The sequence below is a fragment of the Izhakiella capsodis genome, assembly GCF_900115045.1.
GTDB lineage: Bacteria > Pseudomonadota > Gammaproteobacteria > Enterobacterales > Enterobacteriaceae > Izhakiella > Izhakiella capsodis.
Genome location: NZ_FOVC01000002.1, coordinates 57,672 through 115,342, shown reverse-complemented (window position 1 = coordinate 115,342; position 57,671 = coordinate 57,672). Strand labels below are relative to the sequence as shown.

At 50.3% G+C, this 57,671-nt stretch carries 54 protein-coding genes, 1 other RNA gene and 2 pseudogenes (2 of these 57 cut by a window edge); 25 read left to right on the top strand and 32 right to left on the bottom strand.

Features of this window, described 5'->3' with window-relative positions; genetic code table 11:
• The 5 genes and pseudogenes from BM191_RS03955 to BM191_RS03935 all read left to right on the top strand — a co-directional run.
• A protein-coding gene (locus tag BM191_RS03955) for a HoxN/HupN/NixA family nickel/cobalt transporter (RefSeq protein WP_092875382.1) crosses the window boundary here: on the top strand, positions 1-284 show its final stretch. The gene continues 766 nt to the left of window position 1, outside the view; the window shows 284 of its 1,050 coding nt (coding positions 767-1,050); its start codon lies beyond the left edge, outside the window; the stop codon is at positions 282-284.
• A gap of 343 nt (positions 285-627) precedes the next feature.
• Complete coding sequence (opgB, locus tag BM191_RS03950) at positions 628-2,964, top strand: phosphatidylglycerol--membrane-oligosaccharide glycerophosphotransferase (protein WP_092875380.1); 2,337 nt, start codon at positions 628-630, stop codon at positions 2,962-2,964.
• Positions 2,965-3,103: 139 nt separating this feature from the next.
• Entirely contained in the window at positions 3,104-4,294 is a 1,191-nt protein-coding gene (ampH, locus tag BM191_RS03945; RefSeq protein ID WP_269017617.1) for a D-alanyl-D-alanine-carboxypeptidase/endopeptidase AmpH, read from the top strand.
• Positions 4,295-4,307: 13 nt separating this feature from the next.
• A pseudogene (locus BM191_RS03940) lies at positions 4,308-4,997 on the top strand (ABC transporter ATP-binding protein).
• A 204-nt stretch (positions 4,998-5,201) separates the two neighbouring features.
• The gene (locus BM191_RS03935) at positions 5,202-5,423 is read left to right on the top strand and encodes a YdgH/BhsA/McbA-like domain containing protein (protein ID WP_092875376.1); all 222 of its coding nucleotides are present in this window, start codon (positions 5,202-5,204) and stop codon (positions 5,421-5,423) included.
• Between the two features lie 369 nt (positions 5,424-5,792).
• Here BM191_RS03935 and ahpF read toward each other — a convergent pair whose 3' ends face one another.
• Together ahpF and ahpC are read right to left on the bottom strand one after the other, a co-directional pair.
• A complete protein-coding gene (gene ahpF / locus BM191_RS03930) occupies positions 5,793-7,358 on the bottom strand; it encodes an alkyl hydroperoxide reductase subunit F (protein ID WP_092875374.1) in 1,566 nt (521 codons plus the stop codon).
• A 108-nt stretch (positions 7,359-7,466) separates the two neighbouring features.
• Entirely contained in the window at positions 7,467-8,030 is a 564-nt protein-coding gene (ahpC, locus tag BM191_RS03925; RefSeq protein WP_092875372.1) for an alkyl hydroperoxide reductase subunit C, read from the bottom strand.
• Positions 8,031-8,565: 535 nt separating this feature from the next.
• Between ahpC and BM191_RS03920 the strand changes: the two genes are divergently transcribed.
• Positions 8,566-9,612 carry a mechanosensitive ion channel family protein gene (locus BM191_RS03920; protein WP_092875370.1) on the top strand — a complete coding sequence of 349 codons (1,047 nt, stop codon included), beginning with the start codon at positions 8,566-8,568 and terminating at the stop codon, positions 9,610-9,612.
• Positions 9,613-9,622: 10 nt separating this feature from the next.
• Here BM191_RS03920 and BM191_RS16730 read toward each other — a convergent pair whose 3' ends face one another.
• From BM191_RS16730 to BM191_RS03895, 4 genes are all read right to left on the bottom strand, one after another.
• Positions 9,623-9,760 (bottom strand): hypothetical protein, encoded by a 138-nt coding sequence (locus tag BM191_RS16730; RefSeq protein ID WP_177203287.1) that lies wholly within the window; start codon positions 9,758-9,760, stop codon positions 9,623-9,625.
• Between the two features lie 239 nt (positions 9,761-9,999).
• Entirely contained in the window at positions 10,000-10,782 is a 783-nt protein-coding gene (locus BM191_RS03910; RefSeq protein WP_092875365.1) for an ABC transporter ATP-binding protein, read from the bottom strand.
• Between the two features lie 36 nt (positions 10,783-10,818).
• Positions 10,819-12,537, bottom strand: coding sequence for an ABC transporter permease (locus BM191_RS03905; protein WP_092875363.1), 1,719 nt, complete (start codon positions 12,535-12,537; stop codon positions 10,819-10,821).
• Between the two features lie 725 nt (positions 12,538-13,262).
• A complete protein-coding gene (locus BM191_RS03895; protein WP_092875358.1) occupies positions 13,263-13,823 on the bottom strand; it encodes an Ail/Lom family outer membrane beta-barrel protein in 561 nt (186 codons plus the stop codon).
• A gap of 544 nt (positions 13,824-14,367) precedes the next feature.
• Between BM191_RS03895 and BM191_RS03890 the strand changes: the two genes are divergently transcribed.
• The 4 genes from BM191_RS03890 to BM191_RS03875 all read left to right on the top strand — a co-directional run bounded on the left by BM191_RS03890 (position 14,368) and on the right by BM191_RS03875 (position 17,878).
• Positions 14,368-15,633, top strand: a complete 1,266-nt coding sequence (locus BM191_RS03890) for an MASE1 domain-containing protein (RefSeq protein WP_092875356.1) — start codon at positions 14,368-14,370, stop codon at positions 15,631-15,633.
• 30 nt (positions 15,634-15,663) lie between these two features.
• Positions 15,664-16,971: an MFS transporter gene (locus tag BM191_RS03885; protein WP_092875354.1), complete on the top strand. Its 1,308-nt coding sequence runs from the start codon at positions 15,664-15,666 to the stop codon at positions 16,969-16,971.
• A 329-nt stretch (positions 16,972-17,300) separates the two neighbouring features.
• A complete protein-coding gene (locus tag BM191_RS03880; protein ID WP_092875352.1) occupies positions 17,301-17,633 on the top strand; it encodes a YfdX family protein in 333 nt (110 codons plus the stop codon).
• The gene (locus BM191_RS03875; RefSeq protein ID WP_092875350.1) at positions 17,627-17,878 is read left to right on the top strand and encodes a YfdX family protein; all 252 of its coding nucleotides are present in this window, start codon (positions 17,627-17,629) and stop codon (positions 17,876-17,878) included. The genes BM191_RS03880 and BM191_RS03875 overlap by 7 nt, the downstream gene beginning before the upstream one ends.
• 94 nt (positions 17,879-17,972) lie before the next feature.
• On the opposite strand, the gene BM191_RS16725 is transcribed toward BM191_RS03875, so the two are convergent.
• Both BM191_RS16725 and BM191_RS17365 read right to left on the bottom strand, forming a co-directional pair.
• On the bottom strand, positions 17,973-18,119 hold the full coding sequence (locus tag BM191_RS16725; protein ID WP_177203286.1) for a hypothetical protein: 147 nt from the start codon (positions 18,117-18,119) through the stop codon (positions 17,973-17,975).
• Positions 18,120-18,301: 182 nt separating this feature from the next.
• Complete coding sequence (locus tag BM191_RS17365; protein WP_143088787.1) at positions 18,302-18,430, bottom strand: MFS transporter; 129 nt, start codon at positions 18,428-18,430, stop codon at positions 18,302-18,304.
• Between the two features lie 203 nt (positions 18,431-18,633).
• Here BM191_RS17365 and BM191_RS03870 point away from each other — a divergent pair, with 203 nt between their 5' ends.
• Positions 18,634-19,314, top strand: a complete 681-nt coding sequence (locus tag BM191_RS03870; RefSeq protein WP_230479510.1) for a MipA/OmpV family protein — start codon at positions 18,634-18,636, stop codon at positions 19,312-19,314.
• A 293-nt stretch (positions 19,315-19,607) separates the two neighbouring features.
• Here the strand turns inward: BM191_RS03870 and rnpB are convergent.
• Together rnpB and rsmI are read right to left on the bottom strand one after the other, a co-directional pair.
• An RNA gene (rnpB, locus tag BM191_RS03865) (RNase P RNA component class A) lies at positions 19,608-19,970 on the bottom strand.
• A 33-nt stretch (positions 19,971-20,003) separates the two neighbouring features.
• Complete coding sequence (gene rsmI, locus BM191_RS03860; RefSeq protein WP_092875346.1) at positions 20,004-20,867, bottom strand: 16S rRNA (cytidine(1402)-2'-O)-methyltransferase; 864 nt, start codon at positions 20,865-20,867, stop codon at positions 20,004-20,006.
• 62 nt (positions 20,868-20,929) lie between these two features.
• Here rsmI and BM191_RS03855 point away from each other — a divergent pair, with 62 nt between their 5' ends.
• From BM191_RS03855 to dolP, 4 genes are read left to right on the top strand one after another with little or no spacing between them, the layout of a single operon-like run.
• Positions 20,930-23,080: a penicillin-binding protein activator gene (locus BM191_RS03855; protein WP_092876148.1), complete on the top strand. Its 2,151-nt coding sequence runs from the start codon at positions 20,930-20,932 to the stop codon at positions 23,078-23,080.
• A complete protein-coding gene (locus BM191_RS03850; protein ID WP_092875344.1) occupies positions 23,038-23,433 on the top strand; it encodes a YraN family protein in 396 nt (131 codons plus the stop codon). The genes BM191_RS03855 and BM191_RS03850 overlap by 43 nt, the downstream gene beginning before the upstream one ends.
• Positions 23,433-24,053, top strand: a complete 621-nt coding sequence (diaA, locus tag BM191_RS03845; RefSeq protein ID WP_407927854.1) for a DnaA initiator-associating protein DiaA — start codon at positions 23,433-23,435, stop codon at positions 24,051-24,053. The genes BM191_RS03850 and diaA overlap by 1 nt, the downstream gene beginning before the upstream one ends.
• Before the next feature lie 10 nt (positions 24,054-24,063).
• Positions 24,064-24,636, top strand: coding sequence for a division/outer membrane stress-associated lipid-binding lipoprotein (dolP, locus tag BM191_RS03840; protein WP_092875342.1), 573 nt, complete (start codon positions 24,064-24,066; stop codon positions 24,634-24,636).
• A 357-nt stretch (positions 24,637-24,993) separates the two neighbouring features.
• Here the strand turns inward: dolP and cybC are convergent, their stop codons facing one another.
• Entirely contained in the window at positions 24,994-25,377 is a 384-nt protein-coding gene (gene cybC / locus BM191_RS03835; protein WP_092875340.1) for a cytochrome b562, read from the bottom strand.
• 90 nt (positions 25,378-25,467) lie between these two features.
• Positions 25,468-26,808 carry a metalloprotease PmbA gene (pmbA, locus tag BM191_RS03830; protein ID WP_092875338.1) on the bottom strand — a complete coding sequence of 447 codons (1,341 nt, stop codon included), beginning with the start codon at positions 26,806-26,808 and terminating at the stop codon, positions 25,468-25,470.
• A 113-nt stretch (positions 26,809-26,921) separates the two neighbouring features.
• Here pmbA and yjgA point away from each other — a divergent pair, with 113 nt between their 5' ends.
• Complete coding sequence (yjgA, locus tag BM191_RS03825; protein ID WP_092875336.1) at positions 26,922-27,467, top strand: ribosome biogenesis factor YjgA; 546 nt, start codon at positions 26,922-26,924, stop codon at positions 27,465-27,467.
• A gap of 29 nt (positions 27,468-27,496) precedes the next feature.
• Here the strand turns inward: yjgA and mpl are convergent, their stop codons facing one another.
• Positions 27,497-28,855, bottom strand: a complete 1,359-nt coding sequence (gene mpl, locus BM191_RS03820; RefSeq protein ID WP_092875334.1) for a UDP-N-acetylmuramate:L-alanyl-gamma-D-glutamyl-meso-diaminopimelate ligase — start codon at positions 28,853-28,855, stop codon at positions 27,497-27,499.
• A 166-nt stretch (positions 28,856-29,021) separates the two neighbouring features.
• Between mpl and fbp the strand changes: the two genes are divergently transcribed.
• The 4 genes from fbp to BM191_RS03805 all read left to right on the top strand — a co-directional run bounded on the left by fbp (position 29,022) and on the right by BM191_RS03805 (position 31,527).
• Positions 29,022-30,020 (top strand): class 1 fructose-bisphosphatase, encoded by a 999-nt coding sequence (gene fbp / locus BM191_RS03815; RefSeq protein WP_092875332.1) that lies wholly within the window; start codon positions 29,022-29,024, stop codon positions 30,018-30,020.
• Between the two features lie 266 nt (positions 30,021-30,286).
• Positions 30,287-30,430 carry a hypothetical protein gene (locus BM191_RS16720; protein WP_177203285.1) on the top strand — a complete coding sequence of 48 codons (144 nt, stop codon included), beginning with the start codon at positions 30,287-30,289 and terminating at the stop codon, positions 30,428-30,430.
• Between the two features lie 21 nt (positions 30,431-30,451).
• A complete protein-coding gene (gene ppa / locus BM191_RS03810) occupies positions 30,452-30,982 on the top strand; it encodes an inorganic diphosphatase (protein ID WP_092875330.1) in 531 nt (176 codons plus the stop codon).
• Between the two features lie 161 nt (positions 30,983-31,143).
• Positions 31,144-31,527 carry a lysozyme inhibitor LprI family protein gene (locus BM191_RS03805; protein ID WP_092875328.1) on the top strand — a complete coding sequence of 128 codons (384 nt, stop codon included), beginning with the start codon at positions 31,144-31,146 and terminating at the stop codon, positions 31,525-31,527.
• 42 nt (positions 31,528-31,569) lie between these two features.
• Here BM191_RS03805 and BM191_RS03800 read toward each other — a convergent pair whose 3' ends face one another.
• From BM191_RS03800 to tamA, 3 genes are read right to left on the bottom strand one after another with little or no spacing between them, the layout of a single operon-like run.
• Positions 31,570-31,917 (bottom strand): gamma-glutamylcyclotransferase family protein, encoded by a 348-nt coding sequence (locus BM191_RS03800; RefSeq protein ID WP_092875326.1) that lies wholly within the window; start codon positions 31,915-31,917, stop codon positions 31,570-31,572.
• Between the two features lie 2 nt (positions 31,918-31,919).
• The gene (gene tamB, locus BM191_RS03795; RefSeq protein WP_092875324.1) at positions 31,920-35,666 is read right to left on the bottom strand and encodes an autotransporter assembly complex protein TamB; all 3,747 of its coding nucleotides are present in this window, start codon (positions 35,664-35,666) and stop codon (positions 31,920-31,922) included.
• The gene (gene tamA / locus BM191_RS03790) at positions 35,663-37,369 is read right to left on the bottom strand and encodes an autotransporter assembly complex protein TamA (protein WP_177203299.1); all 1,707 of its coding nucleotides are present in this window, start codon (positions 37,367-37,369) and stop codon (positions 35,663-35,665) included. Before tamA ends, tamB begins: the two co-directional genes overlap by 4 nt.
• A gap of 786 nt (positions 37,370-38,155) precedes the next feature.
• Here tamA and BM191_RS03785 point away from each other — a divergent pair.
• Positions 38,156-39,481: a hemolysin family protein gene (locus BM191_RS03785; RefSeq protein WP_092876146.1), complete on the top strand. Its 1,326-nt coding sequence runs from the start codon at positions 38,156-38,158 to the stop codon at positions 39,479-39,481.
• Between the two features lie 184 nt (positions 39,482-39,665).
• Here the strand turns inward: BM191_RS03785 and BM191_RS03780 are convergent, their stop codons facing one another.
• Complete coding sequence (locus BM191_RS03780) at positions 39,666-39,869, bottom strand: DUF1107 domain-containing protein (protein WP_092875320.1); 204 nt, start codon at positions 39,867-39,869, stop codon at positions 39,666-39,668.
• 312 nt (positions 39,870-40,181) lie between these two features.
• On the opposite strand from BM191_RS03780, the gene BM191_RS03775 reads away from it, so the two are divergent.
• Positions 40,182-40,742, top strand: coding sequence for a YtfJ family protein (locus BM191_RS03775; RefSeq protein WP_092875318.1), 561 nt, complete (start codon positions 40,182-40,184; stop codon positions 40,740-40,742).
• 63 nt (positions 40,743-40,805) lie between these two features.
• On the opposite strand, the gene cysQ is transcribed toward BM191_RS03775, so the two are convergent.
• Entirely contained in the window at positions 40,806-41,549 is a 744-nt protein-coding gene (gene cysQ, locus BM191_RS03770) for a 3'(2'),5'-bisphosphate nucleotidase CysQ (RefSeq protein ID WP_092875316.1), read from the bottom strand.
• 317 nt (positions 41,550-41,866) lie between these two features.
• Between cysQ and BM191_RS03765 the strand changes: the two genes are divergently transcribed.
• Positions 41,867-43,807, top strand: coding sequence for a bifunctional 2',3'-cyclic-nucleotide 2'-phosphodiesterase/3'-nucleotidase (locus BM191_RS03765; RefSeq protein ID WP_092875314.1), 1,941 nt, complete (start codon positions 41,867-41,869; stop codon positions 43,805-43,807).
• Positions 43,808-43,850: 43 nt separating this feature from the next.
• On the opposite strand, the gene fklB is transcribed toward BM191_RS03765, so the two are convergent.
• Positions 43,851-44,471: an FKBP-type peptidyl-prolyl cis-trans isomerase gene (fklB, locus tag BM191_RS03760; RefSeq protein WP_092876145.1), complete on the bottom strand. Its 621-nt coding sequence runs from the start codon at positions 44,469-44,471 to the stop codon at positions 43,851-43,853.
• 270 nt (positions 44,472-44,741) lie between these two features.
• On the opposite strand from fklB, the gene BM191_RS03755 reads away from it, so the two are divergent.
• A complete protein-coding gene (locus BM191_RS03755; protein ID WP_092875312.1) occupies positions 44,742-45,311 on the top strand; it encodes a LysM-like peptidoglycan-binding domain-containing protein in 570 nt (189 codons plus the stop codon).
• A 486-nt stretch (positions 45,312-45,797) separates the two neighbouring features.
• On the opposite strand, the gene rplI is transcribed toward BM191_RS03755, so the two are convergent.
• The 5 genes and pseudogenes from rplI to yjfP form a co-directional block, all read right to left on the bottom strand.
• On the bottom strand, positions 45,798-46,247 hold the full coding sequence (rplI, locus tag BM191_RS03750; RefSeq protein WP_092875310.1) for a 50S ribosomal protein L9: 450 nt from the start codon (positions 46,245-46,247) through the stop codon (positions 45,798-45,800).
• A gap of 39 nt (positions 46,248-46,286) precedes the next feature.
• Positions 46,287-46,514 carry a 30S ribosomal protein S18 gene (gene rpsR / locus BM191_RS03745; RefSeq protein ID WP_000135199.1) on the bottom strand — a complete coding sequence of 76 codons (228 nt, stop codon included), beginning with the start codon at positions 46,512-46,514 and terminating at the stop codon, positions 46,287-46,289.
• 4 nt (positions 46,515-46,518) lie between these two features.
• Positions 46,519-46,836 carry a primosomal replication protein N gene (priB, locus tag BM191_RS03740; RefSeq protein ID WP_092875308.1) on the bottom strand — a complete coding sequence of 106 codons (318 nt, stop codon included), beginning with the start codon at positions 46,834-46,836 and terminating at the stop codon, positions 46,519-46,521.
• A gap of 5 nt (positions 46,837-46,841) precedes the next feature.
• The gene (gene rpsF, locus BM191_RS03735; RefSeq protein ID WP_078000828.1) at positions 46,842-47,237 is read right to left on the bottom strand and encodes a 30S ribosomal protein S6; all 396 of its coding nucleotides are present in this window, start codon (positions 47,235-47,237) and stop codon (positions 46,842-46,844) included.
• Between the two features lie 294 nt (positions 47,238-47,531).
• Positions 47,532-48,282, bottom strand: a pseudogene (gene yjfP, locus BM191_RS03730) (esterase).
• A gap of 194 nt (positions 48,283-48,476) precedes the next feature.
• Here yjfP and bsmA point away from each other — a divergent pair.
• Complete coding sequence (gene bsmA / locus BM191_RS03725) at positions 48,477-48,836, top strand: biofilm peroxide resistance protein BsmA (protein WP_092875306.1); 360 nt, start codon at positions 48,477-48,479, stop codon at positions 48,834-48,836.
• 276 nt (positions 48,837-49,112) lie between these two features.
• On the opposite strand, the gene rlmB is transcribed toward bsmA, so the two are convergent.
• From rlmB to hflX, 8 genes are all read right to left on the bottom strand, one after another.
• On the bottom strand, positions 49,113-49,850 hold the full coding sequence (rlmB, locus tag BM191_RS03720) for a 23S rRNA (guanosine(2251)-2'-O)-methyltransferase RlmB (RefSeq protein ID WP_092875304.1): 738 nt from the start codon (positions 49,848-49,850) through the stop codon (positions 49,113-49,115).
• A 46-nt stretch (positions 49,851-49,896) separates the two neighbouring features.
• On the bottom strand, positions 49,897-52,353 hold the full coding sequence (rnr, locus tag BM191_RS03715; RefSeq protein ID WP_092875302.1) for a ribonuclease R: 2,457 nt from the start codon (positions 52,351-52,353) through the stop codon (positions 49,897-49,899).
• A gap of 15 nt (positions 52,354-52,368) precedes the next feature.
• The gene (nsrR, locus tag BM191_RS03710) at positions 52,369-52,809 is read right to left on the bottom strand and encodes a nitric oxide-sensing transcriptional repressor NsrR (RefSeq protein WP_092875300.1); all 441 of its coding nucleotides are present in this window, start codon (positions 52,807-52,809) and stop codon (positions 52,369-52,371) included.
• 179 nt (positions 52,810-52,988) lie between these two features.
• Entirely contained in the window at positions 52,989-54,287 is a 1,299-nt protein-coding gene (locus BM191_RS03705) for an adenylosuccinate synthase (RefSeq protein WP_092875298.1), read from the bottom strand.
• A gap of 151 nt (positions 54,288-54,438) precedes the next feature.
• Positions 54,439-54,645, bottom strand: coding sequence for a DUF2065 family protein (locus BM191_RS03700; protein WP_092875296.1), 207 nt, complete (start codon positions 54,643-54,645; stop codon positions 54,439-54,441).
• A 74-nt stretch (positions 54,646-54,719) separates the two neighbouring features.
• A complete protein-coding gene (gene hflC, locus BM191_RS03695; protein WP_092875294.1) occupies positions 54,720-55,724 on the bottom strand; it encodes a protease modulator HflC in 1,005 nt (334 codons plus the stop codon).
• Between the two features lie 2 nt (positions 55,725-55,726).
• Positions 55,727-56,965, bottom strand: a complete 1,239-nt coding sequence (hflK, locus tag BM191_RS03690; RefSeq protein ID WP_092875292.1) for an FtsH protease activity modulator HflK — start codon at positions 56,963-56,965, stop codon at positions 55,727-55,729.
• 65 nt (positions 56,966-57,030) lie between these two features.
• Positions 57,031-57,671: the end of a ribosome rescue GTPase HflX gene (gene hflX / locus BM191_RS03685; protein WP_092875289.1), read on the bottom strand. The gene runs 643 nt beyond the window's last position; only the last 641 of its 1,284 coding nucleotides appear in the window; the start codon falls outside the window, past its right edge; it ends in the stop codon at positions 57,031-57,033.

Sequence of the window (57,671 nt, the reverse complement as noted above, 5' to 3'; positions counted from 1 at the left end):
GGGCATTTGCCCGCCCGGCACGCAAGCTTTACTACAATATGACCATTACCTTTGCCTCGGTTATTGTCGCGTTGTTTATCGGCGGTATTGAAGCCCTGGGGTTGATAGGCGAGAAGCTCGGCGCACAAGGTGCTTTCTGGCAACTGATAGCCGACCTCAATGACCAACTGAGTAACCTCGGCTTCTGGGTTGTCGGTATTTTTGTTCTCTGCTGGTTGGTATCGGTTATCAACTATCGCCTGCGCGGTTACGATCGGCTCGATTTAACGCAGCGCCAGGGATAGTCGGCAACGCCGGGCCACCATCAGCATCTCGCTTCAGCGTTGCAGAGGGTGGCCCGGCTGGCACAACGTAATGCGCTTTCCCCAGCATTAACTGTCCCGTTCGCTTTTCTATACTCCAGGATCATCTTCACTTTTCCGCTAAAAATCGCCGTGAAAGACGCGTTTTCACTGTCACTCGCTACACGTCCGCTGCGGCAGGGTCAGCGCATACAGCATTACCCGAAGGCAGTCGAATGATTGTCATCATTTTATGCATCGGGTAAATTACCTCGCTCTTAACCTCTCTTTATATGGCTCACAAGGTCGTGCGCCAGTTGATCTTCACCGGGAGTAACACAACGCGATGCATTCTGAATGGCTGTCTTTGGGGCTGTTTATCGCTTCAGTTTATATTTATGCCCGTAAAGCTGGCAGTCATAAAGGCTGGTTCAGCGTCATACTCGCGCTAACCGCTATCTTTGTTCTGCTAAATGCCATTCTGCTTGCCTGCAACTATTTCACCGGCGAAGGCATTACAGATGCCGTGCTTTATACCGTCACCAGCAGCCTGAGCGGTGCTGGTATCAGCAAATATTGGCTGCCGGCTGGTAGTCTGCTACTGGGACTGGTGGCTATTTTTCTGCTTATGGCCTGGCTGCTGCGCCGGAGCAAGCAGCAGCATTACAGTCGGCTCTGGAGCCTGATCGCCTTGGTGCTGGGCGTCGCCTCGATCGGTACTTCCACGGCCTACCTACAGGTCAGCGGACTCGTCAAATCAGAGCTGGCAAGCGGCAACAGCGACTTCTATACCTATTATAAAGAACCGTCCAAAACGCTGCGGCCAGGTAAGCGACCCAATCTGATTTATATTTACGCTGAAAGCTTTGAGCGCACCTACCTCGATCGTAAGGCCTTTCCCGACCTGGCACCGGAGCTGAGCGCAATCATGGGAAACAGCCTGGATTTCAGTAATACCGAACAGCTGCCAGGCACCGGTTACACCATCGCCGGAATGGTCGCATCACAGTGTGGTATCCCCCTGTTTGCACCGTTTGACGGTAATGCTTCCAGTGAGCTATCTACTTTTTATCCGCATAACATCTGTCTTGGCGATATCCTGAAAGCCGCGGGCTATCAGAACTATTTCTTTCAGGGTGCCAGCCTGCGTTTTGCGGGCAAAGACACCTTCCTCTCTTCGCATGGTTTTCAGCATCTGTATGGTTTTGACGAGCTAAAATCGCGGGTACAAGATCCGTCCTACCGCAACGATTGGGGCTGGTATGACGATACGGTTCTTAGCAGGGTGTATGACAAATACATAGAGCTTACGGCCAAAGGCGAGCCTTTCTCGCTGTTTGCCCTGACCGTCGATACTCACCATCCCGATGGATTTATTTCCCGCAGCTGCAGCCGTCGCTCATACGACGTTGACGGTAACCAGAATAAGTCATTTGCCGCCGTCAGTTGCAGCCAGCAGCACATTGCCGCGTTGATTGACAAAATCAAGCGCACGCCGGGCTTTAAAAACACCCTTATCGTGGTGTCATCCGACCATCTGGCGATGAATAACTCCGCCTACAAATTTCTCAATCAGCACGATCGCCGCAACCTGTTTTTTATGGTGCGCGGCGATGAACCTGAAAGCAAAATTATTACCGCAAGGCGCAGCACGCTCGATAATGGCGCCACGGTGCTGGATGCGATGGGGGGAGATAACGTTATCGGTCTCGGACGTAGCAGCTTGTCTGCAACCTCGTTGAGCGAAATTCACCCTGATTTGCAGAAAAAAATTATCCAGTGGAAACCGAATATCATTAGCCTGTGGGGCCTGCCTAAAACCCTCAGCGATTATCAGATTGATACCGCGCAAAATACGTTCAGCTTTGCCGGTGTTAACTTCCGGCTGCCGCTGCTGCTGGCTGTTAAGAAAGATAAAATTGAGCCGCATTTTGATGTTTATTTGTCGGACTCGCTGAAAAAACAACTGTCTGATTTCCAGCCGGAAGAAAAATTTGTCTGGATAGATCGCTGTTACAAAATGGGCAGCGTCTGGGATCGTCAGCTGGCAATGGATACCCGCTATTGCATCGCTAACGGCCAGCTGAATGACAGCGTACATATTTCACCGGTCGCGAAAGGCCTCAGCAAGGGGCGCCTTGTCATGCCAGTCACAAACGAGGCGCAAGAGGGCCGTTACCAGAAAATACAGCAGCGATTGCGCATTGCGGACCCTGACCTGAAATACCCTGGCGACAAGATCCGGTTCTGGCTACCCGGCCTGCCGGATACAGTTGCCAGCATCAGCGGGCTATCGCCGACTGAGAGCTGGGGCCGCTGGTCAGATGCTAACCTGCAGCCAGATGTGCACATCCGTTTTAACCAGCCTCTGCCAGCACGCTTCACGCTGATGATGGAGGCTCGCGCCTTTGGCGAGAATATACGTAAGCCGATCACGATAAGCGTTGGCAGCGTCAGTAAAACCGTCATGCTGTCCGAGAACGTAGAAAGCCGGATCCTGACGCTGGACAATCCGGATGCTGCCAGCGAAATCGTTATTACGCCGCCGTCACCAACCAACACTAACGAAGGTTTCAGCCACGGCTTCCCCGCCCGCAAACTTGGTATTGGGCTGGTGAGTTTGCAGGTGAGTCCCGAGGAGAGAAGCCCCATCCCTAAGGCCAATAAAAGCGTGAGGCAATAAGACGTGCGCGAAAAAAGTGGTTGTCATCACATTTTATCAAATAGCAGCATAAAAATAATCCTGTCTTCCCCTATGCCAGACTGACAAACCCATTAAACTGAATGCAAATTTTCAGGTTAACAACAAGGATTCTGCCCCCTTGAAATCACGCTTTTGCTTATTGCTCTCCCTGGCCGTCGCTGCCCTGCCTGTTATGGTGCAGGCCCAACCGAACGCTATCGCCACTAATCCTCTGCTGGCCTCGCAAATCGTCGAACGCTACGCGGAACACATTTTTTACGCCAGCGGAGCCACAGGTATGGCACTGGTGGCGATTGATGGCAATCAAAAAGTGTTTGCCAGCCACGGCGAAACCCGTCCGGGCAACGATATGCAGCCACGGAAAGATTCACTGATTCGTATTGCCTCTCTGAGCAAGCTGATGACCAGTGAAGTGATGGTCAAACTGGCGGAACAAGGCGTCCTGCGTCTTGATGATCCACTCAGTAAATATGCGCCACCGGGTCACAGCGTGCCGTCTTACGGCAGTCAGACGATTCGTCTGATTAATCTGGCAACGCATACCAGTGGGCTGCCACGCGAACAGCCTGGAGGTCACTGGCCACGCCCGGTGTTCATATGGCCTACTCACGATCAGCGCTGGAACTGGCTGAATAACGCCAGCCTAAAAACGCCACCCGGGGCGCGTGCCGAATACTCCAATCTGGGATTTGACCTACTTGCAGATGCGTTGACCCGCGCTGCCGGTCACCCCTACCCCACCCTGCTAAAAAGTATGGTCACTCGTCCACTGGGTATGAAAGACACCACCTTTACTCCGTCGCCAGAGCAGTGCGCCCGTTTGATGATCCCCGCGAAAGGCGCCAGCCCCTGTAATAACACCCTGGCGGCAATAGGCAGCGGCGGCGTTTACTCCACCCCGGATGATATGGGACGCTGGATGCAGCAGTTTCTTTCATCAGACGTACATGTGCGCTCACCGCAAGTGGATCGCCTGCAAACGCTGATTTATACGCGCGGACAGCTGACTAAAGTTGAGGGGATGGATGTGCCCGGCAAGGCGGATGCTCTGGGTATGGCCTGGGTATATATGGCACCCCGCGACGACCGGCCAGGCATCATCGAGAAAACTGGCGGCGGCGGCGGGTTTATCACCTATATCGCGATGGCGCCCAAATATAATATCGGCGTGTTTGTGGTAGTAACCCGATCAGACTTAACACGCTTCACCGCGATGAGTGACGGCGTAAACGATCTGCTGACCGAGCTGGTCAATAACCGGGGCTTAACCGCCTGTACAGCCGAAAGCCGCTGTCCGGCGGTGCTATAAAGCGGCGAACTTTATGAAGTTACAGGATCTGAGCGTTGCGCTCCATCAGGGTTACGTCCTGCATACCGTGGTCGACGCGCTAACGTTTCGCGTCGAAACCGGTAAATTTTTTGGCTAAGTCGGACCATCAGGCTGCGGCAAATCATCGCTGCGTGGCAATTGCTGGCCTCAATCCCCACTGGCAGGAACATAGGTTGCTGGCCGTCCTTCAGGCACAGCCAGGAAACGTGTTCAGCGGCGTGCTGCGCCGCGAAGTGCAAGTGGTCTTCAGGATCTCTACGCCTCGCTGCATCCGCGCCATCGGCTGCGCCGCACGCACGCCGAACCACTGAAGCTCTGGGTGCTGAATAACCCGGACGATCGCACCAACAAGGGGTTCCGCCACGTCGGGCTGGACCCTGCGCTGACGGATCGCTATCCGCAGCAGCTCTCTGGCGGCCAGCGCCGGCGAGTAGCATTGGTTCGCACCCTTATGCTGCAACTGAAAATCCTGCTACTCGATGATCCAATCTCAACGCTGGATATGTCAATTCAGGCTGAGATGCTCAATGTGCTCAACATTCTGAAATCCGTCAGCAGGGTGACAATAGTGCTGATCAGCCGCGATCCCGACGTTATCGGTCATATGTTCAGCCGTGCCATTCATATGGCTGCGAGTCATATTGATGAAAGAGAGGTTGCGGATAGCTATCCACTCAAATGAGCCTTGCAAGCTTAAATTTGCAAAATAAGTTATCGCATAAATCCGTTAATCAAGGCGTTAAAGTCTATTCCAAGCCTATTTTTACAATAATGTGACTTAGATCGCACAGTTGGTTAATCAGCTAATAATAATCGTCGTTACTATTAGTTTTATCGACGGCAGACACTCTTTTGCTGCCGCAGAAATTAACTGGAGAGATGAGAAATGAAAAATATTCGTGCAATATCAATCGCCGCCATTGCCGCTCTGTCACTGATTTCTTTTGGTAGTTATGCAGGCCAGAGCGTATCTGCCCGCGGCAGCACCCTAGACAGTGCAGAAGCCCACATCGCAGCTAAAGCTAAAGCTGCCGGCGCAGAGTCTTATAGAATTACCAGCGCACGCGTTGACAACGGTGTCTACATGACAGCTGAGCTGGACAAATAATAACTATCACAATATCGCTATATGCCTTTAAGCTGCTCTCAGGAGCAGTTTTTTTTGTCAGGAAGTTAACCCCGGCGTTCCCTCTCTTCAGAAGTAGTAACCGTTTACTGAACAGGGACGGCGGTGATATCGTTTTAATCCAAATCAACGCCACTTTATTTGGCGACACGATACCCGCATTTTTACCGCCTGAGCGGGAATAAAACCAACCTGAACCCTGAGCGCAATATCGTTTAAATTAGACTGGCCGGGCGCATCTCGATAAAAAGCGCCTCTGAGGGCGCTTTAGTGCGAATAAACCGTCGTTCTGAAGCCAGCATGGTTCTTTGTCTGGAAAAAGCTGACTACAGGAGCTTTATCACCTGTTAATCAGGCTGCTGGCGTTCGGATCAGATAATCAAAAGCGCTCAGTGACGCTTTCGCCCCTTCACCCGTAGCGATGATAATCTGTTTGTAAGGCACCGTAGTACAGTCACCCGCGGCGAAAATACCTTTCACGCTGGTTTCACATTTCGCATCGACAATCACCTCACCCATGCGATTACGTTCAACGGAGCCTTCCAGCCAGTGGGTATTTGGCAACAGTCCGATCTGGACGAAAATACCGGCAACCTCAAGGTGGTACCCCTTGCCACTAACGCGATCGTTATAATCAAGTCCGGTAAGCTTCGTCCCGTCGCCCTTCACTTCCGTAGTCTGAGCGTTGAGAACGATATCGACGTTTTTCAGACTGCGTACTTTATTCTGCAATACCTGATCCGCCTTCATCTCTTGCGCAAACTCCAGCAGTGTGACATGGTCGACAATACCGGCCAGATCGATAGCAGCCTCAACGCCCGAGTTCCCGCCGCCGATAACGGCGACACGCTTGCCTTTGAACAGTGGACCATCACAATGCGGACAGTAAGTAACGCCGCGCGTGCGATATTGATCTTCTCCAGGGACGTTCATGTTGCGCCAGCGGGCGCCGGTGGCAATAATCACGCTGCGCGCTTTTAGTACCGCGCCTGAAGCCGTATGCACTTCATGCAGACCACCCTCGACCGCTGCAGGCTTAAGCTTGCTGGCGCTCTGACTATCAATAACATCAACCTGATACTCATCAACGTGCGCCTTCAACGAGCCGGCAAGCTTCGCGCCTTCTGTTTTTGGCACTGAGATATAATTTTCAATATCAACAGTATCCAGCACCTGACCACCAAAGCGCTCGCCCATCAGGCCGGTCCGGATACCTTTACGCGCCGAATAGATCGCCGCCGCTGCCCCCGCCGGACCGCTTCCCACAATCAGCACCTCATAAGCGTCACGCTTATTGAGCGCCTCAGCTGCACGCTGGTCAGCATTAACATCGACCTTGCTGACAATATCGGTCAGCGTCATGCGTCCCTGACCAAACTCTTTACCGTTAAGAAATACCGCGGGCACCCCCATTACGTTACGTTCCTGAATTTCATTCTGGAACATACCACCGTCGATAGCCGTATGAGAAATGCGCGGGTTAAGTACCGCCATTAAGTTCAGTGCCTGAACCACGTCCGGGCAATTATGGCAGGAGAGAGAATAATAGGTCTCAAACGCCAGATCGACATCCAGCTCGCGGATTTGATCCAGCAGCGCTTCGGCCTCTTTCGAGGGATGGCCCCCCGTCTGTAACAGCGCCAGCACCAGTGAGGTGAATTCGTGGCCCATCGGCGAACCGGCAAAGCGCGGCCCCTGGTGAGAGCCAGGATTGGTTATCAGAAAAGAAGGTTTACGCACCGGTAAATTGTTCTGTTCCGTAAAGCTGACCTTGTCAGAAAGTTCGGCTATTTCAGCCAGCAAACTCCGAATTTCTGCCGACTTGTCGCTGTCATCCAGTGTCGCCACTAACTCAACAGGTTTAGTTAAACGCTCAAGATAAGCCTTGAGCTGATTTTTCATATTTGCGTCGAGCATAATGTTCCCTCCCGGCAGAAAAAAATCGGGTGCCATGCACCCGATTTGACAGTTCTCAGGTTTCAATCCAACGCGCTGCGAGGATCGCCGCCTCTAAGTGTTAAGAGATTAGATTTTGCCAACCAGATCCAAAGACGGTGACAAAGTGGCATCGCCCTCTTTCCATTTGGCAGGGCATACTTCGCCAGGATGAGAAGCAACGTACTGAGCGGCTTTGATTTTTCGCAGCAGGTCGGACGCATCGCGGCCAATACCTTCAGCCGTGATTTCAATCGCCTGAATGATACCCTGAGGGTCAACGATGAAGGTGCCGCGGTCGGCCAAACCTTCCGCTTCGCGCAGATTCTCAAAGTTACGGGTCAGCGCTGCAGTCGGATCACCGATCATGGCATATTTGATTTTACCAATGGTATCAGAGCTGGCGTGCCATGCTTTGTGGGTGAAGTGAGTATCGGTAGAGACTGAATAAATGTCTACGCCCAGTTTCTGGAACTCTTCATAATGATCGGCAACATCGCCAAGTTCAGTTGGGCATACAAAAGTGAAATCAGCCGGATAGAAGAAGAACACGCTCCAGCGCCCTTCAGTATCTTTCTCGCTCACTTCAATAAACTGGCCATCTTTAAAAGCGGTGTTTTTGAAAGGCTTAATTTTGGTGTTAATCAGGGACATTAGGTTTCCTCCGTTTTGCATTGCCTAGAAAACTAACCAAAAGCGTAACGGGGATCTAATCCGTTTCATTTATCAAATCAATAAGTGGTGACTAACAAGCAAGCGGAGGAGAATAAGGTGATAACAGAACAGTAGCCCGCCATAACAAAAAAGCAATATGTAAATGCGTTGTTAAAATGCAAGCAGACCTTGATTCCGCATGACGTTACTCGTCATCGTTAAACCATACAGATCATTGGCATCCAGCGGCCAACGCTGGCTGAGCAGTATCCGCATACCGTGATATCTGTTTGTCATAAATCGCGCTGTCGTCTCATGTTTAAAGATGCCCATGGCCGCAGGCAACACACTCAATACTGGTGCGATGACAGGTAAAACCCATGAAATGATGCCATCAGAGGCTGAACAGAATGCTCTGACTGAATTTTTTTGCTGAACATCGTTGCATATTTAGCCGTTGAGCGTAAAGCTGACTTGAGAGAAAAATTAATTCAGGGTAAAAAGAATTGAATAAATATAAATGAGGTGAAAATACATGGATGTCATATTAACCAGTGACAATATTATACGCATGAGCTTACTTCTTCTTTCATGTGGATTATTTTTATTTTTGCGCCGATATAAAAACGACGATAATGATACAAAATATTACCTACTCAGACAGACCGGAAAATTTCTGGCGCAGTCAATAGCGATAGTGATAATGAGTAGTTTTATGGCTGATTTTTGCCGTAGCATTCATTCTGAAGTCATTACCGGTGCTGTGATCAATATTATTTGCATTTCCCTTATTGCCATCACTTTTATCAGCAAAGCATTTCTTTTTATCGACAGAATGGAAAGCAAACAGGTAAGAAATGGAAGTGATATTACAAATTCTAAAATTCTCGCTCGCGGGTTAAAAATAATACTTGTTATCATTATTGTTCTGCTTTACGGCAAGCATTTTGGCATGAGCCTTTCCGGGCTACTCACCTTCGGCGGCATTGGTGGACTGGCTATCGGTATGGCTTGCAAGGACATTCTTAGCAACTTTTTCTCTGGTATCGTCCTTTATTTCGAACGTCCATTTAAGATTGGCGACTGGATTTGCTCACCGGACAGAAATATTGAGGGCACGGTAAAAGAAATCGGCTGGCGGACAACAAAAATTATCACTTTTGATATGCGTCCACTCTACGTACCCAATTCATTATTTACTTCAATCAGCGTTGAAAATCCCGGCAGGATGAGCAACAGACGCATAAAAACCACCATTGGCTTACGCTATGAGGATGCCGATAAAGTGGGTGATATAGCAGAAGAAATACGCAATTTTTTAAAAAAACATTCGGATATTGATCAGGGTAAAACTATTCTGGTTTACTTCAACGGATTTGGTGAATCCTCATTGAATATTATGATTTATTGCTTTACTAAAACTAAACTTTGGGAGGAGTGGCTAAAGGTTCAGCAAAGTATTTTTTTAGCTATTATCGACATGGTTAAAAAACATCATGCCGATTTCGCCTTTCCTAGCCGGACGCTTTATATTGAATCATCGCAGCCAGCCAACACTGACGCCCTATCCCGAGGTGAATAACGCGCATCCGTCAGGCTGAGCAGAAATAGGGAAACGATCGGCGGCAAAGTGCCGTCACGAGATGGCACTTTGCCAGTACGCCGTTCAGAAGGCCGAGTAGCAAGTAAGCTTTATTCTCCGCGCCGTTGCGAATAAACGTCAGCGTCATCAACCGCCGCGATATATGATATAGCATAATATCGCAGCGGGCCCTGGTGGCCATCATTGTGCCGGGAACGCCATCCAGCCGGGCAAAAAGTCATACCACTGACTATGTTGTAAGAGCGGGTAACGTCGGACACAGAGAGGTGCCCCGTGCGGAAACGCAAAGCGCCCTGCGACATTACTGTCGCAGGGCGCCGGAGCAATCAGTAAACCAACGAATAAACCTGCTTACTCTCCCCTGATTCAGGCCGTCAGCGCAATTTTCTCATTCAGCGTGTCACGAATGCGATCAACCCAATCCTGAGTGTTATCACGGGTGCGCTCCGCACGAGGGATATCGATGGTGAAGATATCCGTGATAGTGCCGGGATCACTGGTTAACAGGCATACACGATCAGACAGCATTACCGCCTCTTCCACCGAGTGGGTAACCATAATCATTGAGCGGGTGGCGATTTTATGCTGCTCCCAGAGCTCCATAAGATCCTGGCGTAGTTTTTGCCCGGTGAAAACATCCAGTGCTGAGAACGGCTCATCCAGCAGTATCAGCTTAGGTTCAACCGCCAGGGCGCGCGCAAAACCAACACGTTGACGCATACCCCCGGAGAGTTCTTTCGGGTAGGCATTTACATATTCGGTCAGGCCGATCAGATCAATCATCCGCATCGTGCGGCGCTCAATTTCCTCGCGATTTAGCCCTGCAGCCTGTAGCCCAAAAGCGACATTATTAAATACCGTCAGCCACGGAAACAACGCAAAGCTCTGAAATACCATGCTGGTATCACGGCACGGTCCATTAACCGCCAAATCGTTGCAGACTATCGAGCCAAAATCAGGTTCGATCAGCCCGGAAATCATACGGATCAGGGTTGATTTCCCTGAACCAGAGCGCCCCAGCAGAGAGACGAGCTCATTGTCGTACACCTCAAAGTTAATATGTTCCAGCACCGGGATGCTCTGTTTGCTTCCTTTGCAGAAAGATTTAGAGACGTTCTTTATTTCTAATAGTGGGTGACGTTTTTTCATGATTTTTTTTCCAGATAAAAAGTTATAGCAAACTCATCAGCCAAATCTGTAGCGGTTTTCCGCAAAACGATAAAGTGGCGTCCAGACGAAAACAATGCAAAGGGCGACCATAAAGCACATAGCCACGCATCCAAGTGCCTGCTCTGGATCTTTACCGGCTGTGGTTGCATCCGAAATAAATGCGCCAAGTCCAGTAGTGTGCAACGTTACACTGCCCCAGCTCAGCACCTCCGCCGCGATTGCCGTATTCCAGGCACCGCCTGCGGCAGAGATAACCCCGGTAACAATCGAGGGAAAAACCGCAGGTAGGATAAATTTTGTCCACCACATCAGACCACGGACATGGAAAACTTTACTGGCTTCCGTTAACTGGCTTGGGATCATAGAAGTGCCGGCAATCACGTTGAACAAGACGTACCACTGAGTACCCAGCATGATCATCGGCAGCGTCCAGTCATCAAGGCTCTGATGGAAGGTAATAATCATCATCGCCACCAGCGGGTAGAACACGTTAGCCGGCACCGCCGCCATCACCTGAATAATGGGTTGGAAAAAGCGAACCAGTTTAGGGCGCAGACCAATCCACACGCCTAGTGGGGTAAAAATAATCACGCTCAGCAACATAGCGCCAATCACCCGTGCGGCGGTCAACCCCATCCATTCCGGCAAGTCCGGCATATATTGCTTAGGAATAAATAACCACAGCTGATGTGCGTAATAGGTACAAATTACCGCCAGCGAGAGATACCATATACCTGACCACAGCCAGTTCATAATACTCAGAAAGCTGAACAGGCGATGTAAGCGCAGCTTATACCAGCCTCTCGGCAGTACAAACAACCAAAAGTGTGCGAACCCGGACGCTATCTTACCCAACCAGCAACCAATCAATGAACGCGTCATGCAGTTATAAAACCATGAGGTAGGCTCACGATTTTCTGAAATATCCTCATATTTAAACTGATGGGCATAACGAACGAGCGGGCGGAACAGCAGCTGGTCAAATATCACGATGACAGCGATCAGCGCGGCGATGCTGTACAGCACAGCGCGCGTGTTGCCATCATTCAGTGCCTGCCCCATATAAGCGCCAACGCCTGGCAGGTTAATGCTGTTATTACCAATAGTCAGCATTTCCGAGGCTATCAGGGCAAACCAGGCCGCTGACTGCGACACCATGGTATTCCACAGTAAACCGGGGAAAGAGAAGATAAACTCCAGCCTCCAGAAACGCTGCCAGCCGTTGTAGCGAAAGGCATAAGTGGCTTCGGTCAGATCGGCGGGCACGACACGCATGGTCTGAAACAACGTCAGCATCATGTTCCATGCCTGGCCGGTAAACACGGCGAATATTGCCAGCCCTTCAAGTCCCATAACGCTGTGCGGATACAGGCCCAGAAAAAAGGCAGTCGTGAACGTTAAGAAACCGACCAGTGGCACAGATTCCATAAAGTTTACGAATGCCAGAATCACGCGTCGCATCGGAGTGTATTTGGCGGCCAACACGCCAAATACAATACTGAAGACCATTGAGAAAAACAGGCCGATCACCAGACGCATGCTGGTACGTAATGCGTAATAAGGAAGATGATGATAATCAAGACTTATCGGCGCTAATGTACTGCCATCGAAATTACCATGCATACCCATCCAGCCATAAATAAATAAAATAACAGCTGAACCAAGAATGAAGGCAACAATAATGTCGTTCAGGTTAAACCTGACATTTGTTTTTTCTGTGCGCATAGACTGCATTTATGGCGCTCTCCAGATTAAAAATATACAGCGCGCAGGAACTATCATCAGTAAAAAACTGAATAAATACCTGATGCATTAAAATGAATATATTCGCCATCAATTTTATGAGGGCGAATATATCGTAATAATTTTTAGGGAATTAATGAATTCACTTCATCTATAATAAGCTGATGACGTTTCTCTGCCATTCTTTTCAGGAATGCATTAAAAATAGCAGAAAGCTTATTTTTTCTAGATGAAGAAGGATAACCCTTAGGAGCCTGAGGGATACGGTAATAGGAGCTATCAAATACCTGAGCATTTGAAGAGCGATTTATGACCAGAGACCCTACATAGCAAGAGAAGAAATAATCGATACAAAACATTCTACACCTCAATTAAGCGTATAAGTTTAAATAATGGTATTTTCGTATGCTCGTATTCGAGCACCGTAAAGCCGATTATTCTTACTTACACATTAACGGGTGTTCGGAGTAATCAGCCTGTAATGGTGTCGCCCGATGGAGGCTCGTCAGATGTAGCACTGAACATACATGTTCCTCTCGATAAATGAATATTTGCGCGCAGAGTATGCACCTACAAACATAAACACAACCTTTACGAAGTTACGTTTCTCGACTTTTTAAACAAATAACCACAATAGATAAACCATTCACCTGCCGCCTTTACCGGCAGAGGTGGCCTCTCATACCAAAACCCGCTTTCATCGGCGCAGTCAGTAATTAAAAGCGATACCCAATACCAATATTAACGCCATTTATCTCGCGATGCTGCCCCTCGACCCGGGTCTGAGAACCTTCGTATCCCAGGTTTACCGATAGATAGTCAACCGGATTAATGATAAGTCCCGCACCGTAGGCAAACGCGTTAGTGCTATCTGAAAAATCAATACGTTGTAAAGGATCATTGCGGTAAGAAGCATCGTAATGTCGCCCCATCTTCGCCTGTGACATACCCGCAATCGCATAAACGCTGACATAGTCATTGAACCGGTACGCCGGACCAGCCATCAGCGAGTAATACTCTGCTTTCACGTGATCAGTTGAATAGTATCGCCCCCATGTAGTTTGGCTATCACCATCGTTTTCAAGCGCGGTGAAAGATGCCAGTACGCTGAGCGGCGAATCCCACTCATAACGGTACTGCACATTAACCCCTGGCATGTTTTTGAAGTTTTGAACTTTGCTTTGAGCGTAACCAATTGAGATTGTATTGCTGGCCAGCGCGGGAAAAGCGCCAGCAAGCAGGGAGATAAACAGACCCGAAATAGCCAGTTTTTTCATAGGATGATCCTTAATAAGGTAACAAATATATATAGTGAATATGTTAATGGTGTTAGTATCTGCTACTGCCTGATGAGGACAAGAGTAGACGTGCGGGATATTAGCAAAGCACTACTGCTTTTCATAGTGCAACGCCAGGCTTAATCTACTGTTATGCAGAACCTATAAAATGGTGCAAAGTCTGATCACTCCTGAATCAATTAAACTACTGCTTAATAGCATGAGTGTTAAATACACCTCCAAAAACAGTAAGCTTAGCAGTGATAAGGATGGCTTATCATCGAAAATATGAATAATTGACGTAATAAATGCCCGCGATATATGCACCCTGCCAGGCCGACTATGCTGGAGATCTACGCCGCTTTTTGTCCGAGCGAACCAGAACGAATCGACTGTTGAGCAGCAATATGATGCTGGCCGCCAGTTTTCAAATAAAACTTGTTATACTCCTGAGATTCGCCGAAGGTTTAAACCTGTTGACGAGAAATAACCCCAGCTTAGGGCAACGCAGAAAGCTTTATACAACACTCGGTGAGATGATGCTATGAGACCTCCCGCAACCACTTTTATACCCAACCTGCTAATGATATTGGTATGGATGCTGATTTATTATCTCTCCGGGGTGGTGTCACTACGGTTTGATGATCCTCAGATGCATATCGCCATCGTCTGGTTTCCCGCCGGCGTCGCAACCGCCGCGTTTCTGCGCGCACGTTGGAGCCTATGGCCAGTACTGACCGTGGTGTTTGTTCTGCTCAACCTGCTGTTAGATAAACCAACGTTACACAACCTACCTGTAAAAATGTTCTACGCCATTATTGCCCTGCCTTCTTCGATGGCAATCGCCTGGATCGTCAGACGCTTTTCACGTCCCGATGATGACCTCAATATTATTACTCTGTGGTTTATCGCCACCCTTATTATCAGTTTTCTTGATGCGTTGCTATTTGGCATTGGCTTTTCGCTCGCAGGAAATATTTCATTTTCCGATGTTTTTTGGACCGGCTTTGTCGCAGATATTACCGGAATTATCCTGGCAACAACGGTAATCATGGGCTTTCTCAATGGCCGTTTACGCACGACAATGCAGATCTCATGGAAGAATCTGCTGATGGGTGCCGCAGTATGGCTTGTGCTGGTCGCCCTGACATTATGGGTGTTCAATGGGGGGGCCAGAGCATTTAGCGTATCCCACATGATCACCCATAATGACAGCCTGATTTTCGCTTTCACCGGCATACCGATCATTCTTGCCGCATTTCTTACGCTATTTTGGGGTAATCGCGGCGGGTCGATTGCTATGCTGACGATGTCGGCAATCGTTATCTATTATACCGATCAGGGGAAAGGTCCCTTCCTTTTTCATGGCCTGCGTAGCGGCGAGCCACTGCTACTGGTGCAAAGCTATCTGACAGCCAGCGCCTTGCTGCTGGTCTTTCTGCGCGTAGTGACACGTAATATCGGTCACTATAATACAGAAAACGGATTACAGCTCAGACAGCAGGCGATTTATCAGCTCAACCTGAACAATGGCAAGCTGCGCTGGGATAATTTACCGGCAAATCTTGCCGCTATTCATCCACAAATCCTCAATGATAAAAGAAAGCTGTTACTGCAACTGCATCCCGAAGATCAGCACAAGCTGGCGGAACACTGGCAGAACACCCCGCTCCAGCAGAAACTGGAGACAATCAGCTTCCGATTACAAGACACTCAGGGTCACTGGTTACGGATCACAGATAGCGGCGCAGTGATACTTGAGCATCAGGGCGCACTAATTATCCTGGGAAACTGGTCGGTTTCGGCCTGAATGGTCAGTCTGATTTAAGGAAGGGATACAGTGATACAGATAGCAATGCTGTTACTCGGCACCACCTATATTAAGAAAAACGCCCGGTACCTCGCGATCGCTGGCGGCTTATGGTTCTTGGCTGGCTCACTGATTTTTATTGATGGCCTTGATCAGCACTCATATTTTCCTTTGAAGATTTTTGGTTTTATTCTGATGCTGGAAAGTGTAATCACCCTCAGCGTTGCTTCAAGTGGTGTTGGCGCCCAAAAGAGTATCCTGTTTTTTAAAGGCGGCATCTTCCTGTTTGTCGCGTTAATTATCCTGGTCAATCAGAAGTACAGTAATGTTCTACTGACGGTGATCTTTGGCTTTACCTTCTTTATCATTGGCTTCTTTACCAGTTTTTCCTCTTTTATCGTGCGCTTCCCCCGCTGGAAACTGACCCTGGCTTACGGGCTGATGCTGATTATTTTTTCATTTTTTTTATTACTTCATCACACTAACAGCGTTTCATTATTCATTGGTTTTCAGATGATTAGCAGTGGACTGAGCTGCATAGGCATTGCCCGGAAAGCGATGCGCATGAAAACTGGCACTTCTATTTTCCAGCTGATACAGCCAGGTGATGTTCTGCTAAGCAGCGTACCGCTGAAGCAAGATGCTAAACTAATCGTAAAGCCCGTTGACACCGCGTCCGGGACGGCATCATTGGTCGTACACATCTGGACCCCGGAGGAGTCGGCGGAAGCACGGCCTATCTCACGACCAATAATCAACCGCTACATTGCTGCAGTTGATGAAAACGGTGTGATATCAACCGGCCATACGGCACTCGAAGTTCCCGGTCATTTATACATTAGTCTTTATCCTGCCGAAGATATTGACCGGTCGCCCTCAGAATTTCTCCGTACGCTGAAAGCAACCCATGAGAATGATGTGGTCGGACGTTTTCTTCCCGACTATGCGACCGAATCGAGTGAGTGGTGCGATTCCGTTCGTAAAATAATATTTAAAAATTTCAGCATGGAGAAATTAAATACTTTTTGGGCGTCTTATCGTCAACGCGAAACCTATAATCTGACCTATCGAAACTGCTCAAGTAGCGTTGCCTATGCTCTTGAAGCCGCACTGGATGGCGTGCTGTCAAAAAATAAAGGGTTTGGTCATCTGCTTAAAATCCTGCTGGTGCCAGAGCTGTGGATTGCTGCCCAAGTACGCAAACGCGCGCAGACGATGGCATGGACTCCCGGCCTGGTAATGGATTACAGCCGGGCGCTTCATGCCCTGGTCCATCCCCAGCCACGGCCCCGCCCCTGGTATCACCGTTTACCCTGGTCATTAACCAGAAAAAAATAAAGCCGGGCAACTTGTCCGGTATTATTCTCTTCACCAGCAGTTCTTTATCAAAATGCAACTAATAGCCTGGATATTATTAATTGATATTCCACCGTATAGCATACTCACTCAAGTTATTTCATTGGTCTAAACTAAGCTTATTTAATTACAAACACTACGATTTATCCTCGTTATTTTTTAACTTATTATTCAGAATTACAAAAGAAAATATATGGCAGATTCATCAATGCACCATTGGTTGTTATATTCGTTACTACCCTGTGATTTATTTTGAAACACCCACATTTATCAGAGCAGATTAAATAAATAATCAACACGGAGATACGGTTATGAAAAAAAGCTTCATTGGACTTTCTCTGTTAGCGTTGGCGACTGTGGCATTTATGACTAACGCCAATGCCACAGAAAATAAAGCAGGTGAAAGTGGCAGCAGCACGGCCTATCATTCACATATGAAGAACAGTGGCCACATCGCCGTCGAAGGCCTGAAAGCGATGTATGATATACATTATGCAAGGCTGTCGTTGTTTAATGGTCATCCACAGGACGCGTTGAAGGACACCATGCAGGCTAATACTTTACTAAATGACAAAAAACTGACTGGGGAAAATACGTCCATACCAGTAAAAAATTTCCCAACAACGGCGATAGATATGTGTTAATTAACTCATCGATCTCTCGAAGCGAAAATCTCACCATAACGCCAGAGAAAAAAGCAGCGATCGCACGCGCTAATGATGAACTCCATCTGGCGGGTATTGATACCACCGATACCCAGGTGTTTATGCCGTTGGAAAAAGCCAGGCAGGACGTCACCAAAGCCATTACACTGCTAAAACAAAATAAATATTACGAGGCCAATATCGCGCTCAAAGACGCAGAAGACAGTGTCATCATTCAAAAATGAAAGCACTAAAAATCTGCATCCCTGAAAGAGTCGGCAATCGCCAGGTCAGTCAGACAGCAATCTGCCTGACTGGCGTCGTGAAAATAACACCTGATTACACCGGACCTCGAATGGCATGTTGTTTACTGGCTGCCAGCAACCGCCACAAAATATCACTACCCGCAGCGGCAAACCGTACTGGTTGACCGACTAAGCGAAACCACCTGGCATCAGAACTGAAATCAATATAATCGGACTGCATTCACACCCGCCGTGAGACGGGCACAAAGCGACAGAAAGTGCAGTAATGCTACCTCAAATCCCATTGCCGCAGTCACTGACAATAACCGCAGTATGACTTTCCGAAAGCGTGATAGCTACTGGTTAAAATAGTTTTTCATGCTATCCCCTGTAACATAATAAGCTCCAGAGCCACCTCAGTTATCACTCATAGCGCGGCAATAAAAGCACCACGGCGAAAACACCAATTGCTTGCATTGCAGCATTGAGTCCGATATATCTTTCGCTATCTTCGCGCTCCTGCAATTGAGTTACAATCAGCGGTGTGCTCAAGACATATGCCAGATCCGAAATGGCAACGGAGACAATAACGGAAAAAATATTTTTTTATCAATCACGTTTATAACCCTTTACAGACAACAGTAGCCTGGCTGCCAATGCCAGGGTCTGCTGAAAAATCGGGAATAATAATTATCATGCCATCACTATTCAAAAATATACTCTGTTACCTCTTGCTTTGTCATAATTCTTTGGCAATGGCTACCGGAATTACGCTTGGGTTACAGGGCGAAGCAAACTTTACGCCTTACCGCCAGTATGACACCCAATACTCAGCACTGCCCTATATTGGCTACGATAATTCCTATGTTTATATTGATGGTACTGAGGCTGGCGTTTATCTCATCAATAATGATACTAACCAGCTAAAAGCCCGCTGGTGGTATCTTGATAATGAATTTGATCCGGGTAAATCATCCGATAAGGCACTACGTCAGCTGCGTTCACGCCACAGTACGATGATGGGAGGATTAAGCTACCAAAAAATCACCCCTGTTGGTGCTTTCAACAGCGAGATTTCCGCTGACACGCTGAATGAAAGCCGGGGGCTACTAGCAACGGTAAGCTGGCTTGGACAGGTATCTTCTGACCAGGTTGATATCTACCCGCAGGTTGGCGTTGACTGGCTCAATAAACAGCAAGCGAGCTATTATTACGGCGTTACCGGACAGGAATCCACACGCAGTGGCCTGGCTGTCTGGAGCCATCAGGGGGTGACCCCGTGGCTGGCAATAGCATTTGACTGGCATCCTATAAAACCACTTCACATTGTTCTTCAACCAAAGTTGACGTTCCTTACCGGCGCGCTGCGCGACAGCCCGATGACTGACCAAAGCTATTACTGGGTACTCTCCTCCGGCGTAACCTGGACTTTTTAAAAAGCAGGAGGTTTATCGGCATGCTTTGTGTAACACAACCAGGATCGATCGCTGTGAAAAGGATGGGCGATGATAGCGGTATAACCGCATCAGACCGCGTGCCGATACCGATCATTGCCCCAGCTGAGGTGGCGTTCTGTAAGAGGCTCAGATAGGGAGGAACTCGCATTGCTACGCTGAAAAATGCTTTCCTTCTCATCTGCATTTTGGGTTTAAGCCATCGGCAGGAGTGGCTTAACAACACTCAATAATGCAAAACGCCCGCAGGATCTTTCTGCGGGCGTTTTAATGTAGTTCGAAGCTGACCGGTAAGCCGGGTTCTGTCGTGGACAGTCATTCATCTAGGCCAGCAATCGCTCACTGGCTCAAGCAGCCTACCCGGGTTCAGTACGGGCCGTACCATGTGAACCCCTATTTGGCCTTGCTCCGGGTGGAGTTTACCGTGCCGCGAACTGTTACCAGCCACGCGGTGCGCTCTTACCGCACCCTTTCACCCTTACCTGATCCCTTACGGGCCATCGGCGGTTTGCTCTCTGTTGCACTGGTCGTAGGCTTGCGCCTCCCAGGCGTTACCTGGCACCCTGCCCTGTGGAGCCCGGACTTTCCTCCCCAATATCACCATAAGGCAATAAAGCGGCGACTGTCTGGTCAGCTTCGGCGCGAGATAATAGGGGATTTCAGCCGCTTTGTCACTCTTCTTGCTGTGCCAGTGCAAACTTATACAGGGCATTTTTCTTAACCCCATGAATTTCCGCAGTCAACGCCGCCGCTTTTTTTAACGGCAGCTCCGCCTGTAACAACGCCAGAGTGCGCAGCGCCTCCACCGACAGCGCCTGTTCATCGGACTGATAGCCTTCAACAATCAGCACCATTTCACCTTTACGCCGGTTTTCATCATCCTGAACCCAGACAAGCAGCTCACCAACCGGCGCACCATGAATCGATTCCCAGGTTTTGGTGATTTCACGAGCCAGCACTACGTAGCGCCCCGCCCCCAGCTCCCCCACCATGTCCTGCAGCGTTTCCAGTAAACGGTGGGTGGATTCATAAAAAATCAGCGTGCGCGGTTCCTGCGCCAGTGCGCGTAACGTATCTTTGCGACCTTTACTTTTAGCAGGCAGAAATCCTTCGTAACAGAATCGATCGGACGGTAGCCCGGCGGCGCTTAATGCTGTAATAGCCGCGCAAGGGCCAGGTAAGGGTACGACGTTGATACCCGCTTCGCGGCAGCGTCGCACCAGATGGTAACCCGGATCGTTGATTAAGGGCGTGCCGGCATCAGAAACCAGCGCAAGGCTCTGGCCTTCCTGTAATTTCGCCAGCAGCACTTCTGCTTTTTGCTGTTCGTTATGATCATGCAATGCGAACAAGCGCGCATTGATGGCGAAATGTTGTAGCAACAGTCCGGTATGACGTGTATCTTCCGCTGCAATAAGATCAACCTGCTCCAGCACCGTCAACGCACGCTGAGTTATGTCGCCCAGGTTACCAATGGGCGTTGGAACGATATAGAGCGTGCTGGCAGAAATCTCTGCTCGATCGTGTTGTTTCATTGTTTGATCCGTATTGCCGTTTTAATATTGAGCATCTTGAAAAAAACATCACTGGATACAGTATGCTTCCTTCAACAGTCATTCGTAATAAAGCAGGACGCACCGTTCCGCTTTTTCTTGCCGCACTCCTTTTGGCCGGGTGTTCAGGCCAGAGTCCGACAGGAAACAGGGCAGACATCAAGAACCCTGCAACCGGAACTGCTGATTACTATCTGCAGCAGATGCGGCAAAGCGGGAATAATAGCAAGCTTAGCTGGCAATTACTCGCAATTCGGGCGTTGCTCAACGAGGGTAAAACAGCGCATGCCAAGCAGATACTGGAAACGCTGCCCCATAATCCAGATGCAGACCAGCGGCAGGAAATTATCCTGCTCGGCGTACAGTATTGCGTACTGACGAAAGATACATCTGGCGCCAATATGCTGCTCAAACAAATCGATAGAGATCGGCTGTCGAAAGACCAGCTCGCGCGCTACTACCAACTGGTGATTAGCGCCCAGCATAATTTCCCTTCCCTGGATTTAATTCGCGCCTATATCGCTCAGCAGCCGCTGATGACTAACACACAGGATCAGCAAAAAAATATTGATGCGACCTGGCAGGCGCTAACGGGACTGAGCAAGCAGCAGCGCGATAACGTGGTCATTAACGCCAATGATAACGTATTGCAGGGTTGGCTGGATCTGCTTGATACCTACAGGGCTAATCAGAACTCTCGGGATTTGTTGAAGACCGCCGTAAGTAACTGGCAGATCCGCTATCCGGACAATCCTGCGGCTAAAATGCTGCCAACAGCACTCGGTGCTGGCACACAGGATTTTACACAGGCTTCCACCGCTAAAATTGCCCTGCTGCTGCCGCTGAGCGGCCAGGCGCAGATTTTTGCTAACGCCATTCAAAAAGGTTTTGATGAAGCCCGTAACGGCACACTGAGCGTACAAAGCCCCGCGCCACAGGCATTCGTGACCGGTAATGCCGAACCGCAACAACCGGTTCAGGCTCAGCCGGCAGTTAGCCAAGGTGTGGCTCAGCCAGCCAGCCAGGGTCAAGTAGCGGCTTCTTCGCAAAACGCGGCGCAGCCTGTCGTTCAGACGCCGGTAGGTAGCGAAAATAACCCGATAATGGCGCCCAGCAACGCCGCTTTCCAGCCTGACAACGGAGATCCTCCCCCGCCAGCTGCCGTTAGTAAGCCAGCCTTACCGCAGATCACGGATTCCACACCGTCGTCTTCTGCCACCCAGGTTCAGGTTTATGACACCAGCAATCAGCCAATCGCACAGGTGATCGCTAAAGCGCAGCTGGATGGCGCGACGCTAATCGTTGGTCCGTTGTTGAAAGACAATGTGGAAAAGCTGGCGAATATACCAACTGCGATAAACATACTGGCGCTGAACGAACCGCAGAAGGTACAGAACCGTCCGAATATTTGCTACTTTGCACTTTCTCCTGAAGACGAAGCGCGTGATGCCGCTCATCATATGTGGATGCAGGGTAAACGCCATCCTCTACTGTTGCTACCCCGCAGCGCGCTCGGAGACCGCGTAAGTACAGCCTTCGCTGAAGAGTGGCAAAAGCTTGGCGGATCAACCGTTCTGCAGCAGCGTTTTGGCTCTATTGCCCAGCTAAAACAGGGTATTAATAGCGGTGTTGGCATTAGCCTTAGTGGAACACCGGTTATAACCAGTCAGCAGGAACCGCAGCAGATAAGCATCGCCGGCGTAACGATTCCGGCCCCGCCATCAGCTACATCACAAGCAGCAGAAAGTGCCGACGGAAACCCGGACTCAGTTTATGTTGTGGCGACGCCTAACGAGATACAACTGATTAAGCCGATGATCGCAATGCGGACCAGCAGCCGTAGCAACATCGCAATATACGCCAGCTCACGCAGTTACCAGGCCGGAGAAGGTACAGATTTTCGTTTTGAAATGGACGGATTGCAGTTTAGTGATGCACCCTTGCTGGCGGGATCAAATCCGGGACTGATGGCACAGGCAGCGCAAAGTTTTAACAATGATTACTCACTGATACGTTTGTATGCAATGGGAATTGACGCTTGGAAAATAGCAAACCACTTCACCGAGATGCGTCAGATACCAGGCTATCAGATCAACGGCGAAACTGGCGTCCTGAGCGCTAACAATGATTGCGTGATTAACAGGAAGTTAACGTGGAGTCAGTACCGTCAGGGGAAAATCGTTCCGGTCAACTGAGTCGTCAGCAGCGAGGTCAGCAGTGTGAACAGCAGGCACGCCGCTGGCTGGAACAAGCAGGCTTGCGATTTATTGCCGCTAACGTTCGCTTTCGCGGCGGCGAGCTGGACCTGATTATGCGTGACGAGGATACGCTGGTATTTGTTGAGGTGCGCTATCGGCGTAACGATTATTTTGGTGGCGCCGCTGCCAGCGTTACCCGAAGCAAGCAGCGTAAGCTGCAGCATGCTGCGGCATGCTGGCTGGCTGATAGTGGTGCTCGCTTTAAAAACGCCCCCTGCCGGTTTGATGTTGTTGCCGTTACCGGCAGCCAGACCCAGTGGCTACGCAATGCTTTTTACGCGGATGAATAATGCCGTGCCAGATAACCCAGGTGAGTGAAGTGCTGGAAAGAATTAAAGTCTGTTTTACTGAGAGTATTCAAACTCAAATCGCCGCAGCGGAAGCGCTGCCAGACGCAATTTCACGCGCGGCTACCGCAATGGTACAGGCGCTGCTCAACGGTAATAAGATTCTGAGCTGTGGCAACGGCACGTCCAGTGCCAATGCTCAGCATTTTGCCGCCAGCATGATTAATCGCTTCGAGACCGAGCGGCCGAGCCTGCCTGCCATCGCACTCAGCGCAGATAACGTGGTGTTAACGGCGATTAGCAGCGATCGTCTGCATGAAGAAATATATGCCAAGCAAGTACGTGCTCTGGGCAGCACCGGTGACATTCTTCTCGCCATTTCAACGCGTGGCAACAGTCGTGATATTGTGAAGGCGGTGGAGGCGGCCGTAACGCGCGATATGACGATTATTGCACTGACTGGCCACGATGGTGGGGAACTTGCCGGACTGTTGGGGCCACAGGATGTGGAAATCCGCATTCCATCTCACCGCAGCTCTCGCATTCAGGAGATGCACATGCTAACGGTAAATTGCCTGTGTGACTTAATAGATAACACCTTATTTCCCCACCAGGATATTTAAAGGAGCTAAAATGAAGGCTTTCTCTGTTTTTGCCATTGTGCTCTCTGCACTGCTTTTACAGGGGTGTGCCGCCGTGGTGATCGGCAGCGCCGCGCTTGCCACAAAAACGGCAACCGACCCGCGCACTATGGGTACGCAGGTTGACGATGGAACGCTTGAGCTGCGCGTTGATAATGCGCTGGCGAAGGACAAGCAAATCAAAAATGATGCACATATCGACGTTACCGCCTATCAGGGCAAAGTGCTGCTGACCGGCCAGGCACCGGATTTTACCATTGCCAACCGGGCGAAACAGATCGCCATGGGCGTTGAAGGTGCAGCCGAAGTTTATAACGAAATTCGCCAGGGGCCGAATGCATCCCTGGGCACCATGTCCTCTGATATCTGGATATCCACGAAAGTGCGCTCGCAGCTGCTAACCAGCGACCTGGTCAAAGTCACAGATTTGAAGGTGACAACTGAAAACGGCGAGGTATTCCTGATGGGCCTGGTGACGCATCAGGAGGGCCAGGCAGCGGCCGAAATTGCCAGCAAGGTTAGCGGCGTCAAGCACGTAACCACCGCATTTACCTATATCAAATAACGCACTGGCCTCCCTCCACAGGGGAGGCCTTTCATCGTCACGGTAACAAAAATCGTCATAATGGCGTTTCTTCGTTTTGAAATATGTCAAATTGCAAACACCTGACTTACCATTCGCATTTCAATCGGGATAGTGCTACCCAGAGTTTGCTGACACAGGAAAATGTAATACCTGATGAATATCTCAGGAAATGAGTCGGATGACTGACAGGCAGAGCAACTTATCCGAATTAATAATCCAGCCCAGCGGCATCCGACCTGAGTAAGGACATGACGAGACAAATCATCATACAGCGGATACAGAAACGGTCATGAATAGCAGAAAGGATAGTGGGCGGCGTACCGCCCGAAAGAGCGATTAGCGGAACTTTTTATGGCTTTCGTTGCGAGTCTGCTCAAAGTTTTCAGATTCAGCTTTAGCACCGGCCACATCGCCCGCGTTAACTTTTTTTAGGCTGACATCAATCTGGCTAATCAGCTTATCCAGATGTGCGCGATAATCCTTTATCTGAGCGCTGTCTTTAGCTTTACCGTCAAGCCTCTCAGGCGCCTGATCTTTAGCGTCCTGCGCGGCCTGGCGCATGGCAGTCAATGCCTGCCTCAGCTCACCGGCATCGCGAGTTTTCTTCACCGTTGAAAGGCTATCCTTCATGATATCCATCTCTTTTCCAAGATCGGCCAGCGCAGAAGTACTGGTAAACAGCAGAGAGGCACTCAACATGGCAATCACAGGCTTACGCATAAAATTATCCTTTTAATTTATAAGTCAGAACAACAAGGGCGACCCACAGGCCGCCCCTCTAATCTTATAACGAGTTCAGCTAAAGAGCAGTTATTGCCCGGCGATCTTCATCTCCGGCAGCAGCACCGAGCCGCACTGAATATTGCTGCGGGTTTCAATGTCATCGCCGATGGTAACGATATTTCGCCACATATCTTTCAGATTCCCGGCAATGGTGATTTCACTCACCGGATATTGTATTTCGCCGTTCTCCACCCAGAATCCCGCAGCGCCGCGGGAATAGTCCCCAGTGATACTGCTTACGCCCTGTCCCATCAGCTCGGTAACCACCAACCCTTTGCCCATTCTTTTTAGCAGGGCATCAAAATTTTCACCCTGACCGGCGATGCGCCAGTTATGGATACCACCGGCATGGCCCGTGCTGATCAAGCCCAGCTTACGCGCTGAATAGGAAGTTAACAGCCAGGTTTGCAGGATACCGCCTTCAACAATATTACGTCGCTGGGTACGAACTCCCTCGCTGTCGAAAGGGGTTGAAGCCAGCCCCTTTAGCAGGTGAGGCTGCTCTTCAATTGTCAACCACTCCGGTAAAATTTGCTGTCCGAGTTCGTCAAGCAGGAAGGTCGCTTTACGGTAAACGCTGCTGCCGCTGATTGCGCCAACAAGGTGGCCAAACAGCCCGGTCGCTACCTCAGCAGCAAAGATAACCGGCGCTTTCATCGTCGCCAGCTTATGCGGTCCCAGTCGCGAAAGCGTACGACGCGCACATTCGGCACCGACCCATTCGGGTGATTTCAGATCCGCAATCGCACGACCGACGGTGTAGGCATAATCGCGCTCCATATCACCATTTTGTGCGGCGATAACACAGCTGGAAAGCGAGTGACGACTTGAGGCATAACCCTGCAACATACCCTGGCTGTTACCAAAAACTTTAACACCTACGTGGCTGTTAAAACTGCCGCCCTCGGTGTTGCTGATACGCTTATCGGCCTGCAAGGCAGCCTGCTCGGCCTCGGCAGCAAAAGCAATTGCTTTATCCGGGTCAATGTCCCACGGATGGAACAGATCCAGATCCGGCGCGTCATAAGCCAGCAGCTGCGGATCGGCCGGGCCGGAAAAAAGATCTTCCGAGGTGTAGCGAGCGATATCAATCGCTGCTTGCACCGTGCGCTGGATCGCCTCCGGCGCTAAGTCGGTAGATGAGGCGCTCCCCTTACGATTCTGGTGATAAACCGTAATACCGAGCGCACCATCGCTATTGAATTCAACATTTTCAACCTCGCCATAGCGGGTACTGACGCCGATGCCCGTGCTTTTGGTCACCGCAACTTCCGCAGCGTCAGTATGAGGTTTCGCAAATTCCAGGGCCTGAGCGACCGCCTGTTCCAGAATTTTACGTTGTTCTGTAACTTGTGTGAGTACTTTCATCGGCCTGCCATATAATGAAATGGAATCTTCATGCCGAGTCTAACAGAGTCAGAGAACAATTTCGCAGTAGCGCACTAACCTGTTAGCATGTGCCTCTTTTTAGGGAGCCGAAAATGAGTAAACAGCCTGAAGAATGGCTCGACATGCTACCGGATGACGACCATGAAAATGACGAAGACGAAATCATCTGGGTCAGCAAAAGTGAAATTAAACGCGACGCCGAGGAGCTAAAACATCTCGGCGTTGAAATGATTGAGCTGGGTAAAAACAGCCTGGAAAAACTCCCGCTGGACGAAGAGCTACGCGCAGCCATCGGGCTGGCACAGCGCATCAAAAAAGAAGGCCGTCGCCGCCAGGTACAGCTAATTGGTAAAATGCTGCGCCAGCGCGATGTTGAACCCATCCGCCAGGCACTGGATAAACTGAAAAACCGTCATAATCAGCAGGTCGCGCTGTTCCATAAGCTGGAAGCACTGCGCGATCGGTTGATTGAGCAAGGTGACGATGCAATGCTGGAAGTGCTGACACTCTACCCTGACGCTGATCGCCAGCAGCTACGCGCACTGATCCGCAACGCACAGAAAGAGAAAAGCACTAACAAACCGCTAAAAGCGGCACGGCAAATTTTCCAGTATTTACGCGAGCTGGCAGAGGCCTGACAGGTCGGGCGGAACACCGCCCGACCTGACTAGTTTGCCAGACGCTCCAGCAGCTTCTGGTGAATACCGCCAAAGCCGCCGTTACTCATCACCAGAATACTGTCTCCCGGCTGTGCGGTTTTGACTATCATCTCGACCAGCGTATTGACGTCGGCACTCCAATGGGCCGGCTGAACGCAGGTTTCAGCAATCTCTGAAACCTGCCAGGGAATATGGTGTGGCTGGAACAAAAATACCTCATCAGCACGCCCGAGCGAAGGTGCAAGATCGTCTTTGCTGACGCCCATTTTCATCGTGTTCGAGCGAGGCTCCAGCACCGCCAGAATACGAGCTGTTCCGCCAACTTTACTTCGCAACGCCGCCAGCGTAGCAAGGATTGCTGTGGGGTGATGGGCGAAATCATCGTAAACCTTGATGTCATTAACGCTGCCCCGTAGCTCAAGACGACGACGGGCGTTGATGAAGCTACCCAGCGCTTTACCCGCATCTTCCGGTTTAACGCCTAGGTGGCGGGCAGCCGCTATCGCCATCAGTCCATTATGCATATTATGCTCACCGACCAGATCCCAGCTCACCTGAGTGACACTCTCGCCATCCAGTTTTACCTGCCAGACCGAAGCGTCCGGCGTTAGCTTTTCGGCCTGCCAATGACCCTGATCGCCGCCGACCATTTCCTGCTCGCTCCAGCAGCCCATAGCAATGACCTGCCGGATATTAGCGTCATTTTCCGGCAGCAGAATGCGTCCCTGACCCGGCACAATGCGGACCAGATGATGGAACTGCTTTTGAATCGCTTTTAGATCCTCAAAAATATCCGCGTGGTCGAACTCCAGATTATTCAGGATCAACGTACGCGGACAGTAATGCACAAATTTGGAACGCTTATCAAAAAAAGCGCTGTCGTACTCATCGGCCTCGATAACGAAGAAAGGACTTTTTCCTAAGGTGGCCGACACCTCGAAATTCCCCGGCACCCCACCGATGATAAAACCCGGCTCGTAACCACAGGCCTGTAAAATCCAGGCGGCCATACCCGCTGTCGTGGTTTTACCATGCGTTCCCGCGACCGCCAGCACCCAACGATCGCGCAGTACGAAGTCATGCAACCACTGGGGTCCGGACATATACGGAATATTACGCTCCAGTACCGCTTCAACGCAGGGGTTACCACGCGTCATCGCGTTGCCGATGATAACCAGATCCGGCACGGGATCGAGCTGGCTTGCCTCGTAGCCCTGGATCAAATCAATGCCTTGCTTTTTCAGCAGTGTGCTCATGGGAGGATAGACATTTGCATCTGAGCCGACCACATCGTGGCCCAGCGCTCGCGCCAGCAACGCCAGCCCCCCCATGAAGGTGCCGCAGATACCCAGTATATGAATACGCATAGATGATCCATTCCAAAATTAAGTACGCGCACAGTGTAGCGCCCCCATGACAATCAAGAAACGAATTTAGCCTATGGCCTTTACCCTTCAATCCGCTAAACTGGCTGGGCATGTCAGAAGCATATTGTAAATGCTGCCCCTCAAACGTAGATTCAGGGATTGTGTTATGAAAACGTTAGGCGAATTTATCGTCGAGAAGCAACACGACTTTCCGCACGCCACCGGCGAACTCACGGCTTTGATTTCCGCGATTAAGCTGGGCGCCAAAATCATCCACCGTGATATTAATAAAGCGGGACTGGTTGATATTCTTGGCACCAACGGCGAGGAAAACATTCAGGGCGAACAGCAAATGAAGCTGGATCTGTTTGCGAATGAGAAGCTCAAAGCTGCGTTAAAAGCGCGTGGGATCGTCGCTGGCATTGCCTCAGAAGAAGAGGATGAGATTGTCATTTTTGAAGGCGTTGAAAACGGCAAGTACGTGGTGCTGATGGACCCACTGGACGGCTCCTCCAATATCGATGTTAACGTCTCTGTAGGCACAATCTTTTCCATCTATCGCCGGATTACGCCACCGGGTACGCCGGTGACTAAAGAGGACTTCCTGCAGCCTGGCAGTGCCCAGGTCGCCGCAGGATATGTCGTTTATGGCTCCTCAACCATGCTGGTCTATACGACCGGCTGCGGCGTACATGCCTTTACCTACGATCCGTCTCTTGGCGTTTTTTGCCTTAGCCAGGAGCAAATGCGCTTTCCAACGAAGGGTAAAACCTACTCAATCAACGAAGGCAACTATATTCGCTTCCCACAAGGCGTGAAAAAATATCTTAAATTCTGTCAGGAAGAGGACAAAAGCACCGATCGTCCCTATACCACGCGCTATATCGGTTCACTGGTCGCAGATTTTCATCGCAATCTGTTAAAAGGTGGCATTTATCTTTATCCCAGCACCGCCAACCATCCAACCGGTAAGCTACGTCTACTGTACGAATGTAACCCGATGGCATTTTTGGCAGAACAAGCGGGGGGAAAAGCCAGCGACGGCCTGCATCGTGTACTGGACTTGCAGCCAAAGGAGCTGCATGAGCGCTGCCCGTTCTTTGTTGGAAACCAGCACATGGTTGATGACGTCGAACGTTTCCTGCGTGAGTTTCCTGAACCTTAAGCTCTTACCGGTACGGGCTTAGCCCTTACCGGATTTATTCCCATTAGCGAACAGCGGGCCGCAGAACTGCGCAGTAACAGGCGAAAAAGCGCATAATTTGTCACCTCAAACCCATGCCTTGCTCGCCGCCGCGAGCCGTTTCAACTAACGCATCCAGAGCCAAAATTTTAGCCTGAAAAGGCCGCTTCCGATAACACCGGAGGGGATGCGGCAAACCTTCATCATCCTGCCCCTGTACGCCAGAGAGCCACACAGCATGGCGTTTGATGGCAGACAAAAAATCACCGCCTGCTCAGCAGAAGAAGCAGCGTGGCGTTGACGAGCAAAGACTCTTGATATGGCGCAACCTGAAAGCGCAAAAAGGGGGGATACTTTCATTATTGGTTAGCTATAATGAGCGTCACTTTTGAGACTGCGTAAAGGAATTTATCATGAGTTTGAATCAGGTACCTGCGGGTAAAGACCTGCCAGAAGATATCTATGTGGTTATTGAAATCCCGGCAAACGCGGATCCTATCAAATATGAAGTAGATAAAGCGTCTGGCGCCCTGTTCGTTGACCGTTTCATGTCGACGGCGATGTTTTATCCTTGCAACTATGGCTATATCAACCACACACTCTCTCTGGATGGCGATCCGGTTGACGTTCTGGTACCAACGCCATACCCGCTACAGCCGGGCTCAGTGATCCGCTGCCGCCCGGTTGGTGTGTTAAAAATGACCGATGAATCTGGTGAGGATGCCAAGCTGGTCGCCGTTCCACACACCAAGCTTTCCAAAGAGTACGATCACATAAAAGACGTTAACGATCTGCCGGAACTGCTGCGTGCGCAGATCACTCATTTCTTCGAGCATTACAAAGACCTGGAAAAAGGTAAATGGGTCAAAGTTGATGGCTGGGATAACGCTGAAGCAGCAAAAGCGGAAATTGTTGCGTCTTTTGAACGTGCGGCGAAAAAATAAGTCGGTCTGATTAGCAGAATGCTGCGCCGTGGCGCGGCATTTTTTTTTTGCCTCACGCCTGATCCACACTTCTGGCAAAGCAGATCGAGTCACGGCATCTCCGTTTATAATAATCAGGCACTCTTCTGCCAAATCTTTTTGTTGAACCTGAGAGACTGATCATGCAAAAACTGATTGTTGCTTCACTGTTAATTATACCTACGGCACAGGCGCTGGCGGTGGACTGCACGAAGGCCACCACTCAGGCAGAGATGAATCAATGCGCGAATGCGGACTATAAAAACGCGGATAGCGAACTCAATTTAATTTATAAACACGTTCTTAAATCAACATCCGGTGAGCATAAAAGCCTGTTGCAGGCGGCGCAGAGAAAATGGATTGAATATCGTAATGCCGACTGTCAATTCCAGACATTCAAATCGAAGAGCGGAACGGTCTGGCCGATGAATTTCTCGACCTGTCTGGAAAATAAAACGCGGCAGCGAACCAAAGAGCTGAAAGAGATGCTCAGCTGCCCTGAGGGCGATGTCAGTTGCCCGCTTTAAAACCGGTATAGCTGGAGAGCGACTTTAGGCAGTGAAGCCCGGTTAACTCTCTTTATCGCGCTGCAACCAGTCGCCGCTGACAATACGCTTACGCCCTGCCATCGAATGCTGGTAAACATAAAGCCATGCCGAACCGTAAGGCGTCGATGTCAGTTCGCGTTTATACTCGCCACCTTTACTACGCAGCGCATCAAGCTCAGCCAGCATTGTCGCATCGATACGATACACTTCGCAGTAAACCTTACCCATTCCTTTAATAACCCCTGGATAGTGGCCCAAACTGTAAAGCTCATAACCATCGATAACGTGATCGCCGAGCCATTGCCCGTTAGTCATCCAGTGGCTGTTCCCCTGCTCACGCCGTAAACTACCGTAGACAATAATTCGCATCGCTAGAACTCAAACTGATAGAGCACATCAAGAGCCTGGCCGAGGCCAGAGACCGCTTCCAGATAAAGTTTAGGCATCAGCCGATATCGTAATGTCAGCGTTGCCAGAGAATCAAATATGCCAACACCGTATTTAACCTGCAAGCCCGGAAGTACATAACCACTTACCTGGACCTGCTGACTATTGCCGGCACCAGTGGTATCCAGCGCCAGGTTGCTGACGCCAAATGTTTCACCGATTTTACCCATAACCTGCCCACTCTGGGCGATTCCTAATCCGATCAGCGCGGAAGTAACCGCGCTGTCACCGCCGCTGCTGTCCAGTCCCTGACCGCGCAGAAGATAAGAAAGTGCCTCTTGTTGAGACATTGCTGGGTCCGAGAAAACGTCGACTTTGGGTTGAGCGGCAGGTCCGGTTACCCGCAGTCCAGCAGTCACATCGTTTTCGGTAGCCTCCGGATTACGGATAGCTTCAATATTAAGGTATGGCTGATCGGGCGGCCCGGCAAACTGCAGTTCGCCTTTGCGAATAATTAAATCCTGGCCGTAAGCATGGAAGCGCCCTTGCGGAATATTGATCTGACCGTTAAGACCAAGCCCCTGCTGATCCTGCACCAGCTTCAGGTCACCGTTGAGCCTCGCCTTCAGTCCGAAAGCATCAAGGCGTACATCTTCACCGACGTGGATCACCAGGTTGCTGTTAATCGGAATTGAGGTCGTTTTTGGCGCAATCGGCTGCAAATTTTTATTCAGCATCACCTCATCGGGTGAAACGCCTACAGCACTTGGTGGTAAATCCTGCACGCTAATCCGCGCCCAAGGGATATCCACCTTGCCATTCAGATTGAGTAAATCAGGCGTTGCTTCAAAAACAAGGTCCGGTGACACATCCATTCGCACCATAGGCGGTACGGTTACGCGGATCCTGTCACCTTTTGCCGCCACGCTCGCGCGCCAGGCGTTGAGGTTGCTCCAGTCGGCATTGCCGTTAAGACTTAACTGTCCCTTAGCCGTGCGCAGCACCCCCTCAAGTGTCGAGCTCATGCCGTTGAGCTGCAGGTTGAGATCGGCAGCTTGCAAGTCTACAGGCATAAAGCTGGCATCCAACCGCCCATCCCGAAGGCCCAACTGACCAAACACCTGTGGACGCTGAAGATCTCCCCCCAGCCTCAGCTGGCTATTAAGGGCGCCGCTGACCGACTCTCCCTGCATCAACGCCGGATTGAACATCGTCAGCGACAAATTCTTTATGTTGATGTTGCCCGCAAGATTACGTCTACCCAGCGGATCATCAATCTGCACGTTGCCATCCAGCTGACCATTTTTAGCAATACGAATAAGCCAGTCCAGACTGGCGTGGTTATGGTGCAAACCGGCGTTCAGATTCAGAGTATCAAACGCTATCGGCAGTACATTACCCTGCACATTCTGAGTAATCTTAACGCCACTACCCTGCAGCGAAACTTGACCGTCCGGTAGCCCACCATTAGGCTTCCAGCTAACTTCCGCGTTGCCATTGAACACCCCAGAAAGTTGGGTGTCATCGGTCATAAAAGGTTTCAGCATGGCCAGATCGAAACGCTTCAGATCGATACGGGCATGGCCAGAAGGACCCACCTCAATAGTTTGCGGCACACAAAGTTCGGCGTCAGGGTTCTGCCAGCAGTGCGGTCCAATGCTTATCGTCCGCTGCTTGTTGAGATAGTTCAGGCCGACCGCCCGCGTCAGACGCCATTCTCCCACAGGGGTGTCAAAGTGGGTGTTGTTCAGTGTGCCAGTCCAGCGTTCTGCGGCGCGATCGAAGCTGCCATTAAGCGCCAGCTGACCGGAGACCGGTTTTCCTTTTATCTTTAGCGTCAACTGATGCTGTTTTTCACTGCCTTCAGCGTTGAGCGTCAAAGCACGGATATCCAGGGCATTCTGCTTGATCTGCTCAACCTGCAGCGCCAGCTTGCCATGTATGTGATCGCTGGACGTGACATCGCCATTAAGATCGACGCGGGCAATTTGCAATTGCTGCCAGCGCAGATTACGGGCTATCAGATTCGCCAACAGCTGTGGTTTATTCAGATCGCCACGCACCTTAATGCTGCCCTCGGCCATGCCGCCAAGACCCGGTAACGCATTATCCAGCCGCGGGGCATCAATGGTCGCATCCAGCGTCAGCTTATCTCTAAGCGATCCTTTAACATCTATGTGGTTAGGTCCCAGCGCAATATTAACGCCAGGAATGTCCCATTGATTGTAGCTGTTGCCGTAAAGGGAACCTTGCACCTCCACCGCGTTTTGCCGTACGTTGCCATTAAGGGCCAGTTCCGGCACGCGAACCTGCCAGCTTCCGCCGTACAGGCTGCCACGCGTGGTTATTTTCCCATCGAGTCTGGCGGGCCAGTCAGGATATTGCTTCGCCGTGTTAATGCCCTGAAGCTTAAGTTCGCTACGCCAACTGATGGACTTACTCCAGTCGACCAACGCGTTAAGATCGATATTCCCCTGCAAGGCAGCAATGTTCAGCGTATTCAGATTAAATTGGTTCAGATTGCCTTTACCATTCACATTGACGATCGCTGGCGGAATAGCGCTGCCGCTTATAGAGGCTTTAAGCGTCGTTTTGTAATCAGTGGCCTTGCCAGCAAGATTAAAAGCAAGATTATCAACCTGGTATTGCGTCTTACCCTTCAGCGGCCAGCGCAGTTGTGGACTATCGACCTTCAGCATTATGGGCAACCCGGGGGTTGCCAGCTCCGTCTGGCCTTTTAACTGAACGTTCAGAGCGCCGGACAGGTTAAGCGCCAGTTTCAGCTGTTTACGCATTGCACCATTCAGCGTCATATTGAGTTTTTCACCCTTTAGCGGGTCGACGTTAGCCGTACCGTTCAGGGTCATATCCAGCGGCCAGTCACCGCTCAGCTCGGCCTGACCGCTGGCACTAACCAGGCCCAGAGACGAATCTACGGTCAGCGTAGTCAACTGCAGATGGCGATCGCTGGTACGTGCTTTAACCATTAGCCGGTAAATCGTCAGGTCACTTCCCCCGGTCACGCGCAGCTGCTCGCCCAGTATTTGCGGCACGTTAATATCTAACGGTAAACGAAAATCGGGCAGACCGGGCAGCAACGGTTCGCTAAACAGCGCATTCAGCTGCTCACCCAGCGGTGCTTCAGGTTTTTTGGGCGTGGCGGGCGGTAATGGCGCGTTTTTCGGCAACGCCACCAGCAAGCCCTCGATATGAGTAGGCAGTAGCGTCAGGGAGCGCGCTTTCCAGGTCATGCCGGAACTAAAGTCCGCCAGTGAAATCGCCGTATCATCCATTTTGACGTTAACATTGCGTAGCGCCAGCCGGGTCAGAGTTATCGGCCAGGGCGTACTAATTTCATCAGAGCTAGCCTGCTGTTGTTCCGTTGCCGGTGCTGCCGATGGCAGTTTTTTGCTGTCAATCGTTACGCCAACGTCGCTCAACGATAAATCATTGACACAAAATGCGCTGTGTTTCAGGCAGCTCAGGTTCACTGCCAGATGAAAACGACCAACGCGTACCGATATCCCAGGCATGTCATAACGCAAATGGCTAAGGGTCAGATCGCGCCATCCTCCCTCAACCTTCTGGATTGCAAGGCCGGGAACCCAGCGATTGGCAGCATTGAACAGCATATGCAGCCCAAGTGTCGTGCCAATCAAAAACGCGACGCTGCCCAGCAGCAACGTTAGCAAAATCACCATCCCGATCAGGGCCTTTTTCCACCAACTCATAGCTCAGGCCCCAAACCAATATAAAATTGCCAGTTGTGATTATTATCATTGCCGACAGGCCGGGCGATATCGAGCTTTATGGGTCCCACCGGAGACTGCCAGCGCACGCCGAACCCAGCGCCAGTTTTGAAATCACTCTGTTTGATATCATTTACGGCTTCACCGGAGTCGATAAATACCGCCCCCCACCATTTGCCAGTCACGTTATATTGATATTCAAAGGAGCCGGTAGCAAGTTTAGAAGCACCGGTAAGTTTGCCATCCGAGTCTCGCGGTGAAATGCCCTGGTATTTATAACCCCGAATACTGTTATCGCCCCCCGCAAAGAAACGCAGGTCCGGCGGCACCTTGTCGAAGTCATTGGTTTCTATCCAGCCGAGGTTACCGCGTACCACAAAGCGACTCCTCTCACCGAGAGAGCGGATCCATACGTTTGAAGCCTGTAATACGAGGAAGTTAATATCCGAACCCCAGCCGGTGTTTGAAACATCGACAGAGTACCGCTGAGAATCCCCCCAGGTTGGCATCAACCCACCGCGTGAGCGGATGCGGTTTACACTGACACCAGGATAAATCAGCATGGTGGTATTGGTGACGTTCGCCTGGGTAAAGTGATCGAGACTCCAGCGCAGATTGACAGCCCGCTGCCAACCACTTGACGCCTCCCAGAAGCGCGAAGCGGCCAGCGTAGACGAATCAGCACGCGTATCGTTCAGGTCGGTCCGCTTAACCCCGCCCTGAAGCAGATAGTATTGTTCCAGCGGGCTTTTCAGTAATGGAATTTTGTAGCTAAAGTCCAGCTGCTGTTCTGGCGCTGAAATATAAGCACTGGTGGTAAAACTGTGGCCAAAAGAGTTAACCCAAGGCCGCTTCCACGTTGCTTTCAACCTTGGCCCGACGTCGGTTGAGTAACCTACCCCTGCCTCGATAGAGTTTTCGGTGCGGGGTGTGAGAACGCCATCAAGTGGCAATATTTTGCTCTGGCGCGATGTTTTAAAATCAGGGGCGACGACCACTGAATTAAACCAGCCGGTTGCCGAAAGCCTGCGGTTCAACTCGGCAAGGGTTGCGGAATTGTAATAGTCGCCTTTATGGAAGGGTATCAGGTTTTGCAAATAGCGGTTATCAATCTGCGAGCCTTCAAAGGTTACATCGCCAAAGCGATAGCGCTGACCACTGTCATAATCGATATCCCAGAAGGCTTCTTCCCGCGGAACCGATACGCCCAGCTCGCTCTTGAGGTATCTGGCATCAAAATAACCTTCTGTTAGCGATAAGTTGTTAAGTGAGGATTTAAAATTGTCGTAAGTACCATGATTAAGAATTGTACCTATTTTGGGCTTCCCCGTGCGGAGCAGCTTCTGGAAAGCTTCATCTTGGCGAGCGCCACCGCGCAAAATAACCGTCGTCCCGGCTATGCGAACCGGCGTGCCAGGCTTAACCCTGGCGTAAAGAACCTGCCGCTTGCCGCCTGGCGGCGGAGGGCTTAGCTGAAAACTAATTTCAGGCTCGTAGTAGCCCAGTGCTTTCAGCCCCTGCCTGATTGCCTCACTGACACGAGCGCGAAATCGGCCATCTGCCGATATCTCATCATTCCCGATGGTAGACAGGCGCGCCCTGACGTTCTTTTCTAATTCTCCGGATAGCCCTTCAACCTTCAAACGCACAGTCGCCGCCTGTACAGTGGAGACTGCTGTCAGCATCAGACAGCACAGGCAATACACATAAGTTCGTGGCACGCTTACTCCTGTTATCGACGCCAGCCCCGTTCGGGGATAAATCTTTTATTTACTCGCAAGTTACAGCGGCGCGCGGCAACAAAAGCTGCCTCTACAAAGGATAACTTAAATCTCAGTGATTGAGACAATATCCCGTGATGCTATCACGTTAAATTTTGGTCTCTATTGTGGTCAAAGTGAATGCATGACACAACCTGTGCGAGTTAATTCTTAACATCAGAATGTTGGTGTAACGCCTGATATTGATAAACTCCGCCAGAGCACTAATGAAACGCAATACGCCAATGCCGGGATCAACACGTAGTCACCGATCACAGAATGAGATACCCTCCGGTAACAGGGCTACCGCACGGCTGTCGATGGGATGCTTTTAGGGCGTTGAATAACTATTCTGGCAGCTGATAGCCTATCATGGGGCTGACGACAACTGGGCTATCACAGCAAAATTCGTTCCAGAGAGGCTATTTTATCACTCCGAGGTATCATCAGCAGTATCTTGCATCTAATCTCTGAGGGATAGGGTGGGCTGGCAGGCAGTGTAATTGGTTTACCGCCGCAATTGTAAGGCGTCTCAGGCAAGGCTATAATCTGCACACGAGCCGTCATGGCGGCCCGTAAACCCTTTCTGCCCGACGACAAACGCTCGTCGTAATGGTGCAGACGTTTTTGGCGCGGATAGCTCAGACTCCCGAAGATCAACTTCACGTTGCCCAGGCCAAAGATGACAAGTTTATAAATTATGGAATGAATATGTTAGATAGCTTTCTTGTCATACTGATATTGATTGTCGTAAGTGCCTTTTTCTCACTTTCAGAAATTTCGCTGGCCGCTGCACGTAAAATCAAGCTCAAACTGCTGGCCGATGAAGGCAATATTAACGCCCAGCGGGTATTGAAAATGCAGGAAACACCCGGCACTTTTTTTACCGTGGTGCAGATAGGCCTCAATGCGGTGGCGATACTCGGTGGTATCGTTGGCGACGCAGCATTCTCCCCGGCGTTTCGCTCACTATTTATCCAGATCGTGTCTCCGGAGCTGGCGCAACAACTCAGTTTTATCTGCTCTTTTGTGCTGGTAACCAGCCTATTTATTCTGCTGGCCGACCTGACGCCTAAACGTATCGGTATGATTTCACCTGAAGCCATCGCGCTGAAAATTATTAATCCAATGCGCTTTTGCCTGTTGATTTTCAGCCCTATGGTCTGGTTCTTTAACGGACTGGCGAATATGATTTTTCGCCTGTTCAAAATCCCTATGGTGCGTAAAGATGATATCACCTCTGATGACATCTACGCTGTGGTGGAAGCTGGCGCACTGGCTGGCGTTTTGCGCAAACAGGAACATGAGCTGATCGAAAACGTATTTGAACTTGAATCGCGCACCGTCCCCTCATCGATGACCTCACGTGAAAATATTATCTGGTTCGATTTACACGAAGATGAGTCCAGTCTCAAAGACAAAATCGCCGCCTATCCCCATTCAAAGTTCCTGGTTTGCAACGGAAATATTGATAACGTTGTTGGCTATGTTGACTCCAAGGAACTACTTTTACGGGTTCTCAGCAGCCAGAGTCTGACACTCAACAGCGGCGTACAGATCCGCAATGCGCTAATCGTACCGGATACGCTGACGCTATCCGAAGCGCTGGAGAGTTTTAAAACAGCCGGTGAGGATTTCGCCGTCATCATGAACGAATATGCGCTGGTCGTCGGCATTATTACGCTCAACGATGTGATGACTACGCTGATGGGGGATTTAGTCGGCCAGGGGATGGAAGAGCAGATAGTTACGCGTGACGAAAATTCATGGCTCATCGAGGGCGGTACGCCGATTGATGATGTTATGCGCGTATTGGATATTGACGAATTTCCTCAGTCAGGCAATTACGAAACCATTGGAGGTTTCATGATGTTCATGCTGCGCAAGATCCCCAAACGCACCGATTTCGTGAAGCTACATGGTTACAAGTTCGAGGTAGTCGATATTGACAGCTACCGTATCGATCAACTGTTAGTTACCAGGCTAAACCCCCGCGCAGTCGCCGGCACGGCGCTGCCAAAGGTGATGGAAGAGTAAAATACCGCTCGACTATTTACACTCCGCCACTTCTTACGCGAATCGGGCATGCGGTATCCTGCCGGTCTTTCTTCAAAAAAAGTGAAGTAGGTACTTCATGTATTCCGGGCGTAATGCCCGGAATACGGATCGAGTGATGCGCGGAAGTATGAAGTATATAAATTTAAATCAGAGAATCTTAACGTTAATACTCCAGCTGTAACCGTAATACCTGACGATTGATCTCCGACATTGCTGACAAGTGCAGCTTGTCCCTGACGCGCGGGATAAGGATCTTACCTTTATCAAACTCAAAAGCCCCGACGTTATGGATGTACAGGCGGCCACGGAACAACGTTTTCACATATTTAGCAATTTGAAGCGGATTATATGTCTTAAAAATTTTCATTATGCCTTATTCCTGATTCAAGCCCGCTCCGGCGTAGCCAATTTGGTACGCACCCTGGAGGCGAAAGCAGCATAACTATAGAACACGAATAACTTTCAATGTTCCGGAAAACCATTAATTTTACTGTTTTTACATTTCATTACCGATGAATCTCTCGCGAGGCACCGAACAGGCAGTATAGACCGAAGTGGTATTGCAAAATTGTGCTAATTACCGCAAAGCAAACAAGTCGACGCGACAGATCGCCTATTCACGTTTATTATTGCATCAGTACAAACATCTGGTCTGATCACTTTGTGAAAGGGGGATATAATGAAGATTAGCTACTTAGGGGCCTTGCTGCTCTCACTAATCCTGCCCTCCACGGCCCTTGCTCACAATTTTGTTCAACATCAGCGCGTTCCTGATATTGGCATTAATGATAAAGGCGAGCTGATACTCACTGCCGATAAATTCAGTTACCAGAACTGGAACAGTGCCCGGCTGCCCGGGAAAGTGCGGGTCATCCAGCACATTGCCGGTCGATCTTCATCAAAGGAGATGAATGCTGCGCTAATTGAGTCTATAAAAGCAGCAAAATTGCCGCACGCTCGCTACCAGACGACCACTATCGTCAATACCGATGATGCCATTCCCGGTACCGCCATGTTTGTGCGTAGCAACATTGAAAGCAATAAAAAGCTGTATCCCTGGTCGCAGTTTATTGTCGATAGCAATGGCATAGCTAAGAAAGCCTGGCAGCTTCAAAGCGACGGTTCAGCTATCGTGGTGCTTGATAAACAGGGACGGGTCCGCTTTGCGAAAGACGGCACTCTGACGCTGGACGAAACACATCAAGTGATAACGTTAGTGAAATTCCTACTTAAAGAATAAACGGGCAGCTCAGGGAAAGATGGGCCGTAGAAGGCCCATTGAGGCAAGGGAGGCGACCTTAAATTAAAACAGCGAAACGCGAAAGCCCGGATTAAGAAACGACTCACGTGGCGTATAGTCCAGGGTTTGCCCTGTCCAGTCGTGAACGTGTGCACCCGCTGCAACGGCAACAGCGTGACCCGCGCCGGTATCCCAGATATTGGTCGGTCCGAAACGGGGATAAAGCTGAGCTTTACCTTCTGCGACAAGGCAAAACTTCAGCGAGGAGCCAACAGAAATAGTCTGATGTTCGCCAAGCTGTTTAAGATACTCGCTTAACTCATGATCCTCGCGATGCGAACGACTGACGACCACTAAAGGCGGAATGGCGTCACAAACTCGAATCTGGACGCGGCACCCGTTTTGATCCTTCCAGGCTTTGCCCTTCTCTGCCAGATACATCACGCCTGTGGCCGGTACATAGACAACGCCCATCACCGGTTTACCCGCCTCAATCAGCGCGATATTTACAGTAAACTCACCGTTGCGTTTAATAAATTCTTTCGTACCATCCAGGGGATCGACCAGCCAGTATTGCTGCCAGTGCTGGCGTACTTTCCAGGCAGGTGGCGCTTCTTCAGATAAGACCGGTATATCAGGCGTCAGCGCGTTCAGCCCTGTAAGAATCACCCGGTGCGCTGCAATATCAGCTGTGGTGACCGGCGAGTCATCAGACTTTTGGCTGATCTTCATCGGCGTATGACTTTGATAGACCGCCATAATGGCATGGCCCGCTTTGTGTACCAGCTGGCAAATCTGTTCTAACATGTTCCACCTCGTTGATGTTGCATTTCCAGCATCCTTACCGGCTACAATACGCGAATATCTATGATATTAGCATTCCATGCTGCTCATACCGGGATCACATCAGATGATGACGGTAACTCTTTATATTTGTTTTATTGACACAACCACCTTCAAACCCTAAGAAAAAACGCCGTCTGAATGACAGTAGATTCGCCTCAATTCACACATAAGTCGTGGAAAACTCACGATCACCTTCACAGTTCATAATAATAAACGTAACAATTTCACTATATTTTGCGATGTTTATTGCATATTGAAAACCACCATGAGATAGCCTGATGCTTAGACAAGGAGTAACGCTAGCCGCGCTGGTAATGAGCACAGCCCTTCATGCTGCAACGGTCAATTTTCGCATTCTGGAAACCACCGATCTGCATAGCAATATGATGGACTTTGACTATTACAAAGATAAAGGCAGCGAAAAGTTTGGTTTGGTTCGTACTGCAACGCTGATCGAACAGGCGCGTAAGCAGGCGACCAATAGCGTACTGGTAGATAACGGCGATATTATCCAGGGCAGCCCACTGGGTGATTACGTGGCGGCAAAAGGATTGAAGCACGGAGAAACGCACCCCGTTTATAAGGCGCTAAATATGCTGAATTATAACGTTGGTAATCTCGGTAATCATGAATTCAACTACGGTCTGGATTTTTTGCAAAAAGCGATTGCTGGCGCACGCTTTCCCTATATCAACGCCAACATTATCGACGTGCATAGCAACAAGCCGAAGTTCACACCCTATCTGATTGAAACACTCAACGTTAAAGACTTGCAGGGAGAGCGACATACGCTGAAAGTGGGTTATATTGGTTTTGTACCACCACAGATTATGGTGTGGGATAGAACCAACCTGCAAGGCCAGGTCACGGTCAACGACATTACGGAAACGGCAAAAGAATGGGTACCCAAAATGCGTGCGGCCGGCGCGGATATCGTGATCGCTATTGCTCACTCAGGATTATCAAGCGACCCGTGGCACGCCCTTGCAGAGAATTCTGTTTACTATCTTAGCAAGGTGCCAGGCATTGATGCCATCATGTTCGGCCATGCACATAAGGTGTTCCCCGGTAAAGAGTTTGCCGAAATTGAGGGCGCTGATATTGTTAAGGGTACGTTGAATGGCGTGCCTGCTGTTATGCCTGGCATGTGGGGCGATCACCTCGGCGTGATTGATTTGGTCCTCGAGCTTAAAGACGGAAAGTGGCAAGTCACTTCCGGTAAAGCACAGGCGCGTCCGATATATGATCCGATAGCAAAAAAATCGCTGGCAGCAGAAGATCCGGCGCTGGTAAAAGTGATGGCTGATGATCATAACGCTACGCGTAAATTTGTCAGCCAGCCACTTGGCAAGTCATCGGGCGTGATGTATAGCTACCTGGCATTGGTTCAGGACGATCCGACGGTGCAGATTGTCAACAATGCCCAGCGCGATTACGTTAAACACGCTATTCAAGGCGATCCAGACTTGGAAAAATATCCGGTTCTCTCTGCCGCCGCACCATTTAAAGCCGGGGGCCGCAAAAACGATCCTGCTGGTTATGTCGAAGTAGAAAAAGGGGTGATGACATTCCGCAACGCGGCCGACCTTTACCTCTACCCAAATACCCTGGTGGCATTAAAAGTTAGCGGCCGCGAACTGAAGGAGTGGCTGGAATGCACAGCAGTACAGTTTAACCGCATTGATCCGGATAGTATTCAGCCCCAATCACTGATCAACTGGCAATTCCCCACTTACAATTTTGATGTTATTGACGGCGTAAATTATCAAATCGATGTCACGCAACCTGCTCGCTACGACAGCCAGTGCAAGTTGGTTAATGCCAGTGCATCACGCATAAAAAAACTTACCTGGGGAGGTAAAGCGGTAGATCCTGATCAGGTTTTTCTCGTAGCAACCAATAACTATCGCGCCTGGGGAGGTCAATTTGCTGGAACCGGCGATACACATGTGGCTTTTTCATCACCCGACGAGAATCGCGCAGTGCTCGTCGGTTATATTCGCGAACAGACGAAGTTACATGGTGAAGTAAAACCTCAGGCGGATGGTAACTGGCGACTGGCCCCTGTTCACAGCAATACGCATCTGGACGTGCGCGTTGAGACGTCACCCAGCGATAAAGCCAGTGCATTTATCAAAAATCATGCACTCTATCCAATGGAGCGACTGCAAAACGATGAGACAGGTTTTGCGATCTATCGCCTTAACCTGCAAAAATAGTGGCTAACGGGCGACAGATATGACGCCCGTTATTACGTCAATCTTAGAGGATTTCCAGCAGCTCGACGTCAAAAATCAACGTGCTGAACGGCGGAATAGAAGCACCGGCACCCCGCTCACCATAGGCAAGATTATGCGGGATAACCAGCTGCCATTTAGAACCCACTGGCATCAGCGTCAGGGCTTCAATCCAGCCAGCGATCACACCACTAACCGGAAACTCTGCCGGCTCACCACGGGCCACCGAGCTGTCAAATACGCTGCCGTCGATCAACTTGCCAGTGTAGTGAACGCGAACGCGGTCCTGACGTGAAGGGATGGGGCCGTCACCCTGGGTGATAACGCTAAACTGCAGGCCAGACTCAGTGCTACTGACACCTTCGCGCTTGATGTTCTCCTCAAGGAATTTCTGCCCGTCTTCTGCCATCGCCTGCTGATGTTCACGGCGTAGTGCATCAGCACGCTCATGAACCTCACGCAATGCCCGATGGACCACATCGACAGGCACCGCTGGCGTATTACCTTCAAGTGCATCACTCAAACCGGCCAGCAGCGCTTCCGGTTGTAGCCCCTGTAATCCTGACTCAAGCAGTTGCTGTCCTACCTGTAAGCCTATACCGTAGCTTGCCTGTGCTTCTGTGCTGTCAAAAGATGGGGTTGTCATGAATTTGCCTTTATCAATAATCGAATCGAAGGCGAAGCATAACAGCGCACGGGTGAGCCGTAAAATCTCAGCGATGATAGATGACATTTAGCAGAGAAAAGCAAACAATATTATCCTGGAATCGAATATGTCGACTATCCAGCTTAGAGGTTAACGTAAGATGTATAATCCAGCGATGGTAAACACGTCGGCCGTCATTCTTATTTAAACGGTTGCGTAAAGCGGGAATATCATAGATATGCGCGTGAACAACGCCAACAGGAGGACGCAATGCCCTGCAAAGGTCTGATCGAAATACTTCACCGACTGTGGTTACTGCCTGCCGAGTTGCGTTGGATGGATCCGCTGCCGCTGGTCCATCGGCGTGGCATTATTGCCAGCGTAGCACTGGTGTTAGTGGTTTTTCTCTGGCCGTCGCCTGCACCGCGTGATCAGATCACAACGCCGACATACCATTTTTCACGACAAACTGGCAATGCAGTGCTACAAGCCAATATCGTTGATAACGATAAGCAACAGCAGTCAGAAAATACTAATAATCAGACACAACTAAACATGCCGCCTGAAAGTAATCAACAGGGAAGCTGGCATGATTACACGATTGCTAAAGGGCAGACTCTGGCGCAGCTCTTTCGCGATAACAATATGCAAATCAGTGATGTGTTCGCAATGGCACGAGTCGAAGGCAATGGAAAGCCGTTGAGTAACCTGCAACAAGGCCAGACCGTAAAAGTGCGGGTCGATGCTCAGGGCGTAGTTACCGGGCTAACCGTTGAAGGCAGTAACGGTCCGGTACTCTTTACCCGTCAGCCAGACGGCAGCTTTATCCGCGTTGAATAGGCCCTATCCCAGCTGGCCGGCGGTGACTCCGCCAGGCCAGCTCGAAGGTCATCACTCCGGCCAACAACACCCCACTACCCGACTAACCCTTTTTAGTCAACTGCGGGCCAGATAAAACCCAGCCTGCTGCCACAGTAGCGTCGATATCAAAACCGTCCAAGATAACATAAGCCACAGACTGCCCGCCCCCCTTTTTTTACCGCCTTCAAAAGCGGCCAGTCCCCATCAACCGACGGCACGACAGGTGCCGTGCACCAATGAATCTGACCCAACCGACAACATCATTCACGCCGGAGTAAGCCAAAATACAGTAATTACAATACCTGGTTCGTCAATTAGCGTGAAGGGATGAAACCTGGCACCTGACAGCATGGAAATGGCTAAATGAAAGAGATCAAAACATTATCGTAAGGATACCGAAGATCGGTACGATCAAAAAACGCCGGCGTAAGCCAGCGTTTTCCACATTACCGTGTAAGCAAATACTTACTCGGCAACTACATTCACAGTCAGCTTTGCAAAAACGTCGCTGTGTACATGGAAGCTTATTTCGTGCTCACCAGTGTTACGCAGAACGCCTTGAGGCAGGCGAACTTCACTCTTCGCCACTTCAACGCCAGCGGCAGTCACAGCATCAGCGATGTCGCGAGCACCGATAGAGCCAAACAGTTTACCTTCGTCACCCGCTTTAGAAGCGATGGTCACGGTGCCCAGTGCGTTGATTTTTTCGGCGCGGGCGTTGGCAGAAGCCAGCGTTTCAGCTTGTTTAGCTTCCAGTTCAGCACGACGAGTTTCAAAGAACTCGACATTTTTCTTGGTTGCCGGAACAGCTTTACCCTGCGGTACCAGATAGTTACGAGCATAGCCCGCTTTAACATTTACCTGATCGCCGAGGCTGCCCAGGTTTGCTACTTTATCAAGCAGAATAACTTGCATTACCTTATCCTCTTAAAGTCGTTAATGGACAGCAACCGATTACTGATGACGATCAGTGTACGGCAGCAGAGACAGGTAACGCGCGCGCTTGATAGCACGAGCCAGCTGACGCTGGTATTTAGCGCGAGTACCGGTAATACGGCTCGGTACAATCTTACCGCTTTCGGTGATGTAGTTTTTCAGCGTAGCGATATCTTTATAGTCGATCTCTTGAACGCCTTCCGCTGTAAAACGGCAGAACTTGCGACGACGGAAATAACGTGCCATTTGGCTAGTCTCCAGAATCTATCAATTCAATCTGCTCGGCATGCAGTACTAATTTATTCAGGCCATTGCTTCCCTGATGGGTGCTAAGAAAACCTGAAACAGTAAGCTGCGTACCGACCGTTATACTGTGAGTAATGGCCTGATGAGCGCTACCGCTAATAACAACGGGCATTCTGCACCATGCCTGCCGGTTAAAACCGGCTTCCACCTGCATTGAGCGGTGCTCAAGCACCAGCTGGCAATGTGGAATCCCTGACGGGCTGACTTTACGAACCGGTGTCTTGCAAACGATGCCTGACAGCTGCAGTTGGTTAGTCGCCACGGGAATTACTCTTCAGAATCCCCAGCATCTGCATCATCAGAGGTTTCATTAGCGAAGTCTTCGCGACGCTCACGGCGCTCGTCTTTCGCTTTCACCATCGGAGATGCTTCAGTTACCGCGTGTTTAACGCGCATAATCATGCTGCGGATAACGGCGTCGTTGAAACGGAAGTTGTTTTCCAGCTCGTCGATAACTTCCTGCGGAGCTTCAACGTTCAGCAGAACGTAATGTGCTTTGTGCAGTTTGTTAATCGGATAAGCCAGCTGACGGCGACCCCAGTCCTCAAGACGATGGATCGTGCCCTGTGCACCGGTAATAGCACCCGTGTAGCGCTCGATCATGCCAGGAACCTGTTCGCTCTGGTCAGGATGAACCATAAATACGATTTCGTAATGACGCATCAAATTTGCTCCTTACGGATTATTCAGCCTCCTGTCAGGGTCAGTCGCGGCCCATGGAAGCAAGGAACGTTGTAGGCGATGTCCGGGCACTTTTTATAATGGCAAGCAGCCCGACGGCACAACCTGTAAATGCGACTGAAAAATTGACGCGTAATCATACTGACATGGCTAGATAAACTCAAGGCCAAAAAGCCATATTCCGTCGTATTTCTGCGGCAGGCAGGCACAAGGATTAACCAGATTTACAGTTGTTACCCCTGAAGGGGGCGTTTCAGTGAGGCTACATTATTACCATCAGAGATGGTGGTTGAAGAATGCGATGAAAGCAGCAAGCGCTGGCGGTGTGATGCGATGCCCAACCCCACGCTCAATCAGCCAGGTCAGGTTACTATCCAGATCGGCTTCACACAGGGCTTTTTTTAGCCTGATGCTCTCCGCCACGGGAACGACGCCATCCGCATCACCATGCCAGACAAACAGAGGTCTGTCCGCCAGCCTCTCCAGTTGATGACCTACGTCGTACTCCGCCAGCGGTGCCATAATTTGCCCGAAGCGTTTTTTTTTCCTGCAGCGAACGTACAGTAAGTGGCGGAAAAAGCTGATGACTTAAAGACATAAAATAACCTGATCCCATCATACTGGCCGCACAGCGCAGGAAAGGATAACGCGCCAGCGCTGCCAGTGCGGTCATTCCGCCGTGTGAAGCGCCGCCAATAGCTATTCGCCCCCGGTCGATGAGGCCTCGATCATCCAGCGCCTGGACCAAGCCCGGCACTTCATCAATATTATTTTTCAGGATCGACCAAAAATTTTTCACCCGCGACTGGGTATCACCGTTGTAACGACTGCCATGCATTTGCGCATCCGGCACCAAAGCGCGAAAACCAACCTGTGCCAGCGCGACGGCAAAATAGGCGTAAACCTCTTTTGATGAAGTGAAACCATGCCAGAAAAGCACCGTGGGTAGCGCAGTCAGCTGCTTTTGCGCAGGCGTAGCGTGCAGACACTCAATGCCAGCAAAATTCTCTACGTTGAGTTCAATCATGTAATTTCTCAGCGAAAATTAAGCGTAGACTCACAACACGACTCTGTTCAATTATCACCATCAGCTTTTTCACCGCACAGCTTTGTCATCATTTTTATCAAAACTCAAAAAATTCTGATCCTCCTGGCAGGATCAATATTTGCCAAATAAACTAACGTAAACGGATTACTATCCGGAGCACAGAGAATAACATTATGCGCGTTACGCTTTTTTGTCTGCTCCTTTTGCTGAGTGGTTGTAGCGTTTTTACTACCACGCCACTAACGCCACCACCGCCTACCCACCATACGCAGGAGATCTCCAAAGCGCAGCGTTTTAACCTACCTGAGCTTGGCACCTACAATGTGGCGATCCCCGGCTCGCCGGACGATGCGCTGCGCGCAATTAAAAAACGGGCAAATGCAGTTCACGCTACCTATTACCTGGTTCTGGCTCTTGGCGAAACTCTGCAGCCAGGCTTCTGGTACGCCACGGCGACATTTTACGGGCTACCCGGATCGCCGGCATCGGACTCAGGTGCGTTTAAACCAGCGACGACAAATCGTCCCCTATAATGCCTGGCTGTTATGCCACCGATTACGCGCAGCCCATGTATTAACAGCGGCCTGGTTGAAGGGCAACTTACGATATCCAACCGTTCCCCTGAAGAGTAAAACGCAGAAATCCAGGCAGATTGACGTTCGCCAACCATCCCTGCATTTATGATTTCATACTGACGGTCAGTTGTCCGACTGACGCTGGCAATGATTAAGTTAAGTGTAGCTGTCGAAAACTCATGGGGAGAAGATAAGGCGGCCCGTTGAAGCAGCATGCCCGACGGGCGGGAAGAGCTAGCGACTATTACGCTGACGAAGCGCCTCGAAAAGGCAAACACCTGTCGCGACTGACACATTAAGCGATGAGACACTTCCAACCATTGGAATACGAATCAACGCATCGCAATGCTCGCGCGTAAGACGGCGCATGCCCTCACCTTCTGCACCCATGACCAATGCCAGCGGGCCGATCATTTCGCTCTGATAAAGGTCATGGATAGCTTCGCCAGCGGTGCCAACGATCCAGATATTTGCCTCCTGCAGCAAGCGCATCGTTCTGGCCAGATTAGTCACACGAATTAACGGCACATGCTCAGCCGCACCGCTAGCAACTTTTTTTGCCGTGGCATTCAGCTGTGCCGATCGATCTTTCGGCACGATCACCGCATGTACGCCAGCTGCGTCGGCGCTACGCAGGCAGGCACCCAGGTTATGGGGATCCGTAACGCCATCAAGGATCAATAAAAATGGCGTATCCAGCGAGGCGATCAGGTCCGGTAGATCGCCTTCCTGATACTGACGCCCTGGTTTTACCCGCGCGACTATCCCCTGATGAACCGCGCCTTCGGCTTTTTTATCCAACCACTGGCGATTAGCCAGCTGCGCGACGATCCCCTCGGCCTCAAGCGCGGAAATTAGCGGTTGCAGGCGACGATCATCGCGGCCTTTCAATACAAAAACTTCCTGAAAACGCTGAGGATCACGATCTAGCAGCGCCTGAACGGCATGAATACCAAAAATTATTTCACTCATTTCTATCCTGCACTATGACGCCGGGTAATGGCGGTGACGATTCGGCTCACTCCGGAGCCTTATTTTTCTTTGCTGCGCGTTTTGCTTTCGTAGACTCAGCTATTTTACGGGTTTTAGCCGCATTTTTAGGTGTCTTTTTCGCTTTATTACCGGCCGTTTTTTTTACGGTTTTCCCGGATTTTTTTTCGCCACGAAAAGTATTGTCGGGTTCAAAGTTGACGCCGCTGCGCATCTGCTTCCGCCGCGTTGGTGTGCTGGCTGAAGCGGCTTTCTTCTCACGGGTACGGGTTGTTTTACCGGCACCGCGTACCTTACGGGTGCTGGAAACTAGGGCGAAGTCGATTTTACGCTCATCCATATGAACCGCCTCAACCCTGACTTCCACGATGTCGCCAAGACGATATGTATGGCCACCAGACTCACCAATCAAACGCTGGCCAATAGCATCAAAACGATAATAATCGTTGTCCAATGTTGATACGTGTACCAGACCATCAATAAACAGGTCGTTAAGACGTACAAAGAAACCGAATCCCGCCACGCTGGCTATCACACCTTCAAACACTTCACCAACCTGGTCCTGCATGAAGTCACATTTTAACCAGTCGGCCACGTCACGCGTCGCTTCATCGGCACGTCGTTCAGTCATTGAGCAGTGCTGGCCCAGTTGTAACATCGCCTCAAGGCTGTAGTGATAACCGCCCGTAGGCGTCGTGTTACCTTTCAACTCACCGTTTTGTTTTGCCAGCTGATATTTAATTGCCCGGTGTAAAAGCAGATCGGGATAGCGACGGATCGGCGAAGTGAAGTGTGCATAAGAGGTTAACGCCAGGCCGAAATGCCCGCGATTTTCCGGATCGTAAACAGCCTGCTTCATGGATCGCAGCAGCATTGTTTGCAGCATTTCCCGGTCAGGACGATCGGCTATCTGCTCAAGTAGGACAGCATAATCGATTGGCTGCGGCTTACTGCCACCAGGTAACGTCAGACCCAGCTCGTTAAGTACCGTGCGAAAGCTGGTAATGCTGTCATCACTCGGCCGATCGTGATCGCGGAATAACGCTGGTTCCTCATGCTTTTCAACAAAGCGTGCGGAAGCGATGTTCGCCAGAATCATGCACTCTTCGATCAATTTGTGCGCATCACTGCGCACCACTCTTTCCACACGATCTATGCGCCGCTCAGCGTTGAAAATGAACTTTGCTTCTTCCGTTTCGAAAGAAATACCTCCGCGCTGTTCACGTGCAGTTTGCAGCACCTGATACATGCGGTGCAATTCCTCCAGATGCTTCACTAACGGCTGGTACTGCTCGCGTAGCTCGACATCACCCTGTAGTATCTGCCATACCTTGGTATAGGTCAGACGGGCATGTGAGCGCATTACCGCCTCATAATGCTTATACCCTGTCAGTTTGCCGCTGGCTGAAATCGTCATTTCACACACCATGCACAATCGATCCACGTCAGGATTTATCGAACACAGGCCGTTTGAAAGTACCTCAGGTAGCATCGGCACAACCTGAGAGGGGAAATAGACCGACGTACCCCGACTATGCGCCTCATCATCCAGCGCACTGCCGGGACGAACGTAATAACTGACATCGGCAATGGCTACCCACAGACGCCAGCCACCACCGCGTTTTTTCTCACAAAAAACGGCATCGTCAAAATCGCGAGCATCTTCACCATCAATCGTGACCAGTGGCAAACTACGCAGGTCAACACGCCCTTTTTTAGCCGCCTCAGGCACTTGTACGCTGAGTTTGGCAACCTCCTGCTCCACTGCCTCCGGCCAGAAGTGTGGTATCTCATGAGTACGCAGGGCCATATCTACTGCCAGCCCGGTTCCCATATTTTCACCAAGGATCTCCACAATCCTACCAATGGCTTTAGTACGACGAGTGGGGCGTTTTTCAAGTTCAACCACCACCACAGCACCCATCCGCGCATCCATAATTGCTTCAGGAGGGATCAAAATATCGAAGCTCAGACGACTATCGTCCGGTACGACAAAGCCCAGCCCTGCATCGGTAAAATAGCGGCCGACAACCTGGCTGTTGCGGGGCTCCAGCACGCGTACAACACGAGCTTCACGTCGTCCTTTACGATCGGCGGTCATGGCCTGAGCCAGGATGACATCGCCATGCATGCACATTTTCATCTGCTCAGCAGAGAGATAAAGATCGTCTTTACTCCCTTCTATACGTAAAAAACCAAAGCCTTCGCGATGGCCGATGACGCTCCCACGTAACAAATCAAGACGCTCTGGCAGGGCATAGCACTGCCGACGGGTGAAAACCAGCTGTCCATCGCGTTCCATTGCACGCAGGCGGCGTCGCAAGGCTTCAAACTGTTCCTCGCCTTTAATATTGAGTTCGATCGCCAGCTCTTCGCGGCTGGCAGGTTTTTCACGTTTATCTAAATGCGCGAGAATAAATTCGCGACTGGGGATCGGGTTTTCATATTTTTCCGCTTCCCGCGCCTCAAAAGGATCTTTTGACATATCGGTTCTCCGTTGTCACTCCACTGCTGATCCGGGGCGTTCCGTCAGCAAAAGCTTATAAAGAGGCTGATTTGTATCGACCAGATCAGCCAGCGTATAGTTATCAAGTTCTTTAACGAAGCACTTGACGGCTTCATTAAGCGCTATTTTGAGCCGGCAAGACGGCGCTATCATGCACTCGGTGCAGTCAACCAACTGTAGCGGCTCCATATGGCGCACGACATGGCCGACAATAATCTCGCTGCCTGGCTTACCTAAGCGTATGCCACCATTTTTACCGCGCACGGCGTCAACGTAGCCGGTCCGGCTTAGCTGATGAATAATCTTGACCATATGATTTCTTGAAACACCATAAATATTAGCCACTTCACTAATACTGGTCAGCTGCCCCTCCGGCAAAGTCGCCATAAATATCAGTGCTCGCAAGCCATAATCGGTAAAACTTGTCAGCTGCACATATACCTCACAGTGATGTCAGGCTGTCCTTACATACTGAGAATCCATTTGAATTTAGGTTTACTTTGATGATAAACCAAGCTGGCCAGCCAGGCTATTTCTGGATATTCGATGGACGGAAGAAAAGGAAGGCGCCTTTAAAAGAACAAAAGGCCGGTATCAGGACCGGCCTGATATAATCAAGCATCGAATGGATCGCGCAGGATCATGGTTTCGCTGCGGTCAGGGCCGGTCGAGATGATATCAACCGGGACCTCTGTCACTTCTTCAATACGTTTAATGTAAGCCCGGGCATTTTTCGGTAAGCCGTCAAGTGTTTTAACACCGAAAGTGCTTTCGCTCCAGCCTGGAAGCGTTTCGTAGATCGGCTCAATGCCTTCCCAGTTCTCCGCTGCCAGTGGTGTTGTTGTGACTTCGCGACCGTCCGGTAGTCGATAAGCCACGCAAATCTTAACTTCTTTCAGACCATCCAGCACATCCAGTTTGGTCAGGCAGAAACCGGACAGCGAGTTAATTTGCACCGCGCGGCGAACCGCAACGGCATCCAGCCAGCCGGTACGACGACGACGTCCGGTCGTAGCGCCAAACTCCTGGCCTTTAGCGCTCAGGAACTCGCCTGTTTCATCAAACAGCTCAGTCGGAAAGGGGCCGGCACCGACGCGCGTTGAATAAGCCTTCACGATACCCAGTACGTAATCGACATAACGTGGACCAATACCCGATCCTGTCGCAACGCCGCCGGCGGTGGTATTAGAGGAAGTCACGTAAGGATAGGTTCCGTGGTCAATATCCAGCAGCGTACCCTGAGCACCTTCAAACATAATCAAGTCACCACGTTTGTGTGCCTGATCGAGAAGTTCTGAGACATCGACTACCATTGAGGTAAGGAGATCAGCAATACTCAGCGTATCACTCAATACTTTTTTGTAATCAACGGCTTCCACTTTATAGTAATTCACCAGCTGGAAATTGTAATAATCGACAATCTCTTTGAGCTTGCTGGCAAAAGTGTCCGGGTTAAACAGGTCGCCAACGCGCAAACCACGGCGGGCAACTTTATCTTCATAAGCCGGCCCAATGCCACGTCCTGTGGTGCCGATCGCTTTGTCACCACGCGCTTTTTCACGCGCCAGATCCATCGCTACATGATAATCAAGAATAAGCGGACAAGCCTCTGAGAGCAGTAAACGACTACGTACCGGAACACCGCGCTCTTCAAGCCCTTTCATCTCTTTCATCAAGGCAGCAGGCGAAAGCACCACGCCATTACCGATAATGCTGATGACGTTTTCACGTAAAATGCCGGAGGGGATTAAATGAAGAACGGTCTTTTCACCGTTAATAACCAGTGTATGACCAGCGTTGTGGCCACCTTGATAGCGCACAACATATTTAGCACGTTCAGTCAGAAGGTCTACGATCTTTCCTTTACCTTCATCACCCCATTGGGTGCCCAGTACGACGACGTTCTTACCCATTTCTCAAAACCACCGATTGCTTAAAAATGGATTTTACCATTGGCTTAACGCATTTCCAGTAGTTTTAGTTCGTGCTATGCCATATTTTTGCTGCTTTATGATGCAGTCGCTATATGCAGATATTCTCACTGCGGCAAACACAATTTATACCTCAGCCGCCATTTGCGGCGTGTGCGCTAAGCATGTAATAAATGACCACGCCCGCAACCACCAGCCCACCACCGAAGCGTCTCAGTAGGCTATCCGGCAGTTGCGCCATACTCAGTATCATGCGCCGCCATACGCGCGGCAACAGCATGGGGCCAAGCCCCTCCAAAACCAGAACTAACGCCAGCGCAAGCCAGATAGTGATGTTCATCGCTTGTTTTATGGTCCCACAGACAAAAAAAGCGGGCCGGATAATACCCGGCCCGCAGAAGTTATATCAGAAACCTAACGTTTGAGGTTAGTTGGTGGCCGCATATAGCGGAAGAAATCGCTATCCGGGCTCAATACCATAATATCCTGATTATTTTTGAAGCTATTTCTATAAGCACGCAGGCTGCGAATAAAGGTGTAGAAATCCGGATCCTTACTGAAAGCATTTGCAAACAGCTTAGCCGCTGCCGCATCCCCCTGACCACGGATGATCAACGCCTCACGCTGTGCCTCAGCCAGCGTGCGAGTCACTTCATAATCGGCCTGGGCTCGTACCTTTTCAGCCTCTTCCTGTCCCTGTGAACGTTGGCTACGTGCCACCGATTCACGCTCAGCACGCATGCGATTATAAATCGCTTCCGAGACTTCAGTTGGCAGCCCGATTTGCTTAATACGCACATCGACCACCTGGATACCCAGCGCCGCCATACTGTTTGGATTAATCGTCTGAGTATGGTCCGAGGTTTCATTCTCGATCCTTTTAGCAACCGAAGCAATCGCATTGTCTGCGGCCGGAGTGCTGACTTCATCATCAGAACCGGCTGAACCGTTGTTAAGTGCATCACGGACGTCGGTGGTCAGACGCCCCCGGGAGTCGGTGACGATATCTTTAACATCCAGCCGCCCCATTTCAGAGCGCAGACGATCGCTGAATTTACGTTTCAGCAGCACTTCCGCCTGAGAGATATCACCCCCGCCAGTCGCCAGATAGTAACGGCCAAAATCGCTGATGCGCCATTTGATATAGGAATCAACAATCAGGTCTTTCTTCTCACGGGTAACAAAGCGGTCGGCCTGGTTATCCATCGTCTGGATACGTGCATCCAGTGTTTTGACTGACTCAATAAACGGAATTTTAACATGCAGGCCTGGAGTATAAATCAACGGCTTGTTATCGGTGCCACGAATGACCTTGCCGAAGCGCATCACAATACCGCGCTGCCCCTCCTGCACAACAAACAGTGACGAGTACAGCACCGCCAGCACAACAATCAATAATACGATTAATGGCTTCCGCATCGTTATTCTCCCCCTTCGCGCTGGGTATCATTGCGAAGCGCGTTAGCACGACGCTGATCCATGATGTTATCCGGGCTGGATGACTTTCCACTGCTGCTACGGGCATTGCTGTCCGCAAGCGGCGGCAGGCGCGTCAGGTTACTGCTATTCTGGCTATCAGCTTTTGTGGGGTGTTGTCCGCGCATTAGCTGATCGAGCGGTAGTACCATCAGGTTATTACCTTTGTCGCTAACCAGAATTTTATGCGTATGACTTAGCACATCCTCCATGGTATCAATATAAAGGCGCTCGCGGGTGATATCCGGCGCGGCCTTGTACTCCGGCAGCAATTCAGCGAAGCGTGCAACTTCACCTTGCGCTTCCAGAATGGTCCGGGTCTTATAGGCACGGGCCTCTTCGAGAATACGTTGAGCCTGACCATTAGCTCGTGGCTGGACCTCATTCGCGTAAGCTTCTGCTTCGCGCACGTACTGCTCGCGATTTTCACGTGCAGCAATGGCATCGTCAAACGCGGCTTTTACCTCTTCCGGCGGACGAGCCGTCTGGAAGTTTACATCCAACAGTGTAATCCCCATATGATAAGGACGAATAGTGTCTTCCAACTCGCGCTGTGTTTCGCTACGAATAACGGTACGGCCTTCGGTGAGAATGCGATCCATCGTTGAACGGCCGATAACACCGCGCAACGCGCTATCTGTCGCCTGACGCAAGCTATCATCAGCGTTAACCACTGAATAGAGATATTCTTCAGGGTTAGTCACGCGATACTGCACATTCATTTCAACGCGCACAACGTTTTCATCTGAAGTTAGCATTAAGCCGGATGCAGCCAGTTCACGTACAGCTTCAACGTTGACAGCACGGACATGATCAATGAACGTCGGTTTCCAGTTCAAACCCGGACCAACGATATGGCTGAACTTACCAAAACGGGTTACTACACCCCGTTCGGCTTCTTTGATGGTATAAAAGCCGCTTGCGGCCCAGATAATTACGGCGCCGACCACCACAATACCCACTAATCGGCCGCCATTGCCCGTCGAGCGGTTATTATCTTCTCCACCTTTTTTACCACCGCCTAAGCCGCTTAGCTTTTTACTGAGCTTACGGAAGATATCGTCCAAATCAGGAGGCCCTTGATTACGCCCCCCTTTATTTCCCCCGGAGTTGCCGCCTTGATTGTTGCTGCTTCCCCACGGGTCGCGGTCATGTCCGTTATTACCGGGCTGATTCCACGCCATGTTTTTACTCCATTATGTGTGTGTGCGGTGGTATTCCAGAGGTCGGAATACACATTCAGGCAAAGTCAACTAATAATATAATTCACCAAAGAAGGCACCTGCTTACACAGCCGACGCCAATCCACGGCAGGCATTCTAACCTGCATGCCAATGCTCCCATCCTCTTCATTCCATTCTTTTTCAATAGCTTGAAGCTGATAAAAGCGACTGCGTAACCGCCCTTCATTAGGCGGTAAACGTAAATCAAACTGTGCTATTTCACTGGACAGCCGTTCGGTAAGCGCTTGAAAAAGCAGATGCACACCTTGTCCAGACTGCGCCGAGAGCCACACTCTGACCGGGCGATTTTCAACATCGCGATCGATACGCGGAACGAAATCATCGAGCATATCGATCTTATTCATAACCAGCAGCGTTGGAATTTCTCTGGCTTCGATTTCATCCAGAACGATATCGACTGCGTTAATATTTTCATCTACTCGCACATCCGCCGCATCGATAACATGCAATAGCAGCGCTGCCTGACGCGTTTCCTGCAATGTAGCTTTGAACGCGGCAATCAGATCATGGGGTAGATGGCGTATGAAACCAACCGTATCTGCCAGCACAACCTCGCCTACATCGGTAACGTCAATGCGTCTCAGCGTCGGGTCAAGTGTGGCGAATAGCTGGTTAGCCGCATAAACGTCAGCCTGGGTAATAAGAT

Coding starts and splice junctions, on each gene's coding strand:
- opgB (WP_092875380.1), top strand. CDS start 628: ATGCATTCTGAATGGCTGTCTTTGGGGCTGTTTATCGCTTCAGTTTAT.
- BM191_RS03935 (WP_092875376.1), top strand. CDS start 5,202: ATGAAAAATATTCGTGCAATATCAATCGCCGCCATTGCCGCTCTGTCA.
- ahpF (WP_092875374.1), bottom strand. CDS start 7,358: ATGCTCGACGCAAATATGAAAAATCAGCTCAAGGCTTATCTTGAGCGT.
- ahpC (WP_092875372.1), bottom strand. CDS start 8,030: ATGTCCCTGATTAACACCAAAATTAAGCCTTTCAAAAACACCGCTTTT.
- BM191_RS03920 (WP_092875370.1), top strand. CDS start 8,566: ATGGATGTCATATTAACCAGTGACAATATTATACGCATGAGCTTACTT.
- BM191_RS16730 (WP_177203287.1), bottom strand. CDS start 9,760: ATGACGCTGACGTTTATTCGCAACGGCGCGGAGAATAAAGCTTACTTG.
- BM191_RS03910 (WP_092875365.1), bottom strand. CDS start 10,782: ATGAAAAAACGTCACCCACTATTAGAAATAAAGAACGTCTCTAAATCT.
- BM191_RS03905 (WP_092875363.1), bottom strand. CDS start 12,537: ATGCAGTCTATGCGCACAGAAAAAACAAATGTCAGGTTTAACCTGAAC.
- BM191_RS03895 (WP_092875358.1), bottom strand. CDS start 13,823: ATGAAAAAACTGGCTATTTCGGGTCTGTTTATCTCCCTGCTTGCTGGC.
- BM191_RS03890 (WP_092875356.1), top strand. CDS start 14,368: ATGAGACCTCCCGCAACCACTTTTATACCCAACCTGCTAATGATATTG.
- BM191_RS03880 (WP_092875352.1), top strand. CDS start 17,301: ATGAAAAAAAGCTTCATTGGACTTTCTCTGTTAGCGTTGGCGACTGTG.
- BM191_RS16725 (WP_177203286.1), bottom strand. CDS start 18,119: ATGCAGTCCGATTATATTGATTTCAGTTCTGATGCCAGGTGGTTTCGC.
- BM191_RS03870 (WP_230479510.1), top strand. CDS start 18,634: ATGGCTACCGGAATTACGCTTGGGTTACAGGGCGAAGCAAACTTTACG.
- rsmI (WP_092875346.1), bottom strand. CDS start 20,867: ATGAAACAACACGATCGAGCAGAGATTTCTGCCAGCACGCTCTATATC.
- BM191_RS03855 (WP_092876148.1), top strand. CDS start 20,930: ATGCTTCCTTCAACAGTCATTCGTAATAAAGCAGGACGCACCGTTCCG.
- diaA (WP_407927854.1), top strand. CDS start 23,433: ATGCCGTGCCAGATAACCCAGGTGAGTGAAGTGCTGGAAAGAATTAAA.
- dolP (WP_092875342.1), top strand. CDS start 24,064: ATGAAGGCTTTCTCTGTTTTTGCCATTGTGCTCTCTGCACTGCTTTTA.
- cybC (WP_092875340.1), bottom strand. CDS start 25,377: ATGCGTAAGCCTGTGATTGCCATGTTGAGTGCCTCTCTGCTGTTTACC.
- pmbA (WP_092875338.1), bottom strand. CDS start 26,808: ATGAAAGTACTCACACAAGTTACAGAACAACGTAAAATTCTGGAACAG.
- yjgA (WP_092875336.1), top strand. CDS start 26,922: ATGAGTAAACAGCCTGAAGAATGGCTCGACATGCTACCGGATGACGAC.
- mpl (WP_092875334.1), bottom strand. CDS start 28,855: ATGCGTATTCATATACTGGGTATCTGCGGCACCTTCATGGGGGGGCTG.
- fbp (WP_092875332.1), top strand. CDS start 29,022: ATGAAAACGTTAGGCGAATTTATCGTCGAGAAGCAACACGACTTTCCG.
- BM191_RS16720 (WP_177203285.1), top strand. CDS start 30,287: ATGGCAGACAAAAAATCACCGCCTGCTCAGCAGAAGAAGCAGCGTGGC.
- ppa (WP_092875330.1), top strand. CDS start 30,452: ATGAGTTTGAATCAGGTACCTGCGGGTAAAGACCTGCCAGAAGATATC.
- BM191_RS03805 (WP_092875328.1), top strand. CDS start 31,144: ATGCAAAAACTGATTGTTGCTTCACTGTTAATTATACCTACGGCACAG.
- BM191_RS03800 (WP_092875326.1), bottom strand. CDS start 31,917: ATGCGAATTATTGTCTACGGTAGTTTACGGCGTGAGCAGGGGAACAGC.
- tamB (WP_092875324.1), bottom strand. CDS start 35,666: ATGAGTTGGTGGAAAAAGGCCCTGATCGGGATGGTGATTTTGCTAACG.
- tamA (WP_177203299.1), bottom strand. CDS start 37,369: ATGCTGACAGCAGTCTCCACTGTACAGGCGGCGACTGTGCGTTTGAAG.
- BM191_RS03785 (WP_092876146.1), top strand. CDS start 38,156: ATGTTAGATAGCTTTCTTGTCATACTGATATTGATTGTCGTAAGTGCC.
- BM191_RS03780 (WP_092875320.1), bottom strand. CDS start 39,869: ATGAAAATTTTTAAGACATATAATCCGCTTCAAATTGCTAAATATGTG.
- BM191_RS03775 (WP_092875318.1), top strand. CDS start 40,182: ATGAAGATTAGCTACTTAGGGGCCTTGCTGCTCTCACTAATCCTGCCC.
- cysQ (WP_092875316.1), bottom strand. CDS start 41,549: ATGTTAGAACAGATTTGCCAGCTGGTACACAAAGCGGGCCATGCCATT.
- BM191_RS03765 (WP_092875314.1), top strand. CDS start 41,867: ATGCTTAGACAAGGAGTAACGCTAGCCGCGCTGGTAATGAGCACAGCC.
- fklB (WP_092876145.1), bottom strand. CDS start 44,471: ATGACAACCCCATCTTTTGACAGCACAGAAGCACAGGCAAGCTACGGT.
- BM191_RS03755 (WP_092875312.1), top strand. CDS start 44,742: ATGCCCTGCAAAGGTCTGATCGAAATACTTCACCGACTGTGGTTACTG.
- rplI (WP_092875310.1), bottom strand. CDS start 46,247: ATGCAAGTTATTCTGCTTGATAAAGTAGCAAACCTGGGCAGCCTCGGC.
- rpsR (WP_000135199.1), bottom strand. CDS start 46,514: ATGGCACGTTATTTCCGTCGTCGCAAGTTCTGCCGTTTTACAGCGGAA.
- rpsF (WP_078000828.1), bottom strand. CDS start 47,237: ATGCGTCATTACGAAATCGTATTTATGGTTCATCCTGACCAGAGCGAA.
- bsmA (WP_092875306.1), top strand. CDS start 48,477: ATGCGCGTTACGCTTTTTTGTCTGCTCCTTTTGCTGAGTGGTTGTAGC.
- rlmB (WP_092875304.1), bottom strand. CDS start 49,850: ATGAGTGAAATAATTTTTGGTATTCATGCCGTTCAGGCGCTGCTAGAT.
- rnr (WP_092875302.1), bottom strand. CDS start 52,353: ATGTCAAAAGATCCTTTTGAGGCGCGGGAAGCGGAAAAATATGAAAAC.
- BM191_RS03705 (WP_092875298.1), bottom strand. CDS start 54,287: ATGGGTAAGAACGTCGTCGTACTGGGCACCCAATGGGGTGATGAAGGT.
- BM191_RS03700 (WP_092875296.1), bottom strand. CDS start 54,645: ATGAACATCACTATCTGGCTTGCGCTGGCGTTAGTTCTGGTTTTGGAG.
- hflC (WP_092875294.1), bottom strand. CDS start 55,724: ATGCGGAAGCCATTAATCGTATTATTGATTGTTGTGCTGGCGGTGCTG.
- hflK (WP_092875292.1), bottom strand. CDS start 56,965: ATGGCGTGGAATCAGCCCGGTAATAACGGACATGACCGCGACCCGTGG.